53 protein-coding genes and 1 pseudogene (2 of these 54 running past the window's edge) are annotated in these 56,811 nt (G+C 60.0%); 32 read left to right on the forward strand and 22 right to left on the reverse strand.

Annotated features, from left to right (window positions below; translation table 11 throughout):
• On the reverse strand, window positions 1-956 hold the 5' portion of the coding sequence (locus V8J63_RS03455; protein ID WP_122704519.1) for an NAD-dependent epimerase. The gene continues 19 nt to the left of window position 1, outside the view; only the first 956 of its 975 coding nucleotides appear in the window; the start codon lies at window positions 954-956; the stop codon falls past the left edge of the window.
• A gap of 682 nt (window positions 957-1,638) precedes the next feature.
• Between V8J63_RS03455 and rfaH the strand changes: the two genes are divergently transcribed.
• The 14 genes from rfaH (at window position 1,639) to V8J63_RS03525 (ending at window position 18,252) form a co-directional block, all read left to right on the forward strand.
• A complete protein-coding gene (rfaH, locus tag V8J63_RS03460; RefSeq protein ID WP_071172314.1) occupies window positions 1,639-2,157 on the forward strand; it encodes a transcription/translation regulatory transformer protein RfaH in 519 nt (172 codons plus the stop codon).
• A 51-nt stretch (window positions 2,158-2,208) separates the two neighbouring features.
• Window positions 2,209-3,369, forward strand: coding sequence for an outer membrane beta-barrel protein (locus V8J63_RS03465; protein ID WP_130902501.1), 1,161 nt, complete (start codon window positions 2,209-2,211; stop codon window positions 3,367-3,369).
• A 12-nt stretch (window positions 3,370-3,381) separates the two neighbouring features.
• Window positions 3,382-3,915 (forward strand): polysaccharide biosynthesis/export family protein, encoded by a 534-nt coding sequence (locus V8J63_RS03470; RefSeq protein WP_130909790.1) that lies wholly within the window; start codon window positions 3,382-3,384, stop codon window positions 3,913-3,915.
• A gap of 2 nt (window positions 3,916-3,917) precedes the next feature.
• Window positions 3,918-6,227, forward strand: coding sequence for a GumC family protein (locus V8J63_RS03475; protein ID WP_336463578.1), 2,310 nt, complete (start codon window positions 3,918-3,920; stop codon window positions 6,225-6,227).
• Between the two features lie 66 nt (window positions 6,228-6,293).
• A complete protein-coding gene (locus tag V8J63_RS03480; protein ID WP_336463579.1) occupies window positions 6,294-7,685 on the forward strand; it encodes an undecaprenyl-phosphate glucose phosphotransferase in 1,392 nt (463 codons plus the stop codon).
• Between the two features lie 46 nt (window positions 7,686-7,731).
• Entirely contained in the window at window positions 7,732-9,090 is a 1,359-nt protein-coding gene (locus V8J63_RS03485) for a UDP-glucose dehydrogenase family protein (RefSeq protein WP_336463580.1), read from the forward strand.
• Entirely contained in the window at window positions 9,087-9,794 is a 708-nt protein-coding gene (locus V8J63_RS03490; protein ID WP_336463581.1) for a WecB/TagA/CpsF family glycosyltransferase, read from the forward strand. The genes V8J63_RS03485 and V8J63_RS03490 overlap by 4 nt, the downstream gene beginning before the upstream one ends.
• An 11-nt stretch (window positions 9,795-9,805) precedes the next feature.
• Window positions 9,806-10,885 (forward strand): glycosyltransferase, encoded by a 1,080-nt coding sequence (locus V8J63_RS03495; RefSeq protein WP_336463582.1) that lies wholly within the window; start codon window positions 9,806-9,808, stop codon window positions 10,883-10,885.
• Window positions 10,882-11,988, forward strand: a complete 1,107-nt coding sequence (locus V8J63_RS03500) for a glycosyltransferase (RefSeq protein ID WP_129998626.1) — start codon at window positions 10,882-10,884, stop codon at window positions 11,986-11,988. The genes V8J63_RS03495 and V8J63_RS03500 overlap by 4 nt, the downstream gene beginning before the upstream one ends.
• A gap of 1 nt (window position 11,989) precedes the next feature.
• Complete coding sequence (locus V8J63_RS03505) at window positions 11,990-13,297, forward strand: O-antigen ligase family protein (RefSeq protein ID WP_110646539.1); 1,308 nt, start codon at window positions 11,990-11,992, stop codon at window positions 13,295-13,297.
• A complete protein-coding gene (locus tag V8J63_RS03510) occupies window positions 13,291-14,220 on the forward strand; it encodes a glycosyltransferase family 2 protein (protein WP_336463583.1) in 930 nt (309 codons plus the stop codon). Before V8J63_RS03505 ends, V8J63_RS03510 begins: the two co-directional genes overlap by 7 nt.
• 17 nt (window positions 14,221-14,237) lie before the next feature.
• Window positions 14,238-15,656 (forward strand): oligosaccharide flippase family protein, encoded by a 1,419-nt coding sequence (locus V8J63_RS03515; RefSeq protein WP_336463584.1) that lies wholly within the window; start codon window positions 14,238-14,240, stop codon window positions 15,654-15,656.
• Window positions 15,657-15,687: 31 nt separating this feature from the next.
• Window positions 15,688-16,743, forward strand: coding sequence for a UDP-glucose 4-epimerase GalE (gene galE, locus V8J63_RS03520; protein WP_336463585.1), 1,056 nt, complete (start codon window positions 15,688-15,690; stop codon window positions 16,741-16,743).
• A gap of 30 nt (window positions 16,744-16,773) precedes the next feature.
• Window positions 16,774-18,252 (forward strand): family 16 glycosylhydrolase, encoded by a 1,479-nt coding sequence (locus V8J63_RS03525; RefSeq protein WP_336463586.1) that lies wholly within the window; start codon window positions 16,774-16,776, stop codon window positions 18,250-18,252.
• Window positions 18,253-18,260: 8 nt separating this feature from the next.
• Here V8J63_RS03525 and V8J63_RS03530 read toward each other — a convergent pair whose 3' ends face one another.
• Genes V8J63_RS03530 through V8J63_RS03545 form a run of 4 tightly spaced genes read right to left on the reverse strand, consistent with a single transcriptional unit; the run spans window position 18,261 to window position 23,537 of the window.
• Complete coding sequence (locus tag V8J63_RS03530; protein ID WP_336463587.1) at window positions 18,261-20,021, reverse strand: ABC transporter ATP-binding protein; 1,761 nt, start codon at window positions 20,019-20,021, stop codon at window positions 18,261-18,263.
• On the reverse strand, window positions 20,018-21,211 hold the full coding sequence (locus V8J63_RS03535; protein ID WP_336463588.1) for a beta-glucosidase: 1,194 nt from the start codon (window positions 21,209-21,211) through the stop codon (window positions 20,018-20,020). The genes V8J63_RS03530 and V8J63_RS03535 overlap by 4 nt, the downstream gene beginning before the upstream one ends.
• Window positions 21,208-22,380 carry a UDP-galactopyranose mutase gene (gene glf / locus V8J63_RS03540; RefSeq protein ID WP_336463589.1) on the reverse strand — a complete coding sequence of 391 codons (1,173 nt, stop codon included), beginning with the start codon at window positions 22,378-22,380 and terminating at the stop codon, window positions 21,208-21,210. Before glf ends, V8J63_RS03535 begins: the two co-directional genes overlap by 4 nt.
• Entirely contained in the window at window positions 22,368-23,537 is a 1,170-nt protein-coding gene (locus V8J63_RS03545; protein WP_336463590.1) for a glycosyltransferase family 1 protein, read from the reverse strand. The genes glf and V8J63_RS03545 overlap by 13 nt, the downstream gene beginning before the upstream one ends.
• 318 nt (window positions 23,538-23,855) lie before the next feature.
• On the opposite strand from V8J63_RS03545, the gene galE (V8J63_RS03550) reads away from it, so the two are divergent.
• On the forward strand, window positions 23,856-24,881 hold the full coding sequence (gene galE / locus V8J63_RS03550; RefSeq protein WP_336463711.1) for a UDP-glucose 4-epimerase GalE: 1,026 nt from the start codon (window positions 23,856-23,858) through the stop codon (window positions 24,879-24,881).
• Window positions 24,882-24,894: 13 nt separating this feature from the next.
• Here galE (V8J63_RS03550) and V8J63_RS03555 read toward each other — a convergent pair whose 3' ends face one another.
• Window positions 24,895-25,209, reverse strand: coding sequence for a hypothetical protein (locus V8J63_RS03555; RefSeq protein ID WP_016774554.1), 315 nt, complete (start codon window positions 25,207-25,209; stop codon window positions 24,895-24,897).
• Window positions 25,210-25,529: 320 nt separating this feature from the next.
• On the opposite strand from V8J63_RS03555, the gene cyoA reads away from it, so the two are divergent.
• The 9 genes from cyoA (at window position 25,530) to V8J63_RS03600 (ending at window position 34,153) form a co-directional block, all read left to right on the forward strand.
• Window positions 25,530-26,459 (forward strand): ubiquinol oxidase subunit II, encoded by a 930-nt coding sequence (gene cyoA / locus V8J63_RS03560; RefSeq protein WP_024012805.1) that lies wholly within the window; start codon window positions 25,530-25,532, stop codon window positions 26,457-26,459.
• 3 nt (window positions 26,460-26,462) lie between these two features.
• Window positions 26,463-28,436 (forward strand): cytochrome o ubiquinol oxidase subunit I, encoded by a 1,974-nt coding sequence (gene cyoB, locus V8J63_RS03565; RefSeq protein ID WP_039760284.1) that lies wholly within the window; start codon window positions 26,463-26,465, stop codon window positions 28,434-28,436.
• A gap of 2 nt (window positions 28,437-28,438) precedes the next feature.
• Window positions 28,439-29,053: a cytochrome o ubiquinol oxidase subunit III gene (locus V8J63_RS03570; protein ID WP_110599448.1), complete on the forward strand. Its 615-nt coding sequence runs from the start codon at window positions 28,439-28,441 to the stop codon at window positions 29,051-29,053.
• Window position 29,054: 1 nt separating this feature from the next.
• Window positions 29,055-29,393 carry a cytochrome o ubiquinol oxidase subunit IV gene (gene cyoD / locus V8J63_RS03575; protein WP_016774550.1) on the forward strand — a complete coding sequence of 113 codons (339 nt, stop codon included), beginning with the start codon at window positions 29,055-29,057 and terminating at the stop codon, window positions 29,391-29,393.
• Window positions 29,351-30,376 carry a heme o synthase gene (cyoE, locus tag V8J63_RS03580; RefSeq protein WP_336463591.1) on the forward strand — a complete coding sequence of 342 codons (1,026 nt, stop codon included), beginning with the start codon at window positions 29,351-29,353 and terminating at the stop codon, window positions 30,374-30,376. Before cyoD ends, cyoE begins: the two co-directional genes overlap by 43 nt.
• Window positions 30,369-30,629: a metallothionein gene (locus tag V8J63_RS03585; protein ID WP_024012801.1), complete on the forward strand. Its 261-nt coding sequence runs from the start codon at window positions 30,369-30,371 to the stop codon at window positions 30,627-30,629. Before cyoE ends, V8J63_RS03585 begins: the two co-directional genes overlap by 8 nt.
• Window positions 30,626-31,810, forward strand: coding sequence for an MFS transporter (locus V8J63_RS03590; protein WP_336463592.1), 1,185 nt, complete (start codon window positions 30,626-30,628; stop codon window positions 31,808-31,810). Before V8J63_RS03585 ends, V8J63_RS03590 begins: the two co-directional genes overlap by 4 nt.
• A 27-nt stretch (window positions 31,811-31,837) precedes the next feature.
• On the forward strand, window positions 31,838-32,512 hold the full coding sequence (locus V8J63_RS03595) for a polysaccharide lyase family 7 protein (protein WP_122507221.1): 675 nt from the start codon (window positions 31,838-31,840) through the stop codon (window positions 32,510-32,512).
• Window positions 32,513-32,836: 324 nt separating this feature from the next.
• Window positions 32,837-34,153, forward strand: coding sequence for an MFS transporter (locus V8J63_RS03600; protein WP_336463712.1), 1,317 nt, complete (start codon window positions 32,837-32,839; stop codon window positions 34,151-34,153).
• A gap of 7 nt (window positions 34,154-34,160) precedes the next feature.
• On the opposite strand, the gene V8J63_RS03605 is transcribed toward V8J63_RS03600, so the two are convergent.
• From V8J63_RS03605 to V8J63_RS03615, 3 genes are all read right to left on the reverse strand, one after another.
• The gene (locus V8J63_RS03605; protein ID WP_256205753.1) at window positions 34,161-34,289 is read right to left on the reverse strand and encodes a hypothetical protein; all 129 of its coding nucleotides are present in this window, start codon (window positions 34,287-34,289) and stop codon (window positions 34,161-34,163) included.
• 132 nt (window positions 34,290-34,421) lie between these two features.
• Window positions 34,422-34,973 (reverse strand): cytochrome b, encoded by a 552-nt coding sequence (locus V8J63_RS03610; RefSeq protein ID WP_336463593.1) that lies wholly within the window; start codon window positions 34,971-34,973, stop codon window positions 34,422-34,424.
• A 172-nt stretch (window positions 34,974-35,145) separates the two neighbouring features.
• The gene (locus V8J63_RS03615; RefSeq protein WP_336463594.1) at window positions 35,146-36,033 is read right to left on the reverse strand and encodes a universal stress protein; all 888 of its coding nucleotides are present in this window, start codon (window positions 36,031-36,033) and stop codon (window positions 35,146-35,148) included.
• Window positions 36,034-36,476: 443 nt separating this feature from the next.
• Between V8J63_RS03615 and V8J63_RS03620 the strand changes: the two genes are divergently transcribed.
• Complete coding sequence (locus tag V8J63_RS03620) at window positions 36,477-36,689, forward strand: hypothetical protein (RefSeq protein WP_225914367.1); 213 nt, start codon at window positions 36,477-36,479, stop codon at window positions 36,687-36,689.
• A 44-nt stretch (window positions 36,690-36,733) separates the two neighbouring features.
• Here the strand turns inward: V8J63_RS03620 and V8J63_RS03625 are convergent, their stop codons facing one another.
• Complete coding sequence (locus V8J63_RS03625; RefSeq protein WP_336463595.1) at window positions 36,734-37,654, reverse strand: universal stress protein; 921 nt, start codon at window positions 37,652-37,654, stop codon at window positions 36,734-36,736.
• Between the two features lie 233 nt (window positions 37,655-37,887).
• On the opposite strand from V8J63_RS03625, the gene fnr reads away from it, so the two are divergent.
• On the forward strand, window positions 37,888-38,628 hold the full coding sequence (gene fnr, locus V8J63_RS03630) for a fumarate/nitrate reduction transcriptional regulator Fnr (RefSeq protein WP_336463596.1): 741 nt from the start codon (window positions 37,888-37,890) through the stop codon (window positions 38,626-38,628).
• A gap of 46 nt (window positions 38,629-38,674) precedes the next feature.
• On the opposite strand, the gene V8J63_RS03635 is transcribed toward fnr, so the two are convergent.
• Window positions 38,675-39,586 (reverse strand): universal stress protein, encoded by a 912-nt coding sequence (locus V8J63_RS03635; RefSeq protein ID WP_336463597.1) that lies wholly within the window; start codon window positions 39,584-39,586, stop codon window positions 38,675-38,677.
• A gap of 212 nt (window positions 39,587-39,798) precedes the next feature.
• On the opposite strand from V8J63_RS03635, the gene V8J63_RS03640 reads away from it, so the two are divergent.
• The gene (locus V8J63_RS03640; protein ID WP_130926578.1) at window positions 39,799-40,362 is read left to right on the forward strand and encodes a GNAT family N-acetyltransferase; all 564 of its coding nucleotides are present in this window, start codon (window positions 39,799-39,801) and stop codon (window positions 40,360-40,362) included.
• A 53-nt stretch (window positions 40,363-40,415) separates the two neighbouring features.
• Here V8J63_RS03640 and V8J63_RS03645 read toward each other — a convergent pair.
• The 4 genes and pseudogenes from V8J63_RS03645 to V8J63_RS03660 all read right to left on the reverse strand — a co-directional run bounded on the left by V8J63_RS03645 (window position 40,416) and on the right by V8J63_RS03660 (window position 44,051).
• Window positions 40,416-41,338, reverse strand: a pseudogene (locus tag V8J63_RS03645) (universal stress protein).
• Window positions 41,339-41,438: 100 nt separating this feature from the next.
• On the reverse strand, window positions 41,439-42,680 hold the full coding sequence (locus V8J63_RS03650) for an MgtC/SapB family protein (protein WP_336463598.1): 1,242 nt from the start codon (window positions 42,678-42,680) through the stop codon (window positions 41,439-41,441).
• Window positions 42,681-42,717: 37 nt separating this feature from the next.
• Window positions 42,718-42,981 carry a hypothetical protein gene (locus tag V8J63_RS03655; protein WP_336463599.1) on the reverse strand — a complete coding sequence of 88 codons (264 nt, stop codon included), beginning with the start codon at window positions 42,979-42,981 and terminating at the stop codon, window positions 42,718-42,720.
• Entirely contained in the window at window positions 42,978-44,051 is a 1,074-nt protein-coding gene (locus V8J63_RS03660; protein WP_160769026.1) for an NAD(P)-dependent alcohol dehydrogenase, read from the reverse strand. Before V8J63_RS03660 ends, V8J63_RS03655 begins: the two co-directional genes overlap by 4 nt.
• A 260-nt stretch (window positions 44,052-44,311) precedes the next feature.
• On the opposite strand from V8J63_RS03660, the gene V8J63_RS03665 reads away from it, so the two are divergent.
• Complete coding sequence (locus tag V8J63_RS03665) at window positions 44,312-45,238, forward strand: universal stress protein (protein ID WP_336463713.1); 927 nt, start codon at window positions 44,312-44,314, stop codon at window positions 45,236-45,238.
• A gap of 711 nt (window positions 45,239-45,949) precedes the next feature.
• Here V8J63_RS03665 and dapF read toward each other — a convergent pair.
• The 4 genes from dapF to V8J63_RS03685 form a co-directional block, all read right to left on the reverse strand.
• Entirely contained in the window at window positions 45,950-46,768 is an 819-nt protein-coding gene (gene dapF / locus V8J63_RS03670; protein ID WP_336463600.1) for a diaminopimelate epimerase, read from the reverse strand.
• Between the two features lie 948 nt (window positions 46,769-47,716).
• Entirely contained in the window at window positions 47,717-48,487 is a 771-nt protein-coding gene (locus V8J63_RS03675) for a molybdopterin-dependent oxidoreductase (protein ID WP_177413079.1), read from the reverse strand.
• Entirely contained in the window at window positions 48,484-49,104 is a 621-nt protein-coding gene (locus V8J63_RS03680; protein WP_116254812.1) for a cytochrome b/b6 domain-containing protein, read from the reverse strand. The genes V8J63_RS03675 and V8J63_RS03680 overlap by 4 nt, the downstream gene beginning before the upstream one ends.
• Window positions 49,105-49,175: 71 nt before the next feature.
• The gene (locus tag V8J63_RS03685) at window positions 49,176-49,784 is read right to left on the reverse strand and encodes a hypothetical protein (protein ID WP_042609816.1); all 609 of its coding nucleotides are present in this window, start codon (window positions 49,782-49,784) and stop codon (window positions 49,176-49,178) included.
• Window positions 49,785-49,999: 215 nt separating this feature from the next.
• On the opposite strand from V8J63_RS03685, the gene V8J63_RS03690 reads away from it, so the two are divergent.
• Window positions 50,000-50,695, forward strand: a complete 696-nt coding sequence (locus tag V8J63_RS03690) for a heavy metal response regulator transcription factor (protein ID WP_039760267.1) — start codon at window positions 50,000-50,002, stop codon at window positions 50,693-50,695.
• Window positions 50,668-52,056 (forward strand): heavy metal sensor histidine kinase, encoded by a 1,389-nt coding sequence (locus V8J63_RS03695; protein WP_116254813.1) that lies wholly within the window; start codon window positions 50,668-50,670, stop codon window positions 52,054-52,056. The genes V8J63_RS03690 and V8J63_RS03695 overlap by 28 nt, the downstream gene beginning before the upstream one ends.
• Here V8J63_RS03695 and V8J63_RS03700 read toward each other — a convergent pair.
• The gene (locus V8J63_RS03700) at window positions 52,028-52,534 is read right to left on the reverse strand and encodes a nuclear transport factor 2 family protein (protein ID WP_116254814.1); all 507 of its coding nucleotides are present in this window, start codon (window positions 52,532-52,534) and stop codon (window positions 52,028-52,030) included. The genes V8J63_RS03695 and V8J63_RS03700 overlap by 29 nt on opposite strands.
• Window positions 52,535-52,612: 78 nt before the next feature.
• Entirely contained in the window at window positions 52,613-53,371 is a 759-nt protein-coding gene (locus V8J63_RS03705; protein WP_064361704.1) for an SDR family oxidoreductase, read from the reverse strand.
• Window positions 53,372-53,638: 267 nt separating this feature from the next.
• Here V8J63_RS03705 and V8J63_RS03710 point away from each other — a divergent pair, with 267 nt between their 5' ends.
• The gene (locus V8J63_RS03710) at window positions 53,639-55,051 is read left to right on the forward strand and encodes an MFS transporter (RefSeq protein ID WP_336463601.1); all 1,413 of its coding nucleotides are present in this window, start codon (window positions 53,639-53,641) and stop codon (window positions 55,049-55,051) included.
• 1 nt (window position 55,052) lies between these two features.
• Here the strand turns inward: V8J63_RS03710 and V8J63_RS03715 are convergent, their stop codons facing one another.
• The gene (locus V8J63_RS03715; RefSeq protein WP_122704478.1) at window positions 55,053-55,913 is read right to left on the reverse strand and encodes a LysR family transcriptional regulator; all 861 of its coding nucleotides are present in this window, start codon (window positions 55,911-55,913) and stop codon (window positions 55,053-55,055) included.
• Window positions 55,914-56,031: 118 nt separating this feature from the next.
• Between V8J63_RS03715 and V8J63_RS03720 the strand changes: the two genes are divergently transcribed.
• Window positions 56,032-56,811, forward strand: the 5' portion of a protein-coding gene (locus V8J63_RS03720) for an NAD(P)-dependent oxidoreductase (RefSeq protein WP_042609811.1). Its footprint extends 72 nt past the window's final position; the window shows 780 of its 852 coding nt (coding positions 1-780); the start codon lies at window positions 56,032-56,034; its stop codon lies beyond the right edge, outside the window.

Below are 56,811 nucleotides of genomic sequence, written 5' to 3' on the forward strand. Positions count from 1 at the left end.
CGATACCACTGCACGAACGCTTGCACGCCCTGCTCGATCGGCACCTGCGGGCTGAAGTCGATGCAGCGTGCCAGCGCCGACACGTCGGCCCAGGTCTTCAGCACGTCACCCTCCTGCATCGGCAAATAACGGCGCTGAGCCTTGATGCCCAGTGCCTGCTCCAGGCATTCGACGAAGCTCATCAGCGCTACTGGACTGCCGCGGCCGATATTGAACAGGCGATTGGTGCCGCGCTCGGCGCTGAGTGCGGGCGGTTTGTCGAGCAGTCGGAAAATCGCTTCGACAATGTCATCGATAAAGGTGAAGTCGCGCGCCATTTCGCCTTGGTTGTAGAGGTCGATGGCGCGCCCGTTGAGCATCGCTTCGGTGAATTTGAACAGCGCCATGTCCGGTCGACCCCACGGGCCGTACACGGTAAAGAAGCGCAGGCCGGTGGCCTGCAAGCCGTAGAGATGGCAGTAACTGTGCGCGATCAGTTCGTTGGCGCGTTTGCTCGCGGCGTACAACGAAACCGGTTGATCGACCGGATCGTCTTCTGCAAACGGCATCTTGGTATTGGCGCCATACACCGAACTGCTCGATGCATAGATCAAGTGCTCTGGCGGGTGACGACGGCACGCTTCCAGAACGTTGAGAAACCCGACCAGATTCGACTGCGCATAGGCATCAGGATTGTCCAGCGAGTAGCGCACTCCGGCCTGCGCAGCGAGGTGAATGACCTGTTTGTAGTGGCCGTGTTCGAACAACGCGGTCAAAGCGCTCTGATCGACAATGTCCAGCCGCTGAAACGTAAAATTGGCCAGCGTCTGCAATCTCTGCAAACGCGCCTGTTTGAGTTTGACGTCGTAATAAGGATTGAGATTGTCGATACCCACAACCTCTAGCCCTTCGCGACATAAACGCATGACCGTGTGATAACCGATAAAACCTGCGGCACCCGTTACCAGAACACTCATGATTGCCTCGGCTCAGCGGTTTGACTTCAAGAAATATGCAGCACGAACATTTACCCGCGAACGACCGTAACTATTCATAGACGACCTTAGTTACCCGGGCCAGCAGCATCCGACGCGAGGCATCTAAAATCAAAACTTCTTACGAACCGAAACATGTAAGATTGAAACTAATTTGCTATCACGCGCACCATCTAACCTCCGCGACTTCAACAACTTCGAAAAGTTTAAAAAACCCGACGAATAAATTTCACCTTTACCAATCAATAACCTACGTGAGATGGCCATCATCAGCGGATGAAAGGTAATGTTTTTGACTGTTAGCAATTGACAGCTTGCAAAGACTGGCCGATAACTAATCACTGCCCGATGAGCTCGCGCCGACGCGCACTTTTCTGCTCTCCGGCTATTTATGTAATTGGATCCTGAAGGTCGCAACTGCGAACCGTGCGGTAGCTTTGCTCAAACAAAAGCGCGGACTCGTTATAGCCAAGACGGCCATGGATATAACTACAACCCAATCAAGTTGATTCATTTTTGAAACACTTCTTCTGCCAATAAACATTGATGCATCTGGCTCGGCACTTTGCCTTGATCAGCCTACTACCTACTAGCAAGCTTGGCGGCTAGTCCCACGTTATCGGCCGCCCTGCTTACACGATCGCTATGTATGGAGTACTCCAGCATGCTAACGGTTTGCCGCAACGGCTCTAACTGGTATTTATTGCAGTGCAAGCCCCGCCAGGATGAACGGGCACAACTCAATCTGCAGCAACAGAACTATTCGACCTTTCGGCCGCAGCTGATGAGCGAGCGAAGTATTCGTGGCAAACGCCAACGAACACTGGAATCGCTGTTCCCCGGCTACGTATTCATTGAACTGAGCCGCGACGATAACTGGGCACCGATTCGCTCGACCCGCGGTGTCAGCCGCATCGTCGAATTCAACCATGTGCCCGCCCGGGTCGACGAAGACGTGATTGCGCAATTGCGCGAACGCAGCCAGGAGTCGCTCGGTTTTCCTGCCGAACCGACACTCAAGCCCGGCGAACCTCTGCAAATCGTCCAGGGCCCACTGTCCCCGCTCGAAGGCGTGTTCCTGTCCATGCACGGCGATGAGCGCGTGATGATCCTGCTCAATTTTCTCAACCGCCAACAGCACGTCAGCGTCCCGCTGAGTTACCTCGAACGCCAGCGACAATAGTCCGGATCTGCTTCGCCCTGACCCCGACCCCCTTAATCAGGAGCGTGATCCATGGCTCTGAAGCCTCGCTGTTCCCTGGTTTTAGTCGTCGCCTGCTGTGTCCCCGAAGCTGCCTGGAGCGTTGAGCCGCAAGCGATCAATGTCTACGGCTTCGATTTCACCCCGACCTTTGCCTTGTCGGAAAGCTATGACGACAACTTTCGCGAAGTCGAACACGATGTCGAATCGACCATGGTCACCCGTCTGGCGCCGGCCTTCGAGCTCAAGGCCGAGGATCGCAACAGTGCCACGCGGGTGATCTGGGAACCGACCCGCTACATCTATCACAGCGCCTCGGACGCTTCGAACACCGCCCAGCGCCTGCGCGCCGACAGCATCATGGAGTTCACTGATCGGCATCGTCTGAAACTCGAAGCCGAGGCGCGCAAATACGAGCGCACCACCTCGACCGCCGTCGACGGCATCAACGACAAGATCGAGAGTCAGCGCGTCGGCGGCGTCTACACCTTTGGCGCGCGCAGTGCGCTGAACCAGATCGACCTCGGCGCCAGTTACGCACAACTGCGCTATGACAACTCCGACGGCATCAACGATGACAAGGAGCGCAACACCAGCAACCTGACCAGCACCTGGTATCACCGCCTCGGCAGCAAGACCCGTGGTTTGCTCGAATACGACCACACCCGCTTCGACTACCTGCAATCGAACAGCCCGCGCAGCAGTCGCTCCGACGCAGTGCTGGCCGGTGCCGAGTGGGACATGACGGCGAAAACCACCGGCAAATTGCGCGTCGGTTACGAGCGCAAGAACTTCGACCAGAGCGGTTCCGACGATCTGAGCAACCCGACCTGGCAAGTGGATCTGGCGTGGAAACCGCGCACCTACTCGACCTTCACCTTTCTCGCCCGCCAGGCCATGGCCGAAGGCGACGACGGCTCCGACGCGGTGAAAGCCACCTTCACCCAGATCGGTTGGCGTCACGGCTGGACCGAACGCATCACCAGCGTTGCCGAAGTCGGCATGGGCCATTACGTCTACGAAGGCCAGGACCGTAGCGACGATTTGCAGGACTACAAACTCGGCGTGAATTACGCAATGCGCCGCTGGCTGGACGTCGAAGTCGCCTACCGCCACCGCGATAACGATTCCGATGCCGACAACGAAAGCTTCACCCGCAATGTTTTCCAGATCACGTTCGACGTCAGTCTGTAGGAGGGTTGGGCCATGCATACGCGCCTGATTTTATTGTTGTTGCTGCTCTGGACAGTGCCCACGGTCGAGGCGGCGGACACCGACACCAATTACCGCCTGGCCGCTGGCGATGTCTTGCGCATCATCGTGTTCGGCGAGCCGGAACTGAGCTTCAAGAAGATCCGCCTCAACGATGCCGGCACCTTCTCCTACCCGTTTCTCGGCGAAATCGTCGCCAAGGGCCTGACGCCCAATCAGGTCGAACAAAAAATCGTCGACGGCCTCAAGCAAGGCTATCTGGTCGATCCGAAAGTCAGCCTCAGCCAGATCGAATACCGCCCGTTCTACATCAACGGCGAGGTGCAGAAGCCCGGCAGTTATCCCTTTCAGCCCGGGCTGACCCTGGAAAAAGCCATCGCCCTGGGTGGCGGCCTGACCGAGCGCGCCTCAATGAAACGCGTGACGATTTTGCGCGGCAGTGGCGGCCCGCCGGTCACCGAGAACATCTCGCGCACCACCGTCATCGCCCCCGGCGACACCATTTCCATTGCACAAGGCTTTTTCTGATCATGGACAACAGCCCAAGCACCTACCTCGAACGTCCGCTCCAGGGCCACTTGCCAACGCAAGCCGCCGATGAGTCGGATACCCTTGATCTGCTGCACCTGTGGCGGGTGATCTGGTCGGCGAAGTGGAACATCGCCTGGCTGGTGCTGCTCAGTTGCGCGCTGGCCGTGGCGGCGCTGTCGTTCATCACGCCGCAGTACGTCGGCAGTGCGACACTGCTGATCAAGGACAAGACGCCGCCGGTGTTGAGTTTTCAGCAAGCCGCCGAATCCGGCGGCGCCACCACCACTGATTACTTGCAGACTCAGCAAGCCCTGCTGCAATCGCGGGAGCTGGCCGAGCGCGCCGTGCGCAAACTTGGCCTGACTACCAACCCGATCACCGATCCACGCCAGCAGGCGCAGAGTTGGTTCACCCCGCGCCAATGGCTGGCCGACCTCAATCGTGACCAGTGGCTGCCATGGCTGGATCTGCTGCCGCCGCCGAAGCCGCCAGCAACCGAAGAACAAGTGTTCAACGACGTCACGCAAAGCCTGATGCTGCACACCAGCGTCAAGTTTGTCGGCAAGAGTCAGTTGCTGGAAATCGACGTCGAGTTGCCCGACCCGGCACTCGCTGCGGCGGTGGCCAACGCCCTCGCCCAGGGTTTTATCGACAGCCAGCAGGACACCAGCCTCAAGTCTTCGCAAAACAACACCAGCTGGATGAACACCCGCCTGGTCGAGTTGCGCGACAACCTGCGCGTCGCCGAAAACAAGTTGCAGGCCTATCGCGAGGAACAGGGTCTGGTCGATGTCGACGGTGTCGCCACCATCAGTGCCAACGAGCTGCAGATGACCGGCAACCGCATGATCGATGCGCGCCGCGATCGTGCCGAAGCGGAGAGCCAGTTCCGTCAGGCGCAAGCCTTGAGCAACGGCGACATCAGTCGTTTGTCCAGCGTGCCTGCAGTGCTGAGCAATCCGCTGATTCAGCAGTTCCAGGCCGATCTGGCCAAGGCCCAGGCCAAAGTCGAAGAGTTGTCGGGCCGCTACGGGCCGAAGCACCCGGCGCTGATCTCCGCCCGATCCGAACAACGTACGGCGGCCAACAGCCTGCGCCTGCAAGTGCAGCAAGTGGTCGCCGGTATCGAGCGCCAGTATCAACTGGCAGTGGCCAGCGAAGACGCCCTGCGCAAATCCTTCAACAGCAACAAGGCGCAGATTCAGGACATTTCGCGCAAGGAATTCCAGCTGCGCGAATTCCAGCGTGAAGTCGACAGCACCCGAGCGCTCTACGAAACCTTCGTCACCCGCCTCAAGGAAACCGCCGCCACCTCGGACATGGATTCGGCCAAGGCGCGCATCGTCGACCCGGCGATCGCACCGCTGGAAGCGAGCAAACCGCGCAAGAACCTGATTCTCGCGATTGTCGCGCTGGTCGCAGCGATCGTCGGCATCGCCCTCGCCTTCCTCTTCGATACCATGAGCAATACCTTCAAGACCGACGACACCGTCGAGAGCCTGCTCAATGTGCCGTTGCTCAGTGTCGTGCCGCTGGTGATGAAGAAGAGCCGGCGGCAGTTGGCGCGGCTGTTCGAGGACAACGATCACCCGCGTTTCTGCGAAACCATCCGCAACCTGCGCACCTGGCTGATGCTGCAAAACAACGAACGCCCGGCGCAGGTGGTGCTGGTCACGTCTTCGGTGTCCGGCGAAGGCAAGAGCACCATCGCCAACAATCTCGCCTCGTCGCTGGCGCCGCTGGAACGGGTGCTGCTGATCGATGCCGACATGCGTCAGCCGACGCTGTCGCTGAACTTCGATTTTCCGCCGCAGAGCCCCGGCCTCGCAAACCTCATGGCCGGCAGCGCGCGGCTGGAAGACTGCATCCGCAGCGTCGGCAATCTCGACATGCTCCCGGCCGGCTGCCTGTCGCCATCGGCGCTGGACCCGTTCGAGGCACCGCGTTTGAAAGCCTCGAGCAGTTCAAGCAATGCCGTGGCCCCCGCCCAGGACTTGCTCAGTTCACCGCGCCTCGGTCGGCTGTTGCAGATTCTCAAGTCGCGCTACCGGCACATCATCATCGATTCGCCGCCGGCAGAAATCGTCAGCGACGCACTGTTGCTGGCCCAGCACTCCGACGCAGTGATCTACGTGGTCAAGGCGCAGAGCACGCCGGTCGGCCAGGTGCGCAAGAGCATCGCCGTGTTGCAGCAGAGCCAGGCGCCGGTGTTCGGCGTGGTGCTCAATCAGGTCGATCTGCGCAAGGCGCGCAAGTACGGCCATGGCCATTCCCGTTCCTTCTACGACTACGACTTCGCCCCGCGCTGATCCTTCGGGCCGTGCCGCCCGGCAACAGCAAATCCTTTCCTGTTCGACGAATCGGAGATCGCGCCGATGACCTCGCAATATTCCGCGCAAATGGCACACCGTCGCGGCCTCACCTTCTGGGTGCAATGGCTGTGCGCAATGACCCTGGTCAACCTCCTGCTGATCGTGCTGGTGCACTGGCGCATCGGCGACTTGCCCAGTGAGTACCGCTTGCTGATCATCCTCACGGTACTTGGCTCGATGCCGGTCTACGGCCTGGTGCAGGTCTACCACAAGCGCCATGGTCTGCTGGTCGGGCTCGGACGTTTGCTCGCCGGCTGGCTGATTCTGCTCGGGCTGCTGATGAGCATCGCCTTTGTCACCCAGACCAGCGCGTTGTTCTCGCGGCAGGTGGTGATTGTCTGGGCCGTGGTCGGTTTTCTCGCCCAGGCGGCGACGTTTCTGCCCCTGCACCTGTTCGTGCGCATGTACACCAAGATGATCTGCAACGAGCGGCGCGCGGTGATCATCGGCACCTGCCCGACCGCCCATGAACTGGCGCGCAAACTGCTCGACCCGGATCGCGCGCTGCTGCTCGGTTTTGTCGCGGCGAAAGCCGACAGCGGCCCGGCGCCGAGCATTCTGCCGCTGCTCGGTGAGGTCGAGGACATCCGCGAAATCATTACGCGGTTGCAGGCGCGGCGCGTGTACATCGTGCTGCCGATGGCCGAGGCAGCGACCATCGAAGCGCTGTACATCAACCTGCTCGACATGAACGTCGACGTGGTGTGGATTCCGGATCTGGGCAGCATGGTCCTGCTCAATCATTCGATCTCCGAGATCGAGCGGATGCCGGCGATCTATCTCAACGAAAGCCTGCTCACTTCGCACCCCGGCAGCCTGTTCTGCAAGGACCTGTTCGAACGCAGCGTCGCTGCGGTGGCGCTGATTCTGCTCAGCCCGCTGCTGCTTGGCGTGGCCATCGCGGTCAAGCTGACCTCGCCGGGGCCGGTGCTGTTCAAGCAGAACCGCCATGGCTGCGACGGCGAAGTGATTCGCGTGTGGAAGTTTCGCTCGATGCGCGTGCACGACGATCAGCAAGTGCGTCAAGCCACCCGCGACGACGACCGCGTCACACCGCTGGGACGCTTTCTGCGGCGCAGCTCCATCGATGAGTTGCCACAACTGTTCAACGTGCTGTTCGGCCACATGGCGCTGGTCGGCCCGCGCCCGCACGCAGTCACCCACAACATCTATTACACGGGCAAGGTGCGCGCCTACATGGCGCGGCATCGGCTCAAGCCTGGCATCACCGGGCTGGCACAGATCACCGGGCATCGCGGCGAAACCGAGACCGTGGAAAAGATGCAGCGCCGGGTCGCCCAGGACCTCAATTACATCAATCAATGGTCGCTGTGGCTGGACATCAAGATCCTGCTGAAGACGCCCTTCACCCTGTTCTCGAAAAACATCTACTGACAGCGGCCAGCGCTCTGGCCCACCCCGCCACGCATGAGGTTTTCCCATGAATGTGAGTGTATTCGGTATCGGTTATGTCGGACTGGTCCAGGGCGCCGCGCTGGCCGAGGTTGGCCACAACGTGCTGTGTGTGGATGTCGACGCGGCCAAGGTGCAAGCCTTGAATGACGGCAGCCTGCCCATCTACGAGCCGGGTCTGAAAAGCCTGGTGCGGGACAATCATCACAGCGGTCGCCTGCAATTCGGCAGTGATCTGGCCGCTGCGGTAAAACACGGCGACGTGTTGCTGATCGCCGTCGGCACGCCGCCGGACGAGGACGGCTCGGCGGATCTCAAACATGTCCTCAGCGTCGCCCGCACCATCGGCGAGCACTTGCGCGGCGAGCAGATCATCGTCGACAAATCCACGGTGCCGGTGGGCACGGCGGACCGGGTGCGCGAATGCATCAGCGCCATCCTCGGCGAAAGCGGCCGTGGTGCACTGACCTTCGATGTGGTTTCCAACCCGGAATTTCTCAAGGAAGGTTGCGCGGTCGACGACTGCATGCGCCCCGACCGGATAATCATCGGCACCGACAGCCCGCGCGCTGAAGCCGTGATGCGCGAGCTGTACGAACCGTTCAATCGCAACCGCGAAAAAATCATCGTCATGGATGTGCGCAGCGCCGAACTGACCAAGTACGCGGCCAACTGCATGCTCGCGACCAAGATCAGTTTCATGAACGAAATGGCCGGGCTCGCGGAAAAGCTTGGCGCCGACATCGAAATGGTCCGCCATGGCATCGGCTCGGATCCGCGCATCGGCTACCAGTTCATCTACCCCGGCATCGGTTATGGCGGCTCGTGTTTCCCCAAGGATGTGCGGGCGTTGATCCATGCCGCCCACGGCGTCGACATCGATGCGCGCCTGCTTCGCGCAGTCGAGTCGCGCAACAACGAGCAGAAAAGCACGTTGTTCCACAAGATCGCCGAGCACTTCAACGGCGCGCTGGAAGGCAAAACCTTCGCGCTGTGGGGCCTGAGCTTCAAGCCCAACACCGACGACATGCGCGAAGCCCCCAGCCGCGTGTTGATGGAGGCGTTGTGGCGAGCCGGCGCCAGCGTGCAGGCGTTTGACCCGAAAGCCATGGAACAAGCCCAGCAGCTTTACGGCCCGCGCGATGACCTGACGCTGGCCGGGACCAAAGAGGCGGCGCTGAAAAATGCCGACGCGCTGGTGATCGTCACCGAATGGCAATCGTTTCGCGCGCCGGACTTCGAACTGCTCGCCCGCCAGTTGAAAAATCCGCTGATCTTCGATGGCCGCAATCTGTTCGATCCGCAACGCCTCAGCGCACGCGGCTTCACCTACATCAGCGTCGGCCGGCCAACCTGCGCCGCTGAAGCACAGGATCTCGCGTCATGATCCGCCTGGAATTGCTCGACCGTTATTCGCCGGCGCTGCTGGACTCCAACCGGGCCTTCTCCTTTCTCAACTTCGCCTCGATCGGCAGTTTCATCCGCCAGCCGCCGTCGTCGCTGGCGTATTTCTGCGACGGCATGCTGATGTCCGGGTTCATGTCGCGCATCACCGGGCGCGCGGTGCAACGGGTCAGTTTCGATTTCACCTCGATTGCCGACCTGGTGTTGCGCGAGTCCGAGCAGCGCGGCAAACGCGTCTACGTGGTCGGTGCGCGGCAGGCCGAGCTTGATCGTTTCGTGGAAAAGCTCGGCATGCAGTACCCGCACCTGCAACTGGTCGGCGCGCACAACGGTTTCTTCGATGTCGAGCAAGGCGCCGCGCTTCAAGCTGACATCCGCCGACAGCGCACCAACCTGCTGCTGGTCGGCCTCGGCGCCGGTCTGCAGGAGCGCTTTGTCCTCGAAGCGCTGCGCGGTGGTTTCAGCGGCGTGGCGTTCACCTGCGGCGGTTTCATTCGTCAGGAGGCCAATGCCAGCGAGCGTTACTACCCCGACGCAATCAATCGCCTGCACCTGCGCGCCTTTTACCGCATGTACCGCGAGCCGCACACGATCAAGCGTTACCTGCTCGACTACCCGAGCAATGCCCTGCGCCTGACCGAACTGATTCTGCGCCAGCAAGTGGCAATCAATGTCACTGCCCCATGAGGATTGTGCCGATGCATATTCTGTTCACGCTCAAGGATTACCAGACTGGCGGCGGCGTCGAGTGCGTGCAGCAACGCCTCGCCGAGCAGTTTCTGGCGGACGGACGGCGGGTGAGTTTTTTCGTCATGAACGGCGACTCGCCCAACGTCGACGGCGCGCCGAGCATGGCCGGTGGCGGCGGCGGCCTTGCTGGCTGGCTGAAATCGATCGTGCTGTTGCGCCGGCTGATTCGCCGCGAGTGCGTGACGCATCTGATTGGCGCCAAGGAACAGGCCAACCTCTGCACCTGGTTCGCCACCCTGGGCAGTTCCTGCAAAGTCATTTACACCCGCCACGCCGCGCTGGATTGCGCCGAGCAAAACACCGGGCGCGCCAGCCTGCGGCTGTTGTACGCGCTGTACCTGTGCGGCAGCGGCAAGGTGGTCGCGGTGTCCCACGGTCTGCGCCAGTCGCTTGCCGGGTTGATGCCGTGGGGGCGACCGCGTATTCGTTATTGCCCGAACGCAGTGATCAGCGAACAACTGATGCGTGCGGCACAAGCGCCGTTGCCCGGTGGTGTGCCCCATCATTACTGGCTGGGCATCGGCCGATTGGTGCACACCAAGGGCTTCGATCTGCTGCTCGACGCCTACGCGCTGGCGGCGCAACAACGCCCGCTGCCGTATCTGGTGATTGCCGGCGACGGCCCGTTGCGCACAGCGCTTGAAGCGCAGGCACAACGGCTGGGCATCGAACGCCTGGTGCATTTCACCGGGCATCTGCGCAATCCCTATCCGCTGATCCGCCATTCGCAACTGTTGGTGCTCAGCTCTTTGCACGAAGGCTTGCCGACGGTGCTGGTCGAGGCGCTGGCGCTGGGCACACCGGTGATCTCCACCGATTGTGGCAGCGGGCCGCGCGAGTTGCTCGACGATGGACGCCTCGGGCGTTTGGTCGGTGTCAATGATGTGCCGGCCCTGACCGAGGCAATGCTCGACAGTCTGGCCAACCGCGAACCGGCAGCTCCAGCCCGACATTCAGTCAGCGAAGCGATCCTGCCCTATACCAGCCAATACGCCGCCCAGGCCTATTACCAGGTGTGGAACCGATGAAAAAGCTGCTGATCATCCTCCAGGACCTCGGCGCCGGTGGCGCGGAGAAAATGATGGTGCGCCTCGCCGGCGCCTTGGTTGAGGCTGGCAATGAAGTGACACTGCTGATGCTCACCGGTGCCGGCATCAATCAGCCGGCGCTCGATCCTCGGGTCAGGCAAGTGTTGCTCGACAGCCCGCGCAGCGCTGCCGCCGTGCCCGCGCTGATGCGCTTTTTGCGCAGCAACCGCTACGACGCGCAACTGGCAGTGCTCACTCATGTCAACGTCGTGGCGATTGCCGCCGCCGCGCTGTCCGGGACGCTGGCGCGGCTGCACGTCAGCGAGCGCAATGCCTTTTCGCGGGACAAGCACGTCAACCCGGCCCTGTCGGTCAAGCTCGCCTACTGGCTGGCGCCGTGGCTGTACCGGCTGATTCCCAACCCGGTGATCTGCGTGTCGCAAGGCGTCGCCGAAGACCTGGTCGACACCACCATCGCCCGCCCGCGCGATGTGACGACCGCTGACAACCCGGTGCTCGACAACGATTTTCGCGACAAACCCGCCGCCGCGCCCAGCCATCCCTGGCTGAAGGACAAAACCACCCCGGTAATCGTCGCTGTAGGACGCCTGGCGCAACAAAAAGGCTTCGACACCCTGATCGACGCCTTCGCCCGCCTGCCGCAAGGCGATGCGCGGCTGATCATCTTCGGCGAAGGCGCTTTGCGCGGCGAACTGCTGGCCCAGGCGACAGCGCTCGGCGTTGCAGAGCGTTGCGATCTGCCGGGGTATGCCAGCGACCCCATCGCCGAAATCGCTCGGGCCGATTGCTTTGTTTTGTCGTCACGTTTCGAAGGCAGCCCCAACGCCCTGGTCGAAGCCCTGTCGACCGGCACGCCGGTGGTAGCGACCCGCTGCCCGTATGGCCCGCAGGAAATTCTCGCCGATGGTGCCGTCGCGCCCTTGGTCGAGGTCGACGACCCCGCCGCGCTCGCCGCCGCGATCAGTGCGCAAATGGCCACGCCGCGAGCCGTGCATCGCCAGCGTCGCATTGATGCTGCCGCGCGCTTTGTCAATGCTCGCGCGGTGCAGACCTACCTCAAGGCGTTACTTGGGAGGCGCTGAGATGAACCGCCTGCAAGTGCGTTATTCGACGCTGGCCGATGCCTTCACCCTGTTCGGTGTGCTGTTCTATACGCAAGTGATCGGCTTCTTTCTGCGCCTGGGTAATGTGAGCACGCTGGACGATGCGCAGCAGGATCTGGAAGGCAATCTGGCCAATCAGGTCTGCGGCTTGCTGACCTTGCTGGTGCCGCTGTTTTTCTTCATCCGGCACAAGGTCTTCCTCAGTAAAAGCTTCTACCGGCAGAACCTGTTCTTGCTGCTGTTTCTCGGCTGCGTGGCGGCGTCGATCAGTTGGTCGAGCGAGCCGATGCTCAGTTTCAAGCGTTTCGTCGCGCTGCTCAGTGTGGTGTTCTTCGCCGGTTTCATTGCCTGGCGCTACAGCCTGGAACGCATTGCGTTTCTGTTCGGCTGCGTGATCGGTGCGGCGGCGCTGGTCGGCTTGATCTTTGCCGTGATTCGCCCGGACATCGCCTTTATTTCCGGCGGCATCCGTGACGGTGCGTTTCGCGGGGTGTTCGCGGAAAAGAATGCCGGTGCACGCCTGAACGCTATTGCGATCCTGTTGCTGCTGCCGATGATCCGCCAGCGCAACCCAATGGCCATGCTCTACGGCCTGTTCGCGCTAATTGCCATTGGCCTGGCGCAGTCGGCCACGGCGATTGCGTTGATCGTCGCCGGCACCGCCAGTTACGCCTACTTCATCACCCTGATCCGCTTGCGCATCAACCGCTCACTGTTGGCGTTCACGGCGGCGACGCTGGTGTTCTTCCTTCTGTGTGGGGTGCTCTACGCCAACTACGCGATGCTGCTGGAACTGGTTGGCCGTGACCCGTCGCTGACCGACCGCACGCTGATCTGGGAACTGTTGCAACCGCTGATCGATGCGCAATTTCTCAAGGGCTACGGTTTCGGCGCGTTCTGGGCCAGTGCCGATGCAGATGCGTTCATTACGCGCTGGGGCTACATCGGCAACGCGCACAGCGGCTACGTCGAAACCCTGCTCAATGGCGGCCTGATTCAGTTGATCGCCCTGCTGCTGATGTTTGCCCAGACCCTGAGCAAGCGCTATCGCGCAATCACCGCAGATCAGTCCGCGCGCTATCAGGCCTGTGCGCTGGTGATCATCGGCCTGTTCGTCGTTACCAATTACGTCGCCTACGTGATCCCCAACTATCGCTCGGGTGAGTTCCTGATTTTCTGCGTGCTCAGCCTGACCTTCCGCCACCACCTCGTCGCCCGTCCGCAGCCGCTGCCAGCGGCGAATGCTCGGCCAATGCGCGGCACTTTCCGGGAACAACGCCCATGCTGAATGATCCCTACGCCGTCACCGTGTGCGTGGTGATTCCGCTGTACAACGCCGCCGCCAGCATCCAACGCACACTGGACTCGGTGTGCGCACAGACCCGCCTGCCGGACAAAGTCATTGTCGTCGATGATGGTTCCAGTGATGCCGGTCCAGAGATCGTCAAGCACTACGCCGCGCCCTTGCCCATCGTCCTGTTGCAGCAGCCCAACCAAGGCCCGGCCAGTGCGCGCAATCGCGGTGTGTTCAGCGCCGAAGAAACCTTTATCGCCTTCCTCGATGCCGATGACCGCTGGCATCCGGAGAAACTGCAAAAACAACTGGCGCTGCACGCGGAGTTGACTCGACAGGGACGCAAAGTCGGCTTGATCGATTGCTTTCAGATGAGTGAATTCAGTGATGGCAAACGTCAATTGGAAGATCGCTGCAAACACGGCGAGCACTTTGCCGAATTCATGCGCGAAAACATCATCAACGGCACCTCCGGCGTACTCGCCCTGCGCGAGATCATCGTCGCCATTGGCGGCTTCGATCAGAGCCTGCGTTTTGCTGAGGATCGCCTGCTGTGGACGCGCATCGCCGAAATCAGCGAGATCCACAGCGTGCCGCAGATCCTCCACTGGCGCGCCGTCAACGCCGCCAACATCACCGCGCAACCGCACAAGTATTACCCGCACAAGCTGCGCTTCATCCAGCTGTACCTGGCGCGTTACGGCACCCGGCTGAACAAACAGCAACGGATCTATTTCGTCCTCGCCAACCACGCCGAATTTCTCAATGCGTTTTCCCGGCGCGGCGATCACCCACGGGTTATCGAGGTGTTCCGGCAGATGCTCGGGCATTCGTGGCAGACGCTGTTCTTCTTCCAGGGCAAACCGACCCTGCGCTACCTCTACGCCTGCTTGAAAAGCCTGGGCAACAGCCGCTGAATTACAGGGATCGCGCCATGGCCAACCGTCGCCTGATGACCCTCGTATGGATTTTCACCGAGAAGTTCGGCCTGATTTTCCTATCGATGATCACCTTTGTGGTCTACGCGCATTTGCTGACGCCGACGGAGCTGGGCATTGGCACGCTGATCATCGCCGTGGTCGAAGTGGTCGGCATTCTATTCTCGTCGATGCTGGAAGACCCGCTGGTGCGCCTGCAACGTGTCGAGGACAAACACATCAGCAGCGTGTTCTGGTTTGCCGTGCTGGTCAGTCTGTTGTCGATTGCTTTGATTTCGCTGGCAGTGGTGCTGTATACGCCGTCCACCGCGCTGCGCTGGATGACCGCCGTGGCCTCGGTGAAAATCCTTTTCACCCTGATGGCGCGGGTGTATGTGGCGCAGATGCGCCGCAGCGGCAATTTCAAGTTGCTGGCCTCGCGTACCTTGCTCGGCAAAGTCGCGGGCGGTGTCGGCGGTGTGGCTGTGGCGATGCTGGGTTTCGGCCCGTGGGCGGTGGTTGCCCAGGCGCTGATCATGGACGGCGTTTCCACACTGGTACTGATGCGCAGCGAGCGTCGGCGCATTCCCTTCCTTATCGACCGCCAGGTGCTGGGCGAACTGCTGCGCGCCGGTCTCCCGGTCTGTGTCAACGTGATGAGTTCGCAAACCCTGCAACGTGGCATCAACCTGATTCTCGGCCTGACTGCCGGGGCGCATGCGGTGGGCATGTTCAACCTGGCGATGCGCATCATCGACCTGCCGCGCTCGGCGATCTACAACGGCTTGATGAGTTACGCCCTACCGGTGTTCGCCCGGCGCAGTGCCGAACCGGCGCGGCTGATCGGCGTGATAGGTGATTCCACGGCGATCAGCGGTTTCGTACTGACACCGCTGTTCTTCGGCATCGCCCTGACCGCCGAAGACATCATCCTGCTGATCTTCGGCGCGAAATGGGCCGATGCGATTCCCTTGCTGCAAGTGCTCGCCTGCACGGCGGCGCTGGGCAACCTGGCGCTGTATGCAACCACTGCGCTGGTGGCGGTCAATCGCACGCATTTGACCCTCAAGGCGGAAGTCGCCACCACCTTGCTCGCGCTGGTGCTGGTGTATCTGCTCGGCGCGAGCTACGGCGGCATGGCGGCGGCGCTGGCTTTGCTGCTGCGCATGCTGCTGATCACGCCGTTGCAGGTACGCGGCCTGAACGCCGCCATCGGTTATGACTGGCGCAGCTTTTTCCAGTCCAGTTACCGCAGCCTGTTCGCCTCGCTGCTGATGGTCGTCGTGGTGATGTGGACGTCGCGGCAAACGAGCCTGTCCGGCTACGCGCACCTGGCCGGCGATATTGCCATCGGCGCGCTGACCTACGCCTTGGCCTACAGCCTGCTGCACCCGCGCTGGCCGCAAGAATTCAAGTTGGTGTTTACCGCCCGCTGAGCTGCATTTCCTCGCAATGGAGCACGTCGTCATGCGCAAAACCACGTTGATCACGGGCGGTGCCGGCTACATCGGTTCGCACACGGCATTGCAACTGATCGAATCCGGACACTCGGTACTGATCCTCGACAACCTGTGCAACAGCAGCCGCGAAGCAGTCGCACGGCTGGAGCTGTTGAGTCACTCGCACGTCGATTTCATCGAGGGCGATATCCGCGACGCCGCGCTGCTGGACGAGATTTTCAGCACCTACGCGATTGATGCAGTGCTGCATTTCGCCGGCCTCAAAGCCGTTGCGCAGAGCGTGCGCCGCCCGATGGATTACTACGCCAACAATGTGTTCGGCACACTGAACCTGTGTCAGGCGATGGCGCGCGCGCAGGTGTTCAATCTGGTGTTCAGTTCCTCGGCCACTGTCTATGGCGAGCCGACTGTGATGCCGATCGTGGAATCGCATGGCACCGGCAAACCGGCTAACCCGTACGGGCGCTCGAAGCTGGTGATCGAAGAACTGCTCAGCGACCTCGCCCTCGCGGATGCGCGCTGGAACATCGCTGTGCTGCGTTACTTCAACCCGATCGGCGCGCACCAAAGTGGATTGATCGGTGAAGCGCCCAATGGTCGACCTAACAACCTGCTGCCGTGCCTGAGCGAAGTTGCCAGCGGCCAGCGCGCGGCGTTGACTGTTTACGGCAACGACTATCCAACCGTCGACGGCACCTGTATTCGCGACTACATCCATGTGCTGGATCTGGCCGAAGGTCATCTCAAGGCGCTACAGGTTTTGCAGGACGATGAACATGGCCTGCACGTGTGGAATCTCGGCACCGGCAGCGGCTACAGCGTCTTGCAGATCATCAGCGCCTTCGAAGACGTCACCGGCCTGCGCATTCCCTACCGCTTCGCCCCGCGCCGCGCCGGTGATGTCGCCGAGTGCCGCGCCGATGCGAGCAAGGCCGGGCGCGAACTGGGCTGGCGCGCGCAACGCGAGCTGACGCAAATGCTCATCGACAGCTGGCGCTGGCAGACTCACAACCCATGGGGCTACCGCCCGCAACCGGCGCCGCTGCTGGCGGTGGGCACTTGAACCGGGGCAAATCCACGTTAGGGAAGACTCATGAACAGATCACGCTGCTTGCTGTTGGTTTTGCTAATGCTGAGCGCCGGCGTCAGGGCCAATATTCCCCAACCGGTGGCTGACGGACTGGTGCTGTGGCTGGACGGCAATGATCCGGCCTCGATGACACTGGAGGGGCAAAACCAGGTCGTGCGCTGGCTGGATAAGTCCGGCAAGGGCAATGACGTCGACATCGACAACCGCGCGGCGACGACTTTGCCGACGCGCGTCGACAACGCCCTCAACGGCCACGGCGTGGTGCGCTTCAGCGGCACGGCGGCATTCATGGGCCAGGCGATCCGCACAAGCAAAGGGCCGGTGACGGCGTTCGTTGTCTCGCGGCGCCTGCCCGAGCAAGCCGGCGGCAAGGCCTGGCAGCGTCTGTTCAGCTCGCGGCCGCAACTGGCGGATAACGATAACGTCGCACCGAATTTCGGCATCAGCGTGCAGCAGACCACCGCGTACGAGCCGGCGCTGGCGTTGCTGGAAACCAGTGACGTGCCGATCGGCCCGTTCGCGGTGGCGCGCAACGTGGTTGGCACCTCGGAAATCCTCCGCGGTGACATCGCCGAAGTACTGGTTTATGACCGCCCATTCAGCAGCCAGGAAGAACGCCGCAATGTGTTCGAGTATCTGGCGCAAAAGTGGGCGGTCGCCATTCCGCAACAGGTCGATGCCTGGACTCGCGTCGGCCCATTAGGCCCGACCCCGACGCACGTTACGCCCGACCTGCCGTTATCGGACCAGGCCAATGCCGGCGGTTGGAAACGCGATACGCGGCTGTCCGACGAATTCAACGGCAGCGCGCTCGATGCCGAACGCTGGCACGTCAACAACGCCACCGGCACCGATTCCCTCGGGCGCAAACCGGCGCTGTTTTTGCCGGAGAACGCCAAGCTCGGCAACGGCAATCTGAACATCACTTTCCGCAAACAGACCCTTCCGGAAAAATACGTCGCCCTGGGCTACAAGGATTACAGCTCGGCGATGGTGCGCACCAACGAACGGGGGATGTACGGCTATTACGAAGCGCGTGCGAAACCGATGAATTCGGCCGGTTCCAGTGCATTCTGGCTGGCCTGGACCGGGCTGCCGGACAATGCCACGGAAATCGATATCTTCGAAATCGGCGGCAAGACCCGCAACGAAGCCTTTGATCGCCTGTACAACATGAACGCGCATGTCTGGGCCAGACCGCAGAATGATCAACACCTGAGTTCCGGCAGTACCTGGATCGCACCGTGGCGGCTGGCCAATACTTTTCATGTCTACGGCTTTGACTGGCAACCCGAGACTTTGCGCTGGTACGTCGACGGCGTGCTGGTGCGAGAGGCGAAAAACAACTACTGGCACTTCCCGATGCAAATCGTCTTCGACAGCGAAGCGATGTGGGACTGGTTCGGCGTGGTCGACGATGCTGACCTGCCGTCGGTGTTTCGCATCGACTACGTCAGGGTCTGGACGCGCTCAGCGCAATAGCAGCGCGTTCAACGGTTGTGCACCATCGCCTGCATCTGCCACAGCGTGCGGAACCGCCCTTGGCTTTCGCGCAGTTCTTCGGGAGTGCCGTCCTGGACGATCTCGCCGTCCTCCAGCACCAGCACCCGATCGAAGTTGGCGATGGTCGAGAGGCGGTGCGCCACGGCGAGTACCGTGCGGCCGCGCATCAGGTTGCTCAATGCGCGCTGGATGATCGCTTCGGAATCGGAATCCAGTGCCGAGGTCGCCTCGTCGAGAATCAGGATCGGTGCGTCTTTCAAAAACGCCCGCGCCAGCCCCAGGCGCTGGCGTTGCCCGCCGGACAACGTCACTCCCCGTTCACCGACAAGGGTGTGATAACCCTGCGGCAACGCCTGGATGAATTCATCGCAAAACGCCTGGCGCGCCGCATCGATGATCTGCTGCTCGGTAGCGTGCGGTTGGCCATAGCTGATGTTTTCCAGAATGCTGCGATTGAACAGCGCCGGTTCTTGCGGCACCACAGCGATCTGCCGGCGCAGGCTGTCCTGGCTGACGGAGCGGATGTCGCGGTCGTCGATCAGGATCACCCCGCTGCGCACATCATCCAGACGTTGCAGCAAACCGAGCAAGGTCGATTTTCCCGAGCCCGAGGTGCCGGCAATGCCGACGCTTTGCCCGGCCGGAATATCGAGAAAGAAATGCTCGAAGACCTTGCGCCCATCCGGGTAGGCGTAACTGACGTCGAGCATTTTGATGTGCCCGCGCGTCGGCGCCAGTTCCTCCAAGGCGTCGCTGAGCTCGTGGGGCTGGGCGACGATGCCCAGGGTTTCGCTGATGACGCCCATCTGCTGGCTGGTTTCCACCAGTGCCAGCGCCAGTTCGCGCGAACTGTGCAGGATGCGGAAGGTCAACGCGCTGACCATCACCACATCCCCCGGCGTCACCTGTCCCGCGCGCCAGAGCAGAATCGCCCAGCCGAGCATGCCGCCGGCCATAACGGTCAGGCAGATGTCGTGCAGTACCCGGGCTTTTTCCATGTACATCCAGCTGCTGCGGTGCGAATCGGCCTCGATGCCGATCTCGCGCTCCAGGCGCAAGCGCTCGCGTTCCCGCCCGGAAAAAGCCTTGATCGTCCATACGTTGGAGACCAGATCGACAATCTCGCCACCGACCCGCGCCGACTGCGACGCGAACGCGATGTGCCGGCTGCGACCGCGCACGCCGAATATGGTAATCAGCGCGGCGACGACTATCACGCAACCGACCAGCGCCAGCGCCATCGCACCGTGCACCGCCAACAGCAAGGCCACGGCGCCGATAAAATCCACGCATGGCGGCACGATACGCCAGGTCAGCCCGCCATACACTTTGTCGGCAGCGGCACCGATCGCCGAGACGCGATTGGCCAGCGAGCCGGAGAAATGCCGCCGGAAATAACGCATCGGGTGGCCGGTCAGATGATGGAACAGGTCGACGCGCAGATCCGCACAACTGCCGACGATGGTGTGGCAACCGACCCAACCGCCGAGGCGCCACAGCAGGTTTTCCATCACGATCAATGCCATGAACAGGCCGAACGCGTGCCAGACCTGTTCCGCCGCCGACCCGGCGGCCATGGCATCGACCAGCAGTTTCATGCCGTATTGCACCACTACCGCGCAGCACGCCGCGCCGATCACCAGTGCGACCATGGCGACGAAGTGCGCCGGGCGAATTCTTATGTAGCGCCATAGAAACGCGGCGGCTGACGCCGGCAACGGTTCATCACGCCTGCGCTGAAAGTTCATCTCCCCTGCCCCTCAACACGCCGGCCATTGACCCGGCGCAGATTTGCGGCAATCCGCTCGGGCACTTGCGCCAGCTCGACGTGCAGCGGATGAAACGCCGCGCGCTCGCCCCCGCCATCGGGATAGCCAAACACACCTGTGGGACAATACCGGCCATTGTCCCACCCCGGATAATCGAGAAACGGGTACCAGCAAATGCCCTGCACCGGCACACCGCGTTCGAGGGCAAGCAGCGTCTGCTCGACGATGTATGCCAGCCACGGCAGGCGTTCATCATCTTCGGCACCGGTTTCGGCGATCAGCACTGGCCGCTGATAACGCTGGTGCAGTTCCTTGAGCATGCCCGACAACGGCCGGAAGTCGCGCTCGCCGCGAAGAATCCGTCGGCCGTGGAAATACCACTGGTTATGCGCATAGAAATTGGCGCCGACGATATCCAGGTAATGCTCCTGCCCACCCAGACCCGGCCATTCGCGGCCGGTGAGCAGATCCCACGCCTGAAATTGCGACAGCCGATAGGCCTCAGCGGCTTCGATATCGTCAATGCGCCGGGAGCCGGCGATCACATGGATCAACGGATCGCACTGGACAAACCGCGCATTCGGGACCTGTTCGCGAATCGCTTCGATCGCAGCAATGCTCGCCCGCACCAGTTGATGCTTGAGTTCCTGCGCGCGCCCGCGTGCGTTCGGATTGAAATACGCCACCTCGCCTCCCGCCCAACTCCAGAAGGAAATCTCGTTGATCGGCGAGTAGAACGGAACGCTCACGCCCTCGTCGGCCATCAGCTTCGCTGCAGCAGCGGCGAAGCGGGCGAAACGCTCGACAAATGCCGGGCGCCAGATATCCAGATCATCCGGGTAGCCGTAATGGCACAGATCCCAGACCACCTGCACTTGCTGCGCTTGTGCCGCTTTGAGCATCGGCAGAAAACTGCTCCAGTCATAGCGCCCGGGGCTGCGCTCGATCAGGTGCCAGCGCAAGCCGTCGCGGGCGCAGCGTATGTTCAATCCGCTGAGTCGCAGGTAGTCCTTGTCGACCCAGCGCGCATGCCCGGTGTCGGCCAGCAGATCCAGGCGCCGACCGTCCTGGCGGCGCTGGCTGGAACATTCGAAACCCGCCATGACGAAGCTACTGAAGATCGAAGACGCATCCGCGCCGGGCTCGTCGCCTTTCGGCTGCGCGGTCATGAAGCATCGATCTCGGTTTCAGCCGTGGTTTCTGCCTGCGCCGCCTCGATATCCCGATACAAGGCCAGCGCCTGGCCCACCACCTGATCCATGTTGTAGTACTTGTAGGTACCCAGTCGGCCGAGAAACGTCACGTTCGGCGTCTGCTCGGCGAGCGCTCGATAGCGTTTGTACAGCTCGGCATTTTCTGCGCGCGGCACCGGGTAATACGGGTCGCCATCGTCACACGGATATTCGTAAGTGATGCTGGTGCATGGGTGCGTTTGCCCGGTCAGGTGTTTGTATTCAGTGATGCGCGTATACGGCACATCCGGGTGCGGATAATTCACTACCGCCACTGGCTGATAGTGTTCCTGCTCGAGGGTCTGGTGTTCGAAGCGCAAGGACCGATACGGCAAACGGCCCAACTGGAAATCGAAGTATTCGTCGATCGGGCCGCAGTAGATCAGATGCGCGTACTGCACCTCGTCGCGCACAGCCTTAAAATCGGTGCCGAGCAGCAGATCGATGTTCGGGTGATCGAGCATGCGTTCGAACATTTGCGTGTATCCGCCCGAGGGCATGATCTGGAAAGTGTCGGCGAAATAGCGGTCGTCTTCGCTGGTCCGCGTCGGAATGCGCGAAGTCACCGATTTATCCAGTGCCGAGGGATCCAGCCCCCACTGCTTGCGCGTGTATCCGCGAAAGAATTTTTCGTAGAGCTCACGGCCGATCTGATTGACCACGACATCTTCGGACGTGCGAATGGTCGCCACCGGTTCGGCGCGTTCGGCGAGAAACACTTCGGCTTCTTCGGAGGACATCGACAGGCCATAGAGCGAATTCAGCGTGGTCAGATTGATAGGGATCGGCACGAGTTTGCCGTCGACCTGGGCGAGGACTCGATGCTCGTAAGGTCGCCATTCGGTGAAGCGCGACAGGTAGTCGACAATGCGCTGGGCATTGGTGTGAAAGATGTGCGGACCATAGCGGTGCACCAGTACCCCGGCCTCATCGTAATGGTCGTAGGCATTGCCGGCGATATGCGGGCGCCGATCAATCAGCAACACCCGGCGCCCCAATCCTTGGGCCAGACGCTCGGCGATGACACTGCCGGCGAACCCGGCACCGACGATCAGGTAGTCATAGGCTTCGCCGGACTTTGCGCGCTCAAGGCTTATCGTAGGCATTCGATCTGCTCCTGCATGAAGCGGCTGGTGTTGTCCCACGACATGCCGGCGATCGCGGCATCGGCGCGCTGCAGAAATTCGATGGTGCCTTTGATTGGCAAAGCTTTTTCGATCGCCTCGACGAAGGCCTCGGCAGTGTCGGCGATGAACACCGCGCCGCTCTCGCCGTAGCCGCTGATCACATCGTGAATCGGCGTCGACACCACTGGACAACCGCCAGCGAGGTATTCGGGAGTCTTGGTCGGGCTGATGTAACGCGTGGAGGCGTTGAGGGCGAACGGCATCAGTGCCACGTCCCAGCCAGCGAGGTAGTCCGGCAGCTCGGCATATTGCTTGCCGCCCAGATAATGAATGTTCGGCCGTTGCGGCAGCGTCTGCGGATCGATCTTCACCACCGGCCCGATCAGCACGATCTGCCAGTCGGGACGCATCGCCGCCACGCGGTCAATCAATTCGATATCGAAGCGTTCATCGATCACGCCGAAAAAGCCCAGGCGTGGCCGCGCTATGGATGCTTGATCGGGCGGTTCCGGCAGTGCCTGCCGCGCCGCCGCGAAATGCGCGATGTCGACGCTGCTCGGTACCGGATAGGCATTACCGTGCTGGCGCTGCTTGACCTCCCACAGACTGAAGCCGCCGGTAAACACCACATCAGCTCGGGCGAGCAGTTGCTGTTCCATGTCGATCAAGCGCGCCGGTGCGCCCATGAACGCCGACAGTTCATCCATGCAGTCATAGACGGCAACCCGAGCGTCGAGGTGCTCGGTAAACAGCAGGCTCATCGGCGTGAAATACCACAGCAAAAGATCGCCCTGAACGCGTCCGGCGAGGTGCTCATCGAGCAATTGCCTCTGCGCCTGCTCGATCGCCTCGCCACTCATGCCGATCGGCAATTGCGGCACCGCCACTTCTATTCCCGCCGCCGGATTCGAAAGCTCGAGTCTGGGCGTGGCGTCTTCGACAAATACCGGCTCTTCGAAAAACACCACGTCGTAGTGTCTGGCCAATCGCGACATGACGTGCTGCGGCCGTTGATAAACAAATCCCCAGCGCAGATGCGACAGGCACACCAACGTGGGTCGCACCTGAAGGGATGCTTCGACAGCATTTTGCGCGCTCGCCAGTGCAAGCGCCTCGGGTTGTTCTGCCAGGTTCATAGCCAGATCCTCATCAAAAAAACAAGACGACTCAGTGCCGAGCCACCGGGCCGTCACACTTGTCGACACTGCAAGTGCAGGGCATTTCTCGATGAGGCCGTAAGGCTCTTGAAGGTTGGAATAGCCGCGTTCACGCGACGTTCAGCCCAACTTCGAGCGCAGCCGATGAAGTGCACATACCGGCTGGCAAACAAGGTTGAACTTGCCGATCAATCCAGCCCCTACCGTCCAGAACAACCATGGTTTTCGCCGCCGCACAGGCGCATCGAAACCATCTACGAAGCCATCGCCGATGGCGTCACTTGTGAGGGCGGGCGCATGATCTTGATTACGGGTGGTGCGGGATACATTGGTGCGCATGTCGCACTGCAATGGCTGGGCAACGTCGAGGATGTGGTGATCCTCGACAACTTGTGCAACAGCCAGCGCGCGGCGATCGAGCGCATCAGTACGCTGGCCGGAAAACGACCGGAGTTCATTCAGGGTGATGTGCGCAATCGACGACTGCTCGACAATCTTCTGCACGATTACCCGATCGATGCCGTGGTGCATTGCGCCGGGTTGAAAGCGGTCGGCGAAAGCGTGCGTGAACCTCTGCGTTATTTCGACACCAATGTCGGCGGCAGCCTGACCTTGTGCCAGGCCATGGCCCAGGCCGGAGTTTTCCATCTGGTGTTCAGTTCATCGGCCACTGTTTATGGCGACTGCGCCACCCTGCCAATCAACGAAAACTGCGCCACTGGCCAGCCGACCAATCCTTACGGCATGTCGAAACTGATGTCGGAAAACATCATGAAGAGTGTCGCCAGTTCCGACCCGCGCTGGTCGATCGGCCTGCTGCGCTATTTCAATCCGATTGGTGCGCACCCTTCCGGCCTGCTCGGCGAGGCACCCACCAGCACGCCCAACAATCTGCTGCCCTATCTGCTGGAAGTTGCCAGTGGCCAGCGCGCGCAGCTGTCAGTGTTCGGCAACGATTACCCGACCCCGGACGGCACCGGCATTCGCGATTATCTGCACGTCGTCGACCTTGCACTCGGGCACGTCTGCGCGCTCGACGCCTTGCGCGATCGCCATGGTGTGAGCATCTGGAACCTCGGTACCGGGCGCGGCTATTCGGTGCTGGAGGTGATCAGCGCCTTCGAACAGGTCACCGGCATCAAGATCCCGTTGCGTATTGAAGCGCGGCGCCCCGGCGACATTGCGCGCTGCTGGGCGGACCCGCAAAAAGCCCTCGAAGAACTGGGCTGGCAGGCGAGCCGCTCACTGCACAGCATGCTCGCCGATGCCTGGCGCTGGCAGTGCAATCAACTCGGCCAGGTTGACGTTCGCCAGGCCAATTGAAAGCTGCGCACGGTCACTCGTTCTCGTGGCCGTGCGCATCGGCACAGGACAATCGTCCGGACTCGCCGCCGGCAATTCGTTCTGCCTGATCGATGCCACGTTTAAGCGCGTCCTCGACTTCCCATTCCACGCCGGGCAATTTCCTGATGCGCTCGTAGGCGCACTCGCCGGTTGCGGTGTAAACGCTGATGAACATTTCGACGTCGCCATCATCGGCTTCCCGTGCCCGCACCTCGATATGACAACCGTTTTCAACCTCTTCGGTATGGCACTTTTCCGCCTTTTCCGTCGCCTTCCATTTGTTGTAGGTTTCGCCGCGTTTGAACATGTCGTACTCCTGAACTCAACTCGCTCACGTCAAAGATCTTTCCTTTGGCGGAATAATTCCACGGATTGCCAAGAGGCATTTTCAGCATAGCGCGTTGATTCGCGCCCGCCGTTTCGCTAGTTCAACCGTTCGTCAGCTTGCGTAACATTCTGTAAAACCAACGCCGCAATGCTCATTCAAAAAGTTCGAGGCCCAGGCGAGCTCAAGTACAACTCGTTATTCAGCCCAGCGTGATTAGCCGGTACAGAAACAGGGTTTTCTGTCCATGGCCAACTGTTGCCCGAAGAAAACAAGGATCGATATAAAGAACAGGAGCATGTATGAAGCGAACAATCAGCTATTGCCTGGTCTATCTCGCTACCAGCGTTCTGCTCGCCGGTTGCAATCTGGTGGTGTTCAACCCCAAGGGCGATGTTGCCCGAGATGAACGCGACCTGATCATTCTCGCCACGGGCCTGATGCTGTTGGTGGTGATCCCGGTCATCGTCATGACCTTCCTGTTCGCCTATCGCTACCGCGCGACCAACAAGAAGGCCCGTTATTCGCCGCGTTGGGCCAGTTCGCACAAGATCGAAGCGGTGGTCTGGGGCGTGCCGTTCCTGATTATTTGCGTACTCGGCTGGGTGACCTGGGAAACCACCCACGCACTCGATCCCTATCGCCCGCTGGACTCCGACGTGCCGCACCTGAATGTGCAAGTGGTGGCAACGGACTGGAAATGGCTGTTCATTTACCCCGATCTGGGTATCGCTTCGGTCAATGAACTGGCGATACCGGTGAATACGCCGGTAAGTTTTACCGTCACTTCCGACGCGGCCATGACTTCATTCTTTATTCCGGCACTGGGCGGGCAGATATATGCCATGGCTGGCATGCAGACCAAGTTGCATTTGATCGCCAATGAAATCGGCCAGTATCGCGGAATTGCTGCGAACTATAACGGCCACGGTTTTTCCGACATGCACTTCAGCACCCTGGCACTCAGCGGCGCGGATTACGAAGCGTGGGTCAACAAAGTCAAAGCAGCGCCCGGGCAACTTGATCAAGCCAGTTATGCCGAGTTGGCCAAGCCTTCAGTGGCGCACAGGATCACTTATTACTCGGCTGTGCAGGAGCGACTGTTTCTCGACATCGTCGACAAGTACGAAGGAATGAACAAAGCACCGCGCAAGAAGGAAACCCAGGTGCAAAGCAACAGCGACGATGTGCGCGTCAATCAACAACCGAGTCTGCTGGCCGAGGAGCGTTAAATCATGTTCGGGAAACTTTCATGGGACGCGGTTCCATTGCACGAGCCGATTGTCATGTACACCCTGGCTATCGTCGGCCTGATGGGTTTTGCCCTGGTCGGTACCGTCACCTGGAAGCGCAAGTGGGGCTACCTGTGGCGCGAGTGGTTCACTTCGGTGGATCACAAGAAAATCGGCTGCATGTACATCATCGTCGCGCTGGTCATGCTGCTGCGCGGTTTCTCCGACGCGATCATGATGCGTACCCAACAGGCGATGGCATCCAGTGGCGGGCCGGGTTATCTGCCGCCGGAACACTACGACCAAATCTTCACTGCCCACGGCGTGATCATGATTTTCTTCATGGCCATGCCGTTCGTGGTCGGCCTGATGAACATCGTCGTGCCTCTGCAGATCGGCGCCCGCGACGTCGCCTACCCGTTCCTCAACGCGCTGAGTTTCTGGCTGTTCGTCGTGGGCGCGGCACTGGTGAATATTTCCCTGGGCGTTGGTGAGTTTGCCCGCACCGGCTGGGTCGCCTACCCGCCCCTGTCCGAGCTCGGCTACAGCCCCGGGGTCGGGGTGGATTACTACATCTGGTCATTACAGATATCCGGCATAGGGACGCTGTTAACCGGGGTTAACTTTTTCGTGACCATCCTGAAGATGCGCACCGAAGGCATGACCCTGTTCAAGATGCCGGTGTTCACTTGGAACGCACTGTGCACCTCGATCCTGATTCTCGCTGCGTTCCCGATCCTTACCGCCACCCTGTTGATGCTGACCCTCGATCGTTATCTGGGCATGCACTTTTTTACCAACGAGGCCGGCGGCAACCCGATGATGTACGTCAACCTCATCTGGGCGTGGGGCCATCCGGAGGTGTACATCCTGATCCTGCCGGCGTTCGGGATCTTCTCGGAGATCGCCGCGACCTTCAGCAGCAAGCGCCTGTTCGGCTATGTCTCGCTGGTGTGGGCGACGATTGCGATCACGATCCTGTCGTTCATCGTCTGGCTGCACCACTTCTTCACCATGGGCGCGGGGGCCAACGTCAACGCGTTCTTCGGCATCATGACGATGATCATTGCAGTGCCGACCGGGGTGAAGATCTTCACTTGGCTGTTCACCATGTATCGCGGCCGCGTGCGCTTCGAAACGCCGATGCTGTGGACGCTGGGCTTTATCGTCACGTTCAGTATCGGCGGCATGACCGGCGTGCTGCTGGCGGTGCCCGGGGCCGACTTCCTGCTGCACAACAGCCTGTTCCTGATTGCCCACTTCCATAACGTGATCATCGGTGGCGCGGTGTTCGGCTACATGGCCGGGCTGACTTACTGGTTCCCCAAGGCGTTCGGCTTCCGCCTCAACGACCGCCTCGGGCGCATTGCGTTCTGGTGCTGGCTGGTCGGTTTCTACTTCGCGTTCATGCCGTCTTACGTGCTCGGTTTCATGGGCATGACCCGGCGCCTGAACCATTTCGACAACCCGGCCTGGCAACCGTGGCTGCTGCTGGAACTGTTTGGCGTCGGCATCATTCTTTGCGGCGTGTCCGCGCAGGCCCTGCAGCTCTACGTGAGCATCCGCAACCGCGCGAAACTGCGCGACCTCACCGGCGACCCGTGGGACGGCCGTACGCTGGAATGGGCCACGGCCTCGCCGCCACCGTTCTACAACTTCGCCGAGCAACCGAAAGTCAACGATCTCGACGCCTACTGGGGCATGAAGGAGCGCGGCGTCAGCACCCTCAGCCACACCGACTACCGCGCCATCCATATGCCGCGCAACACCTCCGCCGGCCTGGTGATCAGCGTCTTCGCGCTGATCTGCAGCTTCGCCCTGGTCTGGCATATCTGGTGGCTGGCGATCTTCGGCCTGGTCGCTTCGGTGGTGGCGATGATCGTGCGCAGCTATGACGAAGACATCGACTATTTCGTCCCGGCGCAGGAAGTGGCGCGGATTGAAAAAGCGCGTCTCAAAGACTTGGCGGAGGCTTGAACATGTCCAATATCGTTCTGGATAAAGACATCGCGCACAGCCATGAACATGGCCATGAAGACGCGGGCTCGATGCGCATTTTCGGTTTCTGGATCTACCTGATGACCGACTGCATCCTGTTTGCGACGCTGTTCGCAGGCTATGCCGTACTGCGTGACAGCGTGGCTGGCGGGCCTTCGACTGTCGACATTTTCGAACTGCCCTACGTCCTTGCCGAAACCGCGTTGCTGCTGCTCAGCAGCATCACTTACGGCTACGCGATGCTGGCGATGAACCGCAATGACAAAGCCCACGTGCTGCGCTGGCTTGGCGTCACCTTCGTGCTGGGTTGCGGCTTCATCGCCATGGAAATCAACGAATTCCATCATCTGATCGCAGAAGGCTACGGGCCGGATCGCAGCGGATTCCTGACCGCGTTCTTCACCCTCGTCGGCACCCACGGCGCCCACGTGCTCAGTGGTCTGGTGTGGATGGCAGTGTTGATGCTGCAAGTAAGCAGCCGGGGCCTGACCAATACCAACACCACGCGCCTGAGTTGCCTGAGTCTGTTCTGGCACTTCCTCGATGTGGTGTGGATCTGCGTATTTACCGTGGTTTATCTGCTGGGGGTGGTGTGACATGTATAACCAGAGTCCGATTCATAGCAGTGCCGGCACCAGCCATGGCACCAGTCGTTCATACATGGTCGGTTTCATTATTTCAGTGATTCTGACCGTCATTCCCTTTGGCCTGGTCATGTACCCGACGTTGCCACGCAGCGTCACCGCTTGGGTGGTGGTTGCACTTGGCGTGGTGCAGGTCTTCGCGCACCTCAAATATTTCCTGCATCTGGACACCGCCAAGGAGCAACGCTGGAACCTCAGAGCGCTGATCTTCTCGGTGGTGATCATTCTTCTGCTGGTGGGGCTTTCACTATGGATCATGGACAGCATTCACCACAACATGCTGGCGCACTGAAGCAATGGCGGCTGTCGCTGAATGTCGGGCTGGAACTGACCAAGCCCGGCATCATCGTCGGCAATCTGGCTTCGGTGTTCGGCGGCTATCTGCTTGCCGCCGGTGGCCGCCCGGTGTCCCTGGCGCATTTATTGGCCGCCCTGCTCGGCACCGCGCTGGTCATCGCTTGCGGTTGCGTGATCAACAACTGCGTCGACCGCGATATCGACCGGCGCATGGTGCGCACCTGTCATCGGGCGCTGGCCGTTCGCGCTGTGTCGTTGCCCAGTGCGTTTTGCTACGCGGCGGTGCTGGGTGTGATCGGCTTCGGTTTGCTGTGGGTCGGCACCACAGCATTGGCCTGCGCCATGGCGGCAGTCGGTCTGATGGTTTATGCGGGCGTTTATACCTGCCTGATGAAACGCCGTTCGCACTGGGGCACGCTGGTCGGCAGCCTGTCCGGGGCCATGCCGCCGGTGGTCGGTTATTGCGCCGTGACCGGCAGCTTCGATGCCACGGCGCTGATGCTCATCGTGGTGTTTTGCTGCTGGCAGATGCCCCACTCCCACGCGATCACCGTCATGCGCCATGAAGACTTTCGTGCCGCCGGATTGCCAACCTTGACGCTCAGACAGGCACGACGCGAGATCAACCTGTACATGGTCGCGTTCCTGATCAGCGCGGCGATATTGGGCTGGGTTGCGGCTATCAATGTTTCTTATCCGCTGGTGGTACTTGGCCTGGGCGGCTACTGGTTTTATCTGACGTTGCGACCGGTGCGAAATGCCAATGCGAAAGTCTGGGCGCGGCGCATCTTCAGCGTGTCGATCCTGCTGATCCTGGCGCTGAATCTTTCCCTGGCATTGAACGCCGTACTGCCCTCGCCCTCTGCGCTCTACCGCTCATCGGGCATGGCGGAAAATCATCAAACGCAGGTGCGGGGCGGGTTATCAGAATCGGTAACGACTGCCTTTACAGACCACCTGGAGGAAACCCATGGCTAACGATCCTTCAACAATTGATTGCGCCTGCCCGGGCTGCACCTGCAAATGCAGCGGCGAGCAAACCTTCGAGCGTGACGGCAAGCAGTTTTGCAGTCAGGCCTGCGCGGATCTTCACCCGAAGGGCCAACCCTGCCCGTCCTCGACCTGCCATTGCGAGCAGAACCTTGGGGCCGATGAGCGCAATGTCAGTGACTCGAAACTGGATCAGGCGGTCGAGGAAACCTTCCCTGCCAGCGATCCGATTTCCCCGTGAGCCTCAATCGACGCAGCCTCAATCTGGTCGCAGCAGCCTTCGCGCTGACCGCCTTGTCCTATGGCCTGGCGCGCTTCGCCTATGGACTGCTGCTGCCACAGATTCGTCAGGATCTGACGCTCAGCGTGACCGCTGCCGGATGGATCGGAGGCAGCGCTTTTGCCGCTTACTGTGTGGGCATCGTTGCGACGTTTGCCTGCAACGGCAAAGTCAGTCCGCGTGGGTTGACGGTGATGGCCGGCGCCGCCGCGACGCTGGGCATGGGACTGGTGGTTGTCGCTTCGTCGGGGCTGACGTTGGGCTGCGGTGTGGCGCTGGCGGGATTGAGCACCGGTTTGACCTCGCCGCCATTGGCCAGTGCGGTAGCAGCGCGTCTTGATGATGCAGATCGCCCACGGGCCAATGGTTTTATCAATGCCGGGACAGCGGCGGGCATCGTTTTTTCCGGTTTGGCGGCGATATTGGCAGCCGGGCAATGGCGCCAGCTGTATGCCCTGTTTGCCTTGATCGGCTTCGGCGTCACGATCTGGCTCTGGTTTGCGCTACCGCGCCGGGTCGAGCATGACGTCGCGCAGAACTTCTCGCTGGCAATGCTGCGTCGACCCGGCGTACTGCCTTTGTGCGCCAGTGCTTTCCTGATGGGGTTGGCGAGCACGGCGATCTGGACATTCGGTGCCGATATCCTGCGCAGCGAGGCTGGATTCAGTGATCAGTCGATCGCCTGGGCGTGGATAGTCCTGGGTGCGGCGGGAATCAGCGGATGCATGACGGGCGTGTTCACCGGCCGATTCGGTGTCGTGCGTATTCAGCATCTGGCACTGGCTGGGATCGCCCTCGGGACATTGGGCCTGTCGGCCGCCTCGATATCAGCCGGGTCTGGCCTCGTCGCAATGTGCCTGTTTGGCGCGGCCTATATCGTTTCCTCGGGCGTTTATCTGCTGCAAGGCATCCGCCTGTTTCCGGATCGTCCGGACTTGGGGCTGGGCATTCCGTTTCTGGTACTGGCGCTCGGTCAGACCGCTGGCACCCCGCTTTTCGGCGTTGTGCTGGAGGCTGCCGGTGTGTTCGTTGCCCTTTGTGTTTTCGCGGCGGCCGCTTGCGCCGCCATGGTGCTGTGCCCAAGAGATGGTGAAAGTCCGCGCAGACAGATGTGCCAATCCACCGAAGGCTTGGGTCGCTAATGATTTTTATCGTCAGGAGTACAAACCATGGCCGTAAACATCAGCAATCTAACCCTCTCCACTCCGGTTCCCGTCTCGGCAACCAATCCGGTCGCACTTGAGCTCAACGGCGCCGAGGCCATTGCGCAGTTCCCCAGCATCGTCACGGTGCTACCGGACGGTTCGCTGCAACTGTCCGCGCCGACCAAAGGCGCCTCAAGCAAAAGCACTCACCGCACCCGCTGCGAATGGAAAGAATCCTTTTATTGGTCGCTGGGCAGCGCCGCTGACCACCTCAACTATCAGGAAATGACCGTGACCAAGGTCAACTCTGCGCAGAAAGTCGTTATCTCGCAGATGCATGTGAAAAACGACGACGGCCCGGTCATCAAAGTGTTCTGGCAGAAAGGCAACATCACCATGGGCTTCCGCCAGAGCTTCAACCAGCCCACCCCGGTCAACACCACGGTGCTCAAGGGCGTACCGTTGGGGGCGAAGTTCAAGATCACCATTCGCGCCAACTCTGCCGGCGTGGCTCGAGTCACTGTCGACTACAACGGCGTTGTCGGCACATCAGGTGACTTGCAGCTCGACTCAACCTGGAATTCGCAGGTATTCAATTTCCACGGCGGGGTCTACAACCAGATCGACTACACCGACGCCACGCCGCCAGAGGATGGCTCGATCTGCATCATCAGTGATTTGTTGATTTCGCATACTTAGGCGCTGAAACGAGCAAGGGCCTGCGGCAGCTTTCGCTGGCAGGCCCTTGTCAGAGCTGAGCTCGATGTTGGGTTTTCAGCCTCCTCTTCGACTTCGAAATTGCCTGCGTCCTAACGTCGCAGCCTTCGGCTATTGGCAAATCCTGCGCAAGCCGTAGAATCCCGCGCGCTCTTGCAGAGGTCCAGTCTGGTCATAGACAGGCCTTTCCAGGACTGGCCATGCCTCATTGACGTACGGCCGACGCCACCGCCCTGCCCGATCGGCAGACATTTGCACAACACCTGTTCCAGCCTGGCAACCGCACGCGCAGAGGCGCACGTTGCGCTGTTCGATTTTCTTGAGGTTTTTATGTCTCCGCGTTTGCTGGCCATGGCGCTGGCGCCCCTGCTCGGGCTGTTCATTATTGCTCTGGGCAACGGTTTTCTGTCTTCCCTGACCACCCTTCGCCTGGACGCCGCCGGCGCCTCGGCGACGATGATCGGAATTGTTTCGTCGGCCTATTTCATCGGCCTGACGCTGGGCGCGGTGTTCAACGACCGGCTGATTCTGCGCATCGGCCATATTCGTGCCTACGGCAGCTTCGCCTCGCTGATTGCCGTGACGATCCTGTTGCAAGGTCTGTTTTATGACACCTGGGGCTGGCTGGTCCTGCGCCTGATCAACGGCTGGGCCACGGTCGGTGTGTTTCTGGTGATCGAAAGCTGGCTGCTGCTGGCCGGTGACGAGAAGATTCGCGGGCGCTTGCTCGCGCTGTACATGATCGTCCTTTATGGCGCTGGCGTTCTGGGCCAGGCGACGCTGGGAACCATCACTGGCATGAGCGACAGCGCGCCGTTCATGGTCGCCGGCATGCTTGCTGCGTTGTCGGTGCTGCCGATCGTGATCCTGCCGCGCGTATCGCCGCTGCTCGATCAGGTCGAGCCGCTCAAGCCCCGGCAACTGCTGGGCGTGACGCCGACCGGGCTGGTCGGCTGTTTCGGCTCGGGGGTGACCATAGCGGCGATCTACACCTTGTTGCCGCTGTATCTGCAACGCAGAGGTCTGGACGTCGGTGAAGTCGGCAGCATGATGGCCTGGACGATTCTCGGCGCGATGCTGCTGCAGTATCCAGTCGGACGCTGGTCCGACCGCACCGATCGCTTGCAGGTGCTGACCCTGCTGACGGTGGCGTGCACCGCGTTATCACTGGTGATTGTGCTGCTGCCGCTGTCTTCGACAATGCTCGCGGCGATGCTGTTTCTGCTCGGTGGCGGCGTCTTCGCGCTGTACCCGGTGGCCGTCAGCCACGCGGCCGACCGCGCCCCGGCCGAAGCGCTGGTGCCGATGATTCAGGGTTTGCTGCTGATCAACTCGCTGGGCTCGGCCATCAGCCCGATGATGATCTCGCCGGTGATGAACTCGTTCGGCGCCAACGGCCTGTTCTGGGTCTTCGCAGTGGTCAATTTGAGCATGGTCAGCTTTTTCTTCTGGCGCCGCGGCAAACGCCCGGTGCCGGCCAACCCCGCCCCGTTCACGGCGGCAGCCACCTATTCGCCGACGGGTGCGGAGTTGCGGGTCACCGAGGATTTGCGCGTCGCCGCTGAGGAGCATCCGGCGATGATGGATGCGATCAGCGGGGAACTGGTGACGCAGCCACGGTGACCGCTGATCAGCAACTGCCCGGCGGGATACCGTCCTTGTTAAAGTCCTTCAAGCGCTCGCGCTCTTCTTCGGTGGAATGTGCCGGGGTTGTTTGATCCGGTACTTCTTCCGGCACTTCGGTTTTTTCTTCAGTCATGGCTTTGCCCTCGTTGTCGATGCTATTTCGGCATCGGCGAGGGCTGGCAGTTCCGGATTTTCAGCTCCACCGCAGCCATGCGCTTGAGTTGCGGCGAACATTCCCTTAGACGAACAGCGCAAGATTCTTGCTTCAAGAGCGGGCACGCGCAATCAACATCCTCTGCAACGTGTTGTCCTTCACCCAGTAATGGTGGAACAGCCCCGCCAGCGCGTGCAGGCCGATCAGCCAGTAGCCGGCACTGCCAATCCATTCGTGCCAGTACTTGAGTTGTTTGGCCAGGTCCGGATCAATAGCCACCGGCGCCGGCACATGGAAGCCGAAGTACGGAAACGGCTTATCGCCCGCCGCGAGCATCAGCCACGCGAGGAGCGGTGTGACAATCATCAATCCATACAGCGCCAGGTGTGTCAGGTGCGCGATTGCGGTCTGCCACGCCGGTGGCTTGGGGATGATCGGCGGACGCGGAGTCAGGCGGCCGATCAGGCGAATCCACACCAAGGCGAAGATGCTGGCGCCAAACAGGCCATGCAGGCCCATCAGCATGCTACGCCCCTCACTGCCCTTGGGCAGGTAGCCCTTGATTTCGACGCACGCATACACCCCGACGAACAACACCAGCATCAGCCAGTGCAGGATGATTGAGAGTTTTCCATAACGGGTTACAGCGGTGTCGCGGATCATAGGAAACGCCTCGTGATTGTTGTGGAACGACGATCATCTCGCTCGAAATTATCCATGAACAGAAGCGCAAGGGTTATCACCTCAGCCCATCAAAGGCGAGTAAGTTTCGAGCAGCTGCCCCTTGTCGACAAGTCGGCAAGGGGCTGTTCGGCAAGGCGCACCGTTGTTCGTTCTAGACCGCCAGTACGCTGCAGGGAACCTGGTACAGAATATGTTCGGTGGTACTTCCCAGCAGTTTTTCCAGCCCGTGACGTTGAACCCTGCCCATCACAATCACGTCCACATCGTGCTCATCGGCAAACTCACTGATCGCCGCCACGGGATGTCCCTCCCTGCTATGCCTGTGCTCGGCCGTCACACCGAATTTCCTCGCCAAAGCGCAGTAATGCGCTTGCAGTTCCTTGCGCCGGGCATTCATCAATTCCGAAACCGTCCAGTTGTTCACCACTTCATCCAGATAGTTTTGCGAGACGTCATAGGCATATAACAGGTGCAACTCTGCATCAAACTGAGTGGCGAAGGATGTGGCCTGTTCGACGATCCGGTCATTGAGAGCGCCCCCATCATCTTCGCTTGCAGCTACATCCACTGCCGCTACGACCTTGCGCGGCAGACCCGGGCCAGCAGCGCCCAACAAGTAGACCGGCACCGGACAATCACGCAGCAGCTGCCAATCCAATGGGGTAAACAAAGCGCGTTTGAGTAAGGATTCGTGCTGCACTTCCTTGATCAGCAAGTCGGGCTGGTTCACGGTGACGTGATCGAGGATCTCCCGTTTCATGTCTTCGGACCAGCCAACCTCGGTCGTCACCCGCAAACCTTCGCCTCGCAGGCTGGCGGCCTGGCTTGCCAGCCACTCGTGATGGTCCTGCAAATAGGCCGCACGGGCCCTTGCCCGATCCCCTTCCTCCAGCAGCGACAGGAAATCCCACCATTTGATCAAGGCTGCGATGTGCAGCGACGCGCCGCTGGCTTTAGCCAGGGCGGCGGCCTGGCTTATCGCCGGGGAATGGCGCAGGGCCGGGTTGATGATCAGCAACAAGTGTTGATATTGGCTCATGTTTGTCTCCAGAGAGATGGACGTCTGCGCTCATGTCACTCGCAGCTGAACCGGGCCGAAAGAATCAGACAACAACGTCAATCGAGGTTGCGCCATAGCCCGGCGACCTCCTTGATAAATGTCATATGCAAGGCCCCTGGTGCGCGTCCTCCCCCTGAAAAACCTGAATATCGAGGCTTGTCCACCACCCTTGCGCAAGCGCCTGGAAAACCGACAAAGCGGCGATGAAACTGGCGAGCGACATTGATCTGGATCAATCGCTGCGACGACAAACTGGATCGAAATAGAGTCATGACTCGGCTGCGCCCGCATCTCGGATCAGGGACAGTCACAAGCTGCTCGAACGCGTGAAAGTTACAGATGCGGCCACAGGGTGACAGGTCCGCAACCCACCCTCATTCTTGCTTTGCGAGGTTCTCGATATGGTCATCAATGATTCAGCCATGACAACCGCTAATGTCCCCGACGCGATCGATGACAGTGGCGCACTGTTTCACGAAGCCGATCGGCTCAGCGAACGGGCCTATGCCGTCCTTGAAGAGCCGTTTTCTCCAGACACCATGCACAAGTTCACTGAAGCGAGGAAACGCGCCGATGAGAAATATCGGCACGCCTGGCAACAATGGCATTACGCACACGGCGGGCGCAGTCACTGATGGATTACCCCCAACCGATTACCATCAACTGCTGCGATGACCGGTCAGGCTGTGGCAGGCATTGCCTTGACCATCAACAAACTGCAAGGAGCCCGGTTCATCAGGCATTCGGCCGTGCCGCCGATGAAGCCGTCCAGCGCTTGATGGTGACAGATGCCGAGCAGCAGCAGATCGAACGCGTGCTGCCGGGCGAAGTCTTCGATCACCCGGTACGGGACACCTGAGAGCAGGTGGCTATGTTCTTCATCCAGACCATAGCGCTCGGCCAGCGTATCGAACGCTTCTTGCTGAGTGTCGTTGATCGCATCGCACAAGCTGTGGTCCAGGATCAAGTTCGGCACGCTCATCGCCGCATCACCCACCACTGACCAATTGCTCACATTCAACAAGTGCAGCGACGCATCGCATTTAGCTGCCAATGTCGATGCAACGCGAAGTATCCGGTCATTGAGCCCTTGGGTCAGATCCTCGAGATGCGACAGGTCAATGGCCGCCAGCATCTTCAAGGGTTTCGGATGTGCGGCCTCGGTGACCAGATGCACGCAGGCGGAACAATCACGTACCAATAGCCAGTCCAACGGCTGGTGAAACGTTTGATTGAGCGCTGAAACATGGTGAGCGTCCTTGATCACCAGATCGACATGAAAGTCATTGATGTACTCAAGCACATGCGCCGGCGTGGCCCTGGCCCAGACCACTTCGGTGCTGACTTGCACGCCAGCGCCACGTTGAAACCGGGCCTGCTGTTCCAGCCACTGGCGATGCATCTGCAAATAGCCTTCACGCGCTTGCGCCATGGCGTCGTGGTCGATCAGGCCGGCCAACGCCAGGGACTGGACATGATCGAACGCCACGATGTGCAGCAACGCGCCACTGGCCCGAGCAAGTGCCTGGGCGCGATCAAACGCCGGGGTGCGGGTCATTTCGGCAGGTGCGATCAACAGAATGCGTTTGAGCCTGAACATCACGAGTGTTTCCAGTCAGCGCCATCGGACGATTCTGCAACTCTGCCAACCGCCACGCTTGATATGCATCAAGTCTCCCCATTAACCCTGCAATACAAGAGCGGCGAAGAGCCCGACGCTTCTGTGAGTTCCCTCCCCGCCGTTCGTCCGTAATCACGCTGACACGCCAAACGAAAAGTACATGCGCTGCGAAGACTTCTATGCTTATCACACTCATTGGAGGCTGCTAATCCATGCTTGAAGCCCACTCGCCCCCGCCGATTCTCAAAACTGCCTGTTCCAACTGCAGTGTGGTCGAGTTATGCCTGCCGCTTGGTTTGACGGGCCCGGAGGTCGAGCGGCTCGACACGCTGATCGTGCAGCGATACAAGGTGAAGAAAGGTGCCGCGCTCTACCGGACCGGGGACCCGCTACGCTCGCTGTACGCAGTGCGAATAGGCTCGTTCAAGACCAGCGTGGTCTCCGTCGATGGCCGCGAGCAAGTGACCGGTTTTCATATTCCCGGCGAAATGCTCGGGCTGGACGCCATCAGCATCGATCAACACGCGTGTACTGCGTATGCGCTGGAAGACAGCGAAGTCTGTCCTATTCACTTCGCACAGCTGGAAAAACTCGCGCAAAGCCTGCCATCCCTGCAGCACAACCTCAACAAGCTGCTGAGCCGGGAAATCGTGCGCGACCACAGCATGTTGATGCTCATGGGCAACATGAACTCCGATGAGCGCCTGGCGGCTTTCCTGCTCAACCTCTCACAACGCCTCAGCTCCCGTGGCTATTCCTCGAAAGAGTTCGTGCTGAAAATGCGCCGCGAAGAAATCGGCTCCTACCTTGGGCTGCGTCTGGAAACCATTTGCCGCGGCATTGCCCACTTGCGCGATCAGGGTTTGGTGGAAATCACCGCGCGCGACGTGAGAATCCACAACATGGACGGCCTCAAGCAGATGGTGTCGGGCTGCAACCGCCAGAGTCATTGAGCCCTGCCAGGTTTACGCTGGATGAATCCGAAGCGGGTGATTGTGCTCATCCCGCGACCATTGGTTTGACTGCCAGAATGCTCCCCGGCACCGAATACAAGGCGCGCTCGGTGGTGCTGCCGATCACGCGTTCGATGCCCACTCGATGAACCGTGCCCATCACCACCACGTCGGCCAGGTACTGCTCGACGAACTCATTGATGACCTGCACTGGCTGGCCCATGACGAAGTGTCGACGCTCAGGGGGCACACCGTGGCGATCGGCAAGGGCGACAAAAGCCTGATGCAGTGTCTGACGCAGTTCGTTCGCCAAATCTTCGTTCCAGCCACCGTTGACCATTGGTGCATCGCCGTTGAAGGCAGCGGAAAAATCGTAGGCGCAGAGCAGGTGCAACGGCACGTCGCATTGCAACGCCAAAGCGTTCGCCGACCGTATGATCACGTCGTTCAAGCCACTGATTTGGGTATCCGGATCGAACGGGTCCACGGCTGCCACGACACGATGCGGCAACGCATAGCGAATCTGATTGACCAGATGCACCGGGATCGGACACTCACGCAGCAGGTGGCAATCGAGAGGCGTGATGAACACGCGCTTGAGCGCCGGTTCCAGTCGCACGTCCTTAATCAACAGGTCGGGCTTGAGCACATGGACGGTCTTCAGGATGTCCAGCAGCGGATGGCTGGAGAAGACCACATCAACCGTGCCGTCCAGCCCCTGGTTGCTGAGCTGCTCGAGCTCATCGGCCACCCAGCGACGGTAGCGCCGCTGATAGCGCTGAGCATCCACGTCATCGATTTTTTCCTCCCACAGATGGGTGATCGGCAGCGGCGAGACAAAGGCGCGCACATCCAGCGCCGCCCCGCTCGCCTTGGCCAGCGCGATCGCACGCAGCATCGCCGCCGATTGATGCAGCGTCTGGTCAGCGACCAGCAACAGACGTTCATATTGGCCCATCACACACCTCCGCTCGGCACCGGCGCTGTGGGCCGGCAGGCTTCAAGACTGCGCCCGCTCGCCCTTGCCCGGCGTTGATTTACATCAAGCCCGGGTCAATGAAAGAGGCGTCTGATGTAGATCAGATGTCGCCATGGGCAACCGCGTAGAAGGAAGGCAAGCGGACGCTTTTTCACCGTCCGCCAGCCTTTCGAACCGGATGGAGAATGACCATGCTCACCGTCAAAGACCACAACGATCAGGCCGTGGCCGCTTTTGCAGCGGTTTCCGGTCAATACTGGATTGAGGCGCTCAAGGACGGCCGCCATGTATTGATCCGGCCGCTCACGGAAAAGGATCGCCTGCGCGAATACGACTTCATCAAGCGCCTGTCGCCCGAATCCAGGCACATGCGTTTTCTCGCCCAGATCAGCGAACCCGGCACCGCTCTGCTCGACCAGTTGATGGACACCGATAACAAACAGCGCACCGCCTTCATTGCACTGGTTCACGAGAACGGCAAGTTGATCGAAATCGGCATCAGCCGCTATGCCGGCACAGGCGCCCATCAATGCGAATGCGCGGTGACGGTCGCCGATGAATGGCAGCACTTGGGCTTGGGCACGTTGCTGATGGAACACTTGATCAAGGCGGCCCGCCACAACGGATTTCGCCAGATGTACTCGGTCGATGCCGCCAGTAACGCGGCGATGCGCGATCTGGCCAAAAGCCTGGGCTTCGAAACCCACAATGATCCGGACGACGCACGCCAGGTCATTCATCGTCTTGACCTGTAAATGAATCGCCCCGAGGTGAGTCGGCCAACGATTCACCTCGGGGCGATCGTGTCTCAGGATTGCGGTGTGGGTTGCGGCTTGATCGCCAGCACACTGCAAGGTGCCCGATGCAGCAGCTGTTCGGCGGTGGTGCCTAACAACTTGCTCAAGCCGTGGTGCTGCACTGTGCCCATGACAATGACGTCGATCTGCTTGTTGATGGCGAACTCGCAGATACTGCGCACCGGTGGGCCCTCGATGAAGTGCCGGCATGGGACCGGCACGCCGTGGCGCTCGGCCAAGGCCGTAAATGCCTCATGCTGCGCAGTGCCCAGCGCTTCATGAATCCCGGTGGCCAGCGGCAATGCGCCGAACCCCAGGTCCGTGGCGTAAACCGCTGTCCAGTCGTAAACATGCACCACATCAAGACTGCTTCGCACTGCGCGGCGAGTTGGGCGGCGGCATCGATGATCTGATCGTTGAATACGCAGTCCTGCTCTTCGCTGCGCAAGACATCGACGATGGCCAGCACACGGCGTGGGCGCGGATGGGTGTCGTCGGTCACCAGATGCACCGGCACCGGGCAATCGCGCAACAATTGCCAGTCCAGCGGGGTGTAGAAAATACGCTCCAGCACGGACTCGTGCTGCACATCCTTGATGATCAATAGCAACGGCATTTCGTTGATGAACTGCAGGATCTCGGCGAAGGGATCCTGGACCCACATCACTTCGCTGGTGACCATGATCTGATGCCTCGCCAGCAATGAAGCCTGCTCTGCGAGCCACTGCCGGTGAGTGCGCAGATAACCATCGCGGGCGAGGCGGATCTGCTCGGGGGCAAACAGCCCTGCCACGGCCAGCGCCTGCATGTAGTCGAAGGCCACGATGTGCAACGGCAATTGCATGGCCTGGGCCAGGGCAGCCGCGCGCTCGAACGCCGGCGTGCGCTCCATGACTGAAGGAGCGATCAACAGTAAACGCGGAGTCTGTGACATGGGATACCTCGGCATGCGGCCAGCCAGGAGAAACAGTCTTCAAGGTGAATGCTGTGGCCACTGGCAGATTGATCTTTGTCAGCAAGAGCACCGATTGCGCTCAAAACAGTACATTGCCCGCCCACATGGCCAAGGTCAGCAATACCTGGCCCGGGATCACGCAGGCAGCGAAACGCCTGCCGCCGCTGACCCACGCCACCACGCATTTGCTCACCGAGTTACTGCTGACGGCAATCAGCGCTGGCACCGCTATCGAGTCATAAGGCACCTGGCCCGCCTTGGCCAGGCTGGCGATGGACGCTGTGGCAGAGTGCGCATCGGCAAAGCCCGAAAGCATTGCGGTCAGCCACAAGCCTGCCTGACCAAAGTGGCTGAGCATGGCCGATGAGATGAATGTGATGCCGGTAAGGGTCAGTGTCACGATGACCGCGAGTTTCAGATTGAACGCCCCTGCCGTGTCGACCGGCTTGCTGCGGCTCCCTCGCGTGGGGTCGGGGAACATCAGGCAGGCGCCGTACAACAACGTAGCGATCAAGCCGAAAAGCAGTGGCGCCCATAAACTCTTCAGCAGATCCGCATCAACCATCGTCAGGATCAGGCCGATCTGTATCACCGTCGGGAGATTGGAAAAAATCGCCGCCGCGCTGAGGATGCGGATGTTGTCCGGCTCAAGGGCAAGGCGTTGGCCCATGGTCGCGATTGTTACGGTACTGGAGGCGAAGCCGGATGCAATCGCGCTGATGACGTAGCCATAGCGCGAGCCCAGGGCGCGCACGGCAATGTGGCCGAACGCGCCGACCAGCATCAGCAACACCGTCACGGTACAAATCGTGCGCAGATTGATCGCGGCGTACGGGCCGATATATCGGTCCGGTGCCAAAGGCAGTATCACCAGCGCTGCGATCAGCAGGATCAGGCCATCACGCATTTCCGTTTCGGACAACTGGCTGTTGGCAAAGTGATGCAGCGCCTGGCGATACGCCAGAAGGCCCGCGATCACCACGCCAAGGGCAATGGCCAGCGCCGGCGCGGTTGCGCACAACGCGCCCAGGACCAGCACCGCGATCAACGCCACCTCGCTGGTCACCCCGGGATCGTCGCTCTGACTGCGCCAGTACGCGACGCTGGTCAGCAACGTGACACAGACAGCGATGATCCCCAGCAGCAGGCCACCGCCGACTTGTAGCGCGACATATCCCAGCAGCGCGGTAATGGCGAACGTGCGCAAGCCGGCGCAGTGTCGCGCATCGCCAGTACCCTTGTGCCGTTCACGCTCAAGACCAATGAGCATGCCGATCCCCAACGCCGCAGCGGCGCCGGACAGATCAAAAACCTCATTCATGGGTAGCGTCCCGCAGGGTTTGCGCACCCTGCTCGGCTTATGGCGAGCATTCAACGCTTGCGCTGATGCGGCGAGCCGTTGCCGGCCTTGCTGGCAACGGCTGGGCAAACGCATTCGGCCACTCGTGAGGGGCGTTGATACGGGCCTCAAGCACCTCGACAAATTCCTGCGCAGCCTTGAGGCTCCTGAAGCCCACATCCCAGTCATCCATGTGCACGACCCAGCCGTGGGGAGCGTGTTTTTCAGTGATCTTGATGTTCATGGAAACCCCGGTTTCAGCGGCACGCCAAGGTGCTTTCATGGAGTGATTGCGACTTTCATGACTCCGTCGCGTTGATGAGCGAACAACTCATACGCCTGCTCGATGTCGTCCAGTCTGAAACGGTGAGTCACCAGCGGTGACAGATCGACGGCGCCGCTCTGCACCACGGCCATCAGTCGACGCATGCGTTCCTTGCCGCCCGGGCACAGGGTGGAAACGATGCTGTAATCGCCCAATCCGGCGGCAAACGCGCCGAGCGGGATGTGCAGATCGCTGGAATACACCCCGAGGCTGGACAAGCGCCCGCCCGGGCGCAGCACCCGCAATGCCGACTCGAACGTGCCCTGGGTGCCCAGCGCTTCAATGGACACATCCACGCCACGGCCATCGGTCAACGCCATGATCTGCTCCACCACATTGCCGTCCTTGAAATTGACGGTATGGGTTGCACCCAGCTGCCGCGCCATGGCCATGCGTTCGGGCACCGCGTCGACACCGATAATCGTCGTGGCGCCCTTCAGCCGTGCTCCGGCCACGGCGCAGAGGCCGATCGGGCCCAATGCAAATACCGCGACAGCGTCGCCGATGGCGATCTCGCCGCGCTCCGCCCCCGAGAACCCAGTGGACATGATGTCCGGGCACATCAGCACCTGTTCATCGCTCAACTCATCGGGGATCGGGCACAGGTTGGCCTGTGCATCCGGCACCAACACGTACTCGGCCTGGCAACCGTCGATCGTGTTGCCAAACTTCCAGCCGCCAATGGCCTTGAAGCCGTGCCGAGTGTCGGGGCCGTCCTGCGAGCCGCAGCCACACAGGCACGCGTAACTGTGCCCGCTGGGGGTGATGGCCCCGGCGATCACCCGCTGCCCTTCGACAAAACCGAGTACTTGCGAGCCCAATCGCTCAATGATGCCGACCGGTTCGTGGCCGATGGTCAGTCCTCTCGCCACTGGGTATTCGCCGCGCAGGATATGCACGTCGGTGCCGCAAATGGTGGTGGTGGTCACGCGGATCAACGCATCCAGCGGCCCGACCTCGGGAATCGGCTTGTCATCGAGCACGATGCGGTTTTTTTCAACGAATATTGCGGCTTTCATGGTGGCCATGATGGCTTTCCCTCCGCCGACAGGTGAGTGCAGAGCAGAGCTTGAGCCGCGGCGGCAGGGTCGTAGTTGATAATGGTCAACTATCCGCGGATCAGTGGTCTCGCTCGACCGTACATCCGCTCACGACTACGCGGTGATGTCTGGTTGATAAATATCAACCCCGCCCTGCTGGCTCGCTCCAGGATAAGCGCATGCCCCACTACTCACTGTTTCCAGGCATGCAGCGCAATGCCTGGGTGACTACCCTCGGGAGTACTGTCATGTCTGAGCAATCGCGTTTCATGCTGGTCGTGTCGCCGCTGATGAAAAACAGTCCGGCGTTCGACCGCGCCGCCGCACTGGCCAAAGCGTCGGATGCCGCACTGCATATTGTCGCGTTTGATTATCTGGAGGGCCTGGCGACCGCAGGAATGGTCAACGAGCAAGCCCTGGAGCAGATGCGTCTGGGCTATGTCGAACGCCATCATCAATGGCTCGAAGACCAGGCCCGGCCGCTGCGCAAGATCGGGGTGACCGTCACCACCGAGGTCGTCTGGGTGGACAATCCTTTGAAGGAAATCCTCATTCATTTGAAGGAACAGCCGATGGCTGTCCTTATAAAGGCTCTGGAGCACGAATCAGTTCTGTCGCGACTGATGTTCACCCCGCTGGACATCCACCTGTTGCGCGAATGCCCGGTGCCGCTGCATTTTGTCAGCCAGGTTCAACACGCTCTGCCACGCCGAATCGTCGCGGCGGTCGACCCCTTCCATCGTGATGGCCAATACCAGGGCCTCAACGATCGCATCCTGCGCGAAGCAGCAAGACTGGCCAGTGTCTGCAATGGCAGCCTGGACGTGATCTATGCCCATGACCTGTCATCGATCAGCGCTGCCGAGTTCGGCTTCAATAACGCGTCCGCGGTCTTTTCTTCCAGCGCAGCCAAAAAACTGTTCGAGGCCCAAGGCGAAGCCTTCCAGGCGTTGGCTGAACGTAACAACATTCCGGCAGAGAACCAGCACATGATTGTGGGCGATCCCGCCAAGGTGCTTTCCAGCTATGCCGATGCTTTCGACATCGATGTGATCGTAATGGGCCGCGTCACCCATCGAGGAATCGCCCGACTGGTTGGCAGTACGGTCGAGCATCTGTTGTACAAAATGCCTTGTAGTGTGTGGGTGGTGGCGCCGGAAACGCTTACTCGCTGATGGATGCAGTCGACGCTGAAGAAAGGAGTGGATTTCCAAACACCAGACGGTGACGGAATGGCCAGTCAGGAGCGTGGAAACATTTCCATTGCACAATAAATAAGGGCTTGCATGACATATGTCATGCAAGCCCTTGATATTTATGGTGCCCGAAGCCGGAATCGAACCGGCACGCCCTTACGAGCGGGGGATTTTAAGTCCGTAATTTTTTTCTTTTAAATCATCCGCTTAGGGACATGATTTTTCCGCATCGCACACATTTCTTATCCGTTCCATGACAGCAAAATCAGTACCTCAAAATAAATTGCGGAAAGAAACCGGGCTGTAGAGAGGCCTGGCCGTCACCGTGCGCCGGTCGACTGGATCTCAGATCAGTTGAGCCATACTCATGGAAAGATGATCAGTCAGCAGTACGGAGCGTGGACCAAGGACGACGGACCGGACGTGGTAGATAGGCTACAGATCGACATGAATCTATCACTGGTAACTGTCGCCCCATCTAGCTAGGCAGAAAGGATCGGTGTACCCAGCTTACAAGGGCCCGGTTTCAGAGGTGGCAAGAAAGGGTGCCCACGCCTGGGCTAGGTGTAGGGGCCCATTGAACATAGGCAGGAATTCCACCTGTCAGTCTTCAAGGGCCGCTATCGGCCAAAACCTGCCCGTCACCAACGCCTTCAATCGCCCATGAATTGAACTGCTCGATACGTACAGCTACACAACCTGTAGCTGAGTGTCGGTGATGATTCCCGAGAAAACCGACTCTACCGGCCCAATGAGAACAACCGGTCCCACACCATCCCATTCAACCGTGACGGTTCCGCCATCACATTCCACTTCAACGGAGTGGTCCAGCAGGCCACGGCGTATTCCATTGACCACGGCACCACAGCAGCAGGAACCAGAACCCAGCGGAATACCACCCCAGCGCTCCCAAATACGCAGGCGAATGCGCGTTCGGTCGATGATCTGTACGAAGTGCACGTTCGTCCGGAGGGGAAACAGGGGATCGGTTTCTATGGCGGGCCCGATTGTCGCCACATCGACCGCCGCCAGATCTTCCACAAAGTAAGTGCAGTGCGGATTTCCCATGTTGCAAGCGGCTGGGTTACCCGCCAGTGGCAGAGCAGCCGTAGTCAACTCGCGAGTCAGGGGGATGTCCAACCAACCAAAACGTGGTTCTCCCATGCTGACGGAAATGACACCAGTGGACATTCGTTCGCAAGTCAAAAGACCGCGGCTGGTTCGCAGCCCTATCGAAGTCGTGTCCGACTCGCGCATCAATCGATCTGCGGCACCCCGGGTTGCGCTGCCACAGACATCCAGCGTGGAGCCGTCGGCATTCCAGAATTCCAGTCGCGCATCGGCATCGTCGCAATCAAGCACCACCGCCAGTTGATTAAACCCGATGCCCCGGTTGCGATCACCCATTCGAAGAGCGAGCGCACTGGTCACCGGATTGGCCATCTTGCGAGCGTCAACAATGACGAAGTCATCGCCATTGGCGTGCATCTTGTGAAAAGGCAGGGGCATGAATAAGTCCTGGCGATGGGGAATGAGATGGATGATGGGGATCGAGTTCTATTGGAAGCACTTTGTCAAGTTGGATGAGTCTAGCCTGATCAGCGCTTTTCAGAACTAGGCGCTCGATATCTTGAAGGGGCGCGAGCAACAATTGCCGGGCCCACTGAGCTAGCGGCGGCTTTTGGCCGAAAGCGGCCGTTCACGATCGACTACCTTCGGCCAAAAGTAGCCCTGATCGCGGGCTATAACTCTCTGATGCTCAGAATAAGCGGGGGATGACAGCGGGGTGGAAAAATAGGCTGTATGTCGACGCTGCCTCATAACACCACCTTCGCCACGGTAGAGAAGCCATCGGGCTTTCTACTTCAGGCGAACGAAAGACCATTCAACGCCACAGGTGAGAATTGGCGGTATCTGCTTCTCCCTTAATAATTCTGGCCTACGGCGAGCAAGCTTTCGAGACCCGTCTAATCGTAACCCCTATCCTCCGAATTTGACCGGTTGAGGAATGAGCTCTCGGCTGAAGAGGGATTGCGACGGCGAAAAGTCCGTATTCCAGGCGAACGCAGTGGCGCTCGAACAATCTCGGTCGGTACCCAGGTGACGGTTAGCGGCGAGAGAGCCACTGCAATGGCGAACGCATTCAGTCCCCCTGTGCCGATAACCTCAGAGCAGATAGCTCTTTTTTCGCCATTGAAGGTACATGCGGCAAGATTATCAAAGAGCATCCGAGTGCGAGCTTTATCCGACTGTTGTAAAGGTGGCCTGGACTGAGCCTGCAAGAGAGATTGGAAATCTGCTCCATCACTCGTTGCCCGCATCCTGGGTTCTGATGTCGGCAAGACGGATGGTGCTGGCGGTACTGCAGAAATACTGGTCATCGGCATACCTCATATCACGCTTGGTGTCATGAATCTCGCCAGTGTTCCTAGCGTGACAGTTCCGTTCTTTGCTTCATCAGATCCCGCTGAACCAGTTGTAGCCCTGGTCTTCCCAATACCCGCCCGGGTTGTCGTTGCTGACGAAAATCTCGACAACATGCTTGGGGTTTTTGAAGCCCAGTTTGGTGGGGACCCGAACCCTCAGCGGATAGCCGTACTCGGGCGGCAGCGCCACGTCAGCGTAATCCAGTGCCAACAGCGTCTGCGGGTGCAACGCAGTCGGCATGTCCAGACTGGAGTAGTAACGATCGGCACATTTGAAACCGACAAATTTCGCTGTGGTGTCGGCGCCGATGTGTTCCAGGAAGGTTTTCAGCGGTACACCTCCCCATTGCCCGATCGCGCTCCAGCCCTCAACACAGATCAGCCGAGTGATATCGCTGCGTTGCGGCAGCTTGCGCAAGCTTTCGAGTGTCCACGGCGCCTTGTCCCTGATCCGGCCGGAGACGGCGAGCGAGTAACTGGTCAGGTCTACTTCAGGGATATCGTCCTGACCATAGAAAGCGTTGAACGGAAACGGCTTGGTGATCTGCGCGCGGGCGAAGGTCGGCGCCAGTTTCCGTCCACTGAACAGCCACGCCTGGACCCGGTCGTTCCAACGCGACATGGCCCAAAGCACTTTGTCGACCTGATCGCCGTCCTGCAGGTTGCAACCGGTCAGCATCGACATCGCGCCCACCGTCAGGCCGGCCCGAAGAAAATGCCGGCGCTGAATGTTTTCCAGTTCAAGCTGTTGCGCAGGTTCAAGCCTGACGCGCTGACGCGTTGTTTTTGTAAATTCAGTCATGACCCATTTTTCTCGTTATCAGGCGTCCGCACTCCACCCGTGATCATTGGCACCAGGGTTTTTGGTACCAGAATCACCAAGACCAGGTGAATCACCACAAACGCTGCAATCATCGCCATGGCCGCAAAATGTACGTAACGAGCAACGTCATAGCCGCCCAGTAACGCGACCAGCTCTTGAAGTTGAACCGGTTTCCAGATCGCTACACCCGAGATCACGATCAGTACACCTGCCGCCAGCACGATCCAGTACATCAGGCGCTGTACTGCGTTATAGACACCCTTTTCATGCACCAGCCGAAAGCGCAAGGCATCGGTCAGATCATGCTTCAATGCGGCAATGCCGATGGGCAGCAGCTCACGTTTGAAATGGCGACTGACGAACCCGTACAGCACATAGATCGCACCGTTGATCAGCAGCAGCCACATGAACGCAAAATGCCAGGCAAGTGCCCCGCCCAGCCAACCGCCCACGGTCAGCGCCGCCGCAAATCTGAAGCCGAACAGTGGCGAGGCGTTGTAAATGGCCCAGCCGCTCATGAACATGCAGACCATGCAGGCAGCGTTGAGCCAGTGGGTGAGGCGAACCGGCCAGGGATGCAGCTTTTTCTGTCTCACGTGTTTCCCCTTGCAAGCCTTCCGTGTAGCGGAGCGTTGCCAGACGGCAACGCTCAAGCTTTCTCAGATGATTACATCGGTGGCTGGAAGCCATCCTTGCCGACTGCAATGCCGCGTGCGGTGCCATCTGCAGCGGGGAACACGACAATTTTGGTGCCTTTGACCAGTTCATCGGCCTTGCCGGGCTCGACATAGGCGATGGGCACATCATCCGGTACGACGATCTGCTTCTCGCCGCCCTGGTAGTTGACGGTCAACGTGCGGCCGTCGGTTTTAGACAGTTTGCCAACGGTGCCGTTGGTCATGGTGCCAGTGCTGCCGTCTGCGTTCTGCCAACCGTAATGACCTTCGCCGCTGCCCTTGAGCCTGGCGTCGAATACCGTGACCTCAAGCGCCTTCAAGGTTCCGTTGGCCTGCGGGATGGCCGCCGAGCCGATGAAGCTGTCGGATTTGATCGAGTCGATATTGGCCTTCGATACCCGGCTGATACCGGTCTTGTCAGTCAGTCCGATCGTCTGCTGCGCGCCAGAGCGGACAGTGAAGGTCAGCGTGTTGTTGCTGACGCTTTCCACCGTACCGCGCAGTGGTTTGATGACCGGCATGTCGGCGGCGGTGGCAATGACGGCAGCGCTGAGCATCACCAAACCGAACGTGGTAGACAGGGCGTTTTTGAGTTGCATGGCGACGATTCCTCATGGGTTGATGTGTCGCCATCCTCGACCGCAGACCGGGACGTCACGATGACCGCCGAATGACATTTTTGTCATTCGCCAACCCTGACCATGAATGACAGAAATGTAACCGACTGCGCCCGCTCATCCCGTTACACTGCACAGCCGAGATACCGATGTCGCGGACTGAATCCCGTCATGAAGAAACCCGAGCGCGCCTGACGATGCATATCCTGCTGATCGAAGATGACACCAAAACAGGTGAGTACCTGAAAAAGGGGCTCGGTGAGTCCGGTTACAACGTCGACTGGACCCAGCATGGTGCCGACGGCCTGCACATGGCCTTGCATACGACCTATGACCTGATCGTGCTGGACGTGATGTTGCCCGGGATTGACGGGTTTCAGATCATCGAGCTGTTGCGCGCCAGACAAGATGTCCCCGTGCTGTTCCTCACCGCGCGCGACCAGTTGCAAGACCGCATTCGCGGTCTGGAACTGGGCGCCGATGATTACCTGATCAAACCTTTTTCGTTTACCGAACTGCTGTTGCGCATCCGCACTATTCTGCGCCGCGGTGTCGTGCGCGAAGCCGACCATTTCCACCTTGCCGATCTCGAACTGGATCTGGTCCGGCGCCGCGTGACCCGCCAACAACAGGTGATCGTGCTGACCAACAAGGAGTTCGCCCTGCTCCATCTGTTTCTGCGTCGAGCCGGCGATGTGTTGTCCAGGACACAAATCGCTTCGGAAGTCTGGGACATGAATTTCGACAGCGATACCAACGTGGTGGACGTCGCTGTCAAGCGCCTGCGCAACAAGGTCGACCAGCCCTACCCGATCAAGCTGATCCATACCATTCGCGGTATCGGCTATGTCTGCGAGGTGAGGCCATGCGGTCCCGACGCCAACCCTCGCTGACGCTACGATCGACCGTGGCGTTTGCCATGGTCGCGATGCTGGCCGTGGCCGGCGCGGGCTTCTATCTGTATCAGACGATGAAAGCCTCGGTATTGATCTACAGCGATCACGCGGTGATGGGCCGTCTGGAGCATTTTCGCAAGCTCCTGCATTACGAACTCGCCATCGAAAAGCTGCGCGACAGCCCGCAGATTTTCAAGAACATGCTCGACAGCGAAGACGACATCTTCATCATTGAAGAGCCGGGGCAGCCACCGGTCATCCAGGTCAATCCACTCAACGTCACGTTGCCTGAACTGCCGGTGATCGGCCAGGACACAAAGCTGAGCGTCAGTGATCTGCGCAGCGGCGTGACCGACTCGGGAACAAGGCTGCGCGCCGCCTCCGTAGTCACGACGTCGGGTGGCCGTGTAGTCCGATTGACGGCCGCCCACCTTATGGGCAAGGAAATGGCGATGCTTGCAGCGTATCGCGAGCGCATCTACCTGGCCGTGGCCCTTGCCTTTCTGGCAACCGCGTTGCTGGGTTATCTGTTATTGCGTCGCGGGCTGCGTCCGCTGCGCAAAATGGCCGCCCATGCCGCAGCCATAACGCCTGAGCGTCTGCACAGCCGCATGGACAGCGCCGATACGCCGGTTGAATTGCAACAGCTGAGTGACGCCTATAACGCGATGCTTGATCGTCTTGCCCAGGGTTATCAGCGACTGACGCAATTTTCCGCCGACCTTGCCCATGAAATCCGCACGCCGGTCGGGTCGTTGATGGGACATTGTCAGGTTGCCCTACGCCAACGCCGTAGCGAGGACGAATATCAAGCGCTGATCGCTTCGAACCTTGAAGAACTCGAACGGATCTCGCGCATCGTCGAAAGCATTCTGTTTCTGGCGCGCGCCGATGAAGCGCAAGCCGTAGTGGAGCGCCAGCAACTGTCACTGCATGACGAATCACAGCGCATCGCTGAGTATTTTGAGGGCTTGGCTGAAGAGCGGCGAATGAGCTTCCAAATAACGGGCGATGGTATCGTGCTCGCTGACCCCTTGCTGCTGCGCAGAGCGTTGAGCAACCTGGTGGCGAACGCTGTTCGCTACGCTTACGAGGGCACCGAGATTCTGATACGGGTATTGGAAACCCACGGAGGTGCCCGGATTGAAGTTGAGAACCAAGGGCCGGTGCTGGGCGACGAAACCCTGGGCAAACTCTTCGACCGCTTTTACCGTGGCGATGCGTCTCGGCACCAGAATTCCGACTCCTACGGGCTTGGCCTCGCCATTGTCGTGGCCATCATGCAACTGCATGGCGGCCACGTGGGTGTCGAACAGCCAAGGGCCGGGACTATTCGTTTTTCGCTGTCGTTCCCTTGAGTTGCTCGACCGCTGCAAACTGTTCTTCGCCCGCTGCGGGTACCCAATCTTTTAACGGCGTCAGGAAGTGCAGTTCAAAACGACGTGACAGGAACGCCCACTTTCCGTCCCGACGTTCAAACCTGTCGTGGTAAAGACCGCTAACTTGCACCGGGCCTTTTTCAATGTCATGAAACAGGCAATCCGCAGCTACCGTGCCCACTGCGCTGTCACCCTCGATTTCAATCAGCGGGTTGGCCATCCAGTGGTGCATATGGGGCATCTGGCGCCAGCTGTTTTGCGCCATCGCCAGGATTTCGTCACGGTTTCCAGCCTGGCCAAAACCCGGTAGATCCAGTGTCGACTCTTCGTGCCAGATTGAGCTAAGAAGCGAGGCGTCGATGCGGTCGAAAGCATTGGCGTAGGCGCTGATCAGCGACTCGATGGCGGCGCGACTTTCCAGGGCGTCCAGTCGGGCTGTCAGTTGTTCATTGTTCATGATGAGGTTCCTGCAGGGGCTGCGCATAAGCGAGGAAGGCAGCCCTGCGCGAGGGCTGCGCTACGGTTGAGCACGTGGTCAGATCTGCGACAGGCCGCCGTCGACCATCAACTCCACACCGTTGACATATTTCGCATCGGCCGACGCAAGAAACAGCGCCGACGAGGCGATTTCTTCAGGCTCGGCCATGTACCCCAATGGCGTGATCTGCTCGACGTGCTGACGCAGCGCGGCGACGTCGCTTTCGCTCATCTTCAAGCCGTTATCCATCAGCGGTGTGCGGGTGAAGCCAGGGCTCAGGACATTCGCTCTGATCTTGCGACCTTTGAGTTCGTTGGCCCACGTCCTGGCAAAGGAACGTACCGCGGCTTTGGAGGCGTTGTAGAGGCTCAGTCCTTCCATGCCATTGCTGGAACAGATAGAGGCCGTCAGTACGATCGAAGCGCCATTTTTCAACAATGGCATCAACGTCTGTACAGTAAAAAAGACTCCCTTTACGTTGATGTCGAACATGTTGAAATAGGCGGCCTCGGTGGTCTCGCCCAGCGGGTTCTTTTCACAAATACCCGCATTGGCAAACACTGAGTCCAGTTGATCGTCGTGCGCCTCGATCGTTGCCTTGAGCTCGTCCAGATCAACCTGGCGCGCGACATCGGAAATGACCGCGACCGCCCTGTCGCCAAGCTTGGCCACCGCAGCCTCCAGCGTGGCTGCAGAACGCCCGGTGATGTAAACGCGCCTGGCGCCCTCGGCAATCAAACCCTGTGCAATCGCAAATCCGATCCCGGTGGACGCGCCGGTGACGACTGCGACCTGATCAGCGAATTTACCTGACATAACTGACTCCTCGATTTCGGTTGTGTGGCTCGACTGCAACCACAGTGCGGCCATTTTGCGAGGAGGCAGGGGCGCAGCGGCACTGCCATAAATGAACATTGGCCGTTCATTTATGTGAGGCGTCAGCCAGGGTTTGATCGTTTAGATTGAAGTCAGCTTATTCAAAGCATGACTCGCAATCGAAAATATTCTGGAGCCGAAGGGTTTCAGAAAGGAGACCTTATGCCTGAGAAAATAGTAGCCCTTCCGGAACAGCGGCGCTGGCTGATGTTCGCCATCCTGTTGGTCGGTGCATTCTTGCCGCCGCTGGATTTCTTCATCGTGAACGTAGCGCTGCCTTCGATTCAGCAATCGCTGGGCACGGCCTCCTCTGCCGAACAGTTGATCATCTCTTCTTACGCGGCGCTGTATGCCGTGACACTGATCACCGGCGGAAGGCTTGGCGACATCTTTGGCCGCATGAGAATGTTCTTCGTTGGCCTGATTGGCTTTGCCGTCGCCTCACTGATCTGCGGTGTCGCCGAGTCACCCTGGGTGTTGATCGCCGGACGCTCGCTGCAAGGCGTGACGGCCGCTGTCATGGCGCCGCAGGCACTCGCTTCAGTGCAGGCGATATTCCCTGAGTCGGAAAAACCCTTGGCGTTGAGCCTGTACGGTGCGGTGTTTGGTTTGGCGTCGGTAGTCGGCCAGGCACTTGGCGGGATTCTGATCTCGCTCAACCTGATGAACCTGGGCTGGCGGTCGATATTTCTGGTAAATCTACCGATTGCGTTGCTGGTCATTCTGATCGCCATCCCCGTGGTCAAGGAAACCCGCGCACCCCAGACCAGCAAGCTGGATCTGGGTGGAACGCTGTTGTCGATGGTGACGCTTGCGGCGCTGATCGTTCCACTGATCGAGGGACGTGAAGCGGGCTGGCCGTGGTGGGCCTGGCTGTCGCTGGCGGCGGTGCCACTGCTGGCCTGGCTGTTCTGGCGCTACGAAGCCCGCTTGTATCAAGCGCAAGGCGCGCCGTTGCTGAACCCTGCTGCACTGCGTGCGCCCGGGCTGGGCCGGGCATTGCTGGTGGCGCTGACTTTTTACGCGATCGGCGTGTTCTTCCTGCTGTTTTCCATCTATTTACAGGGAGCGCTGCATACGAGCCCGCTCAGTGCAGGTCTGGTCTTTCTGCCATTCGGCGCTGGTTTCTTGCTGGGGCCGCTCGCCACCCATCTATTCCGGCGTTTGCTGGGGTCTTATGTGAATCCCTTCGGAATGGCACTCGAAGTGCTGGGGTTCGTGCTATTGGCCTGGCTCGTGGCGCACACACCGACGGCCGTCACGCCCTCTGCGCTGTCCCTTGCCGTGATTCTCTTTCTGATCGGCTTCGGACAAGGACTGGCCCTTCCGACATTGATGCGCATGATCACTGGACGCGTGGCACCGGCGTATTCCGGCATGATTGCGGGCATCACCAGTTCCACCCTGCAAATCAGCACGGCACTGAGCGTGGCGATCATCGGTGGAATTTTTTACACGCTTCTGGGCAAGGACACGGACGCGGCGGCCATCACCCACGCCTTCACCGTCGCCATACTGTGCATCGCTGCCTGTCTGGCCGTAGGCGCAGGACTGAGCCTGAGTCTGGCGCGCCAATCTGCTGCAGAGCTGCAAACGGCGGCCATGCAGCCGGCAGAGTGAATCAACCGCCTGCCTGAGTGCCGATCATGACGGAGGCCAGGTCGGCAAGCGCGCGCAGACTGTCCATCTGGCGCATGTCCTGGTGGTAGCCCATCCAAATGTCGCGGCCTGGTGGCGGTTCATCTGAATCGATCAGACGCAGCGCCGTCAACTGGTCGCCCAAAGCGCGGGGCAATACCGCGACGCCCTGCCCCTGCGCACACATTTGCGCCTGGACTGTGCGGCTGCTACTGGTAAACACGGTACGCGCCAGAGGGTAACGCTGCTGCAGCCACTGCACATCGGGATAATGAGACTGGGCAACACTCATGGTGATCAGACCCAGCCCGGCGCCCTGTGGCTCAGGGTCAGCAGATCCAACGGCTGCGTATAACCCGTAAGTCAGGGAGATCAGCTTGCGGTGCACGATATCGGGTTCGGTGAACGGAACGATTCGAAACGCGATGTCGGCGTCGCGGCGAGCCAGATCAAACAATCGATGCCCGGCTATGACCTCGGGCACGATCAATGGATAACGCCGGCCCAGTTCACTCAGCACCGGGGCCAGGACATAACAGGCGAACCAGTCAGCGCAGGAAATGCGCAGCACACCTTCGGGCTGTGCGCTGTCCCCCGCGAGGCGCCTTTCGATGGCCAACGCACTTTGCTCCATTTCCTGCGCGAGGCTGAGGAGCTTCTCGCCGCTGTCGGTCAACACGAGACCTTGGTTGGTACGCAGGAAAACGGGTTGGCCACTGAACTGTTCCAGCACCTGCAAGCGCCGCCCCACGGTCGGATGGCTGACCCCCAACAGCTTGGCGGCAGCCCCTAATGACCCGCTGCGGGCAATCGCGAGAAAGACCCGCACATCACTCCAGTCCATGCTCCGCCCCCGTACAAAAATGAACAGTGAGAGTGCAGCAATGGCAGTACCGTAGCAATCCCGTGCCCGACATACTTGTCTGCATTCACCGTCGTCGAATACCAACCGGAGACTGCAAATGAAGATTGGTTTTATCGGAGTGGGATGCATGGGCAGAGCCATCATTCCACTGCTCGTCCGCGCTGGCCATCACGTCTCGGCATGGAACCGCAGTCAGGCGGCGATCAAGGATCTCGAAGGCATCAGCGTTATCGAAACGCCGGCCTCGGCGTTCCAGCAAGAGGTAGTCATCACTCTTCTGGCCGATGATGCCGCCGTCAGGCAAGTGCTGCTCTCCAGCGCTGTTCTGGAAACTGCAGACAAAGCTTGCGTGCATGTCGTGATGTCGACCTTGTCGCCTTCGCTGATGTTGGAGTTGCAGCGCGAACATGAAGCCGTCGGCATGCCATTGATCGCGGCGCCGGTCTTCGGCGTGCCCGCCGTGGCGGCCAAGGGCGAGTTGAATATCCTGGCGGCCGGATCGCAGGCCGCTGTCTCGACCGTCCAACCGCTGTTCGACCTGCTCGGGAAAAAAACCTGGTATCTGGGCGACCAACCTGAACAGGCCTGTATCGCGAAAATCGCCGGCAACATGATGATCACCCAAGCCATCCAGTCGCTGGGCGAAGCCAGCGGACTCGTTCAACGCCACGGACTGAGCCCTTCGATTTTCATCAAGCTCATGACCCAGACCCTGTTCGCCTGCCCCAGTTATCAACGTTATGGGCAGAACATCGTCAGCAGCAATTTTGAACCGGGATTCAAACTGTCGCTTGGCCTCAAGGATATGAATCTGGCGATCGATGCGGGTCGTCTCAAGGGGCTGGAGTTGCCAGCGGCGGATGCCGTGCGATTGAAA

The organism is Pseudomonas sp. CCNWLW23 (genome assembly GCF_037095675.1).
In the GTDB taxonomy this organism is placed as follows: domain Bacteria; phylum Pseudomonadota; class Gammaproteobacteria; order Pseudomonadales; family Pseudomonadaceae; genus Aquipseudomonas; species Aquipseudomonas atacamensis.

Bases quoted from the DNA above. Each gene is read 5' to 3' on its own strand.
- rfaH (WP_071172314.1), top strand. From the start codon at position 1,639: ATGCTAACGGTTTGCCGCAACGGCTCTAACTGGTATTTATTGCAGTGC.
- V8J63_RS03465 (WP_130902501.1), top strand. From the start codon at position 2,209: ATGGCTCTGAAGCCTCGCTGTTCCCTGGTTTTAGTCGTCGCCTGCTGT.
- V8J63_RS03470 (WP_130909790.1), top strand. From the start codon at position 3,382: ATGCATACGCGCCTGATTTTATTGTTGTTGCTGCTCTGGACAGTGCCC.
- V8J63_RS03475 (WP_336463578.1), top strand. From the start codon at position 3,918: ATGGACAACAGCCCAAGCACCTACCTCGAACGTCCGCTCCAGGGCCAC.
- V8J63_RS03480 (WP_336463579.1), top strand. From the start codon at position 6,294: ATGACCTCGCAATATTCCGCGCAAATGGCACACCGTCGCGGCCTCACC.
- V8J63_RS03485 (WP_336463580.1), top strand. From the start codon at position 7,732: ATGAATGTGAGTGTATTCGGTATCGGTTATGTCGGACTGGTCCAGGGC.
- V8J63_RS03490 (WP_336463581.1), top strand. From the start codon at position 9,087: ATGATCCGCCTGGAATTGCTCGACCGTTATTCGCCGGCGCTGCTGGAC.
- V8J63_RS03495 (WP_336463582.1), top strand. From the start codon at position 9,806: ATGCATATTCTGTTCACGCTCAAGGATTACCAGACTGGCGGCGGCGTC.
- V8J63_RS03500 (WP_129998626.1), top strand. From the start codon at position 10,882: ATGAAAAAGCTGCTGATCATCCTCCAGGACCTCGGCGCCGGTGGCGCG.
- V8J63_RS03505 (WP_110646539.1), top strand. From the start codon at position 11,990: ATGAACCGCCTGCAAGTGCGTTATTCGACGCTGGCCGATGCCTTCACC.
- V8J63_RS03510 (WP_336463583.1), top strand. From the start codon at position 13,291: ATGCTGAATGATCCCTACGCCGTCACCGTGTGCGTGGTGATTCCGCTG.
- V8J63_RS03515 (WP_336463584.1), top strand. From the start codon at position 14,238: ATGGCCAACCGTCGCCTGATGACCCTCGTATGGATTTTCACCGAGAAG.
- galE (WP_336463585.1), top strand. From the start codon at position 15,688: ATGCGCAAAACCACGTTGATCACGGGCGGTGCCGGCTACATCGGTTCG.
- V8J63_RS03525 (WP_336463586.1), top strand. From the start codon at position 16,774: ATGAACAGATCACGCTGCTTGCTGTTGGTTTTGCTAATGCTGAGCGCC.
- V8J63_RS03530 (WP_336463587.1), bottom strand. From the start codon at position 20,021: ATGAACTTTCAGCGCAGGCGTGATGAACCGTTGCCGGCGTCAGCCGCC.
- V8J63_RS03535 (WP_336463588.1), bottom strand. From the start codon at position 21,211: ATGACCGCGCAGCCGAAAGGCGACGAGCCCGGCGCGGATGCGTCTTCG.
- glf (WP_336463589.1), bottom strand. From the start codon at position 22,380: ATGCCTACGATAAGCCTTGAGCGCGCAAAGTCCGGCGAAGCCTATGAC.
- V8J63_RS03545 (WP_336463590.1), bottom strand. From the start codon at position 23,537: ATGAACCTGGCAGAACAACCCGAGGCGCTTGCACTGGCGAGCGCGCAA.
- galE (WP_336463711.1), top strand. From the start codon at position 23,856: ATGATCTTGATTACGGGTGGTGCGGGATACATTGGTGCGCATGTCGCA.
- V8J63_RS03555 (WP_016774554.1), bottom strand. From the start codon at position 25,209: ATGTTCAAACGCGGCGAAACCTACAACAAATGGAAGGCGACGGAAAAG.
- cyoA (WP_024012805.1), top strand. From the start codon at position 25,530: ATGAAGCGAACAATCAGCTATTGCCTGGTCTATCTCGCTACCAGCGTT.
- cyoB (WP_039760284.1), top strand. From the start codon at position 26,463: ATGTTCGGGAAACTTTCATGGGACGCGGTTCCATTGCACGAGCCGATT.
- V8J63_RS03570 (WP_110599448.1), top strand. From the start codon at position 28,439: ATGTCCAATATCGTTCTGGATAAAGACATCGCGCACAGCCATGAACAT.
- cyoD (WP_016774550.1), top strand. From the start codon at position 29,055: ATGTATAACCAGAGTCCGATTCATAGCAGTGCCGGCACCAGCCATGGC.
- cyoE (WP_336463591.1), top strand. From the start codon at position 29,351: ATGGATCATGGACAGCATTCACCACAACATGCTGGCGCACTGAAGCAA.
- V8J63_RS03585 (WP_024012801.1), top strand. From the start codon at position 30,369: ATGGCTAACGATCCTTCAACAATTGATTGCGCCTGCCCGGGCTGCACC.
- V8J63_RS03595 (WP_122507221.1), top strand. From the start codon at position 31,838: ATGGCCGTAAACATCAGCAATCTAACCCTCTCCACTCCGGTTCCCGTC.
- V8J63_RS03605 (WP_256205753.1), bottom strand. From the start codon at position 34,289: ATGACTGAAGAAAAAACCGAAGTGCCGGAAGAAGTACCGGATCAAACA.
- V8J63_RS03610 (WP_336463593.1), bottom strand. From the start codon at position 34,973: ATGATCCGCGACACCGCTGTAACCCGTTATGGAAAACTCTCAATCATC.
- V8J63_RS03615 (WP_336463594.1), bottom strand. From the start codon at position 36,033: ATGAGCCAATATCAACACTTGTTGCTGATCATCAACCCGGCCCTGCGC.
- V8J63_RS03620 (WP_225914367.1), top strand. From the start codon at position 36,477: ATGACAACCGCTAATGTCCCCGACGCGATCGATGACAGTGGCGCACTG.
- V8J63_RS03625 (WP_336463595.1), bottom strand. From the start codon at position 37,654: ATGTTCAGGCTCAAACGCATTCTGTTGATCGCACCTGCCGAAATGACC.
- fnr (WP_336463596.1), top strand. From the start codon at position 37,888: ATGCTTGAAGCCCACTCGCCCCCGCCGATTCTCAAAACTGCCTGTTCC.
- V8J63_RS03635 (WP_336463597.1), bottom strand. From the start codon at position 39,586: ATGGGCCAATATGAACGTCTGTTGCTGGTCGCTGACCAGACGCTGCAT.
- V8J63_RS03640 (WP_130926578.1), top strand. From the start codon at position 39,799: ATGCTCACCGTCAAAGACCACAACGATCAGGCCGTGGCCGCTTTTGCA.
- V8J63_RS03650 (WP_336463598.1), bottom strand. From the start codon at position 42,680: ATGAATGAGGTTTTTGATCTGTCCGGCGCCGCTGCGGCGTTGGGGATC.
- V8J63_RS03655 (WP_336463599.1), bottom strand. From the start codon at position 42,981: ATGAAAGCACCTTGGCGTGCCGCTGAAACCGGGGTTTCCATGAACATC.
- V8J63_RS03660 (WP_160769026.1), bottom strand. From the start codon at position 44,051: ATGGCCACCATGAAAGCCGCAATATTCGTTGAAAAAAACCGCATCGTG.
- V8J63_RS03665 (WP_336463713.1), top strand. From the start codon at position 44,312: ATGTCTGAGCAATCGCGTTTCATGCTGGTCGTGTCGCCGCTGATGAAA.
- dapF (WP_336463600.1), bottom strand. From the start codon at position 46,768: ATGCCCCTGCCTTTTCACAAGATGCACGCCAATGGCGATGACTTCGTC.
- V8J63_RS03675 (WP_177413079.1), bottom strand. From the start codon at position 48,487: ATGACTGAATTTACAAAAACAACGCGTCAGCGCGTCAGGCTTGAACCT.
- V8J63_RS03685 (WP_042609816.1), bottom strand. From the start codon at position 49,784: ATGCAACTCAAAAACGCCCTGTCTACCACGTTCGGTTTGGTGATGCTC.
- V8J63_RS03690 (WP_039760267.1), top strand. From the start codon at position 50,000: ATGCATATCCTGCTGATCGAAGATGACACCAAAACAGGTGAGTACCTG.
- V8J63_RS03695 (WP_116254813.1), top strand. From the start codon at position 50,668: ATGCGGTCCCGACGCCAACCCTCGCTGACGCTACGATCGACCGTGGCG.
- V8J63_RS03700 (WP_116254814.1), bottom strand. From the start codon at position 52,534: ATGAACAATGAACAACTGACAGCCCGACTGGACGCCCTGGAAAGTCGC.
- V8J63_RS03705 (WP_064361704.1), bottom strand. From the start codon at position 53,371: ATGTCAGGTAAATTCGCTGATCAGGTCGCAGTCGTCACCGGCGCGTCC.
- V8J63_RS03710 (WP_336463601.1), top strand. From the start codon at position 53,639: ATGTTCGCCATCCTGTTGGTCGGTGCATTCTTGCCGCCGCTGGATTTC.
- V8J63_RS03715 (WP_122704478.1), bottom strand. From the start codon at position 55,913: ATGGACTGGAGTGATGTGCGGGTCTTTCTCGCGATTGCCCGCAGCGGG.